At 65.7% G+C, this 51,108-nt stretch carries 49 protein-coding genes and 1 pseudogene (1 of these 50 cut by a window edge); 23 read left to right on the forward strand and 27 right to left on the reverse strand.

From position 1 onward, the window contains the following. The 3 genes in view from AC56K1_RS19580 to rsmB are tightly spaced (at most 45 nt apart) and all read right to left on the reverse strand, a layout consistent with a single transcriptional unit that may run on beyond the window. Positions 1-314 carry the beginning of a sensor histidine kinase gene (locus AC56K1_RS19580; protein ID WP_497159463.1) on the reverse strand. Its footprint begins 2,005 nt before the window's first position, so the window shows 314 of its 2,319 coding nt (coding positions 1-314); it begins with the start codon at positions 312-314; the stop codon falls past the left edge of the window. Positions 315-319: 5 nt separating this feature from the next. Continuing rightward, complete coding sequence (locus AC56K1_RS19585) at positions 320-883, reverse strand: DUF4390 domain-containing protein (RefSeq protein ID WP_497159464.1); 564 nt, start codon at positions 881-883, stop codon at positions 320-322. 45 nt (positions 884-928) lie between these two features. Next, positions 929-2,557 (reverse strand): 16S rRNA (cytosine(967)-C(5))-methyltransferase RsmB, encoded by a 1,629-nt coding sequence (gene rsmB / locus AC56K1_RS19590; protein WP_497159465.1) that lies wholly within the window; start codon positions 2,555-2,557, stop codon positions 929-931. Between the two features lie 177 nt (positions 2,558-2,734). Here rsmB and argS point away from each other — a divergent pair, with 177 nt between their 5' ends. The 7 genes from argS to AC56K1_RS19625 are packed head-to-tail and all read left to right on the forward strand — an operon-like array spanning position 2,735 to position 8,836. After that, positions 2,735-4,474 (forward strand): arginine--tRNA ligase, encoded by a 1,740-nt coding sequence (gene argS, locus AC56K1_RS19595; RefSeq protein WP_497159466.1) that lies wholly within the window; start codon positions 2,735-2,737, stop codon positions 4,472-4,474. Between the two features lie 6 nt (positions 4,475-4,480). After that, positions 4,481-5,185, forward strand: a complete 705-nt coding sequence (locus tag AC56K1_RS19600; protein ID WP_497159467.1) for an SPOR domain-containing protein — start codon at positions 4,481-4,483, stop codon at positions 5,183-5,185. An 8-nt stretch (positions 5,186-5,193) separates the two neighbouring features. Further along, the gene (locus AC56K1_RS19605) at positions 5,194-5,856 is read left to right on the forward strand and encodes a thiol:disulfide interchange protein DsbA/DsbL (protein WP_497159468.1); all 663 of its coding nucleotides are present in this window, start codon (positions 5,194-5,196) and stop codon (positions 5,854-5,856) included. Beyond that, positions 5,853-6,647, forward strand: coding sequence for an SDR family oxidoreductase (locus AC56K1_RS19610; RefSeq protein WP_497159469.1), 795 nt, complete (start codon positions 5,853-5,855; stop codon positions 6,645-6,647). The genes AC56K1_RS19605 and AC56K1_RS19610 overlap by 4 nt, the downstream gene beginning before the upstream one ends. Next, positions 6,644-7,408 (forward strand): biotin--[acetyl-CoA-carboxylase] ligase, encoded by a 765-nt coding sequence (locus tag AC56K1_RS19615; RefSeq protein ID WP_497159470.1) that lies wholly within the window; start codon positions 6,644-6,646, stop codon positions 7,406-7,408. Before AC56K1_RS19610 ends, AC56K1_RS19615 begins: the two co-directional genes overlap by 4 nt. After that, positions 7,405-8,133, forward strand: a complete 729-nt coding sequence (locus AC56K1_RS19620; RefSeq protein WP_497159471.1) for a type III pantothenate kinase — start codon at positions 7,405-7,407, stop codon at positions 8,131-8,133. The genes AC56K1_RS19615 and AC56K1_RS19620 overlap by 4 nt, the downstream gene beginning before the upstream one ends. A 16-nt stretch (positions 8,134-8,149) precedes the next feature. Next, entirely contained in the window at positions 8,150-8,836 is a 687-nt protein-coding gene (locus tag AC56K1_RS19625; RefSeq protein ID WP_497159472.1) for an SPOR domain-containing protein, read from the forward strand. 22 nt (positions 8,837-8,858) lie between these two features. On the opposite strand, the gene AC56K1_RS19630 is transcribed toward AC56K1_RS19625, so the two are convergent. Continuing rightward, positions 8,859-9,833, reverse strand: a complete 975-nt coding sequence (locus AC56K1_RS19630) for a GlxA family transcriptional regulator (RefSeq protein ID WP_497159473.1) — start codon at positions 9,831-9,833, stop codon at positions 8,859-8,861. Positions 9,834-9,935: 102 nt separating this feature from the next. Between AC56K1_RS19630 and AC56K1_RS19635 the strand changes: the two genes are divergently transcribed. After that, the gene (locus AC56K1_RS19635; protein WP_497159474.1) at positions 9,936-10,838 is read left to right on the forward strand and encodes an MBL fold metallo-hydrolase; all 903 of its coding nucleotides are present in this window, start codon (positions 9,936-9,938) and stop codon (positions 10,836-10,838) included. 51 nt (positions 10,839-10,889) lie between these two features. Continuing rightward, on the forward strand, positions 10,890-11,036 hold the full coding sequence (locus tag AC56K1_RS19640; protein ID WP_497159475.1) for a hypothetical protein: 147 nt from the start codon (positions 10,890-10,892) through the stop codon (positions 11,034-11,036). A gap of 75 nt (positions 11,037-11,111) precedes the next feature. Here AC56K1_RS19640 and AC56K1_RS19645 read toward each other — a convergent pair whose 3' ends face one another. From AC56K1_RS19645 to AC56K1_RS19670, 6 genes are all read right to left on the reverse strand, one after another. Beyond that, positions 11,112-12,119 (reverse strand): septal ring lytic transglycosylase RlpA family protein, encoded by a 1,008-nt coding sequence (locus AC56K1_RS19645; RefSeq protein WP_497159476.1) that lies wholly within the window; start codon positions 12,117-12,119, stop codon positions 11,112-11,114. 17 nt (positions 12,120-12,136) lie between these two features. Beyond that, entirely contained in the window at positions 12,137-13,252 is a 1,116-nt protein-coding gene (rodA, locus tag AC56K1_RS19650) for a rod shape-determining protein RodA (protein WP_497159477.1), read from the reverse strand. A gap of 4 nt (positions 13,253-13,256) precedes the next feature. Then, the gene (gene mrdA / locus AC56K1_RS19655; protein WP_497159478.1) at positions 13,257-15,260 is read right to left on the reverse strand and encodes a penicillin-binding protein 2; all 2,004 of its coding nucleotides are present in this window, start codon (positions 15,258-15,260) and stop codon (positions 13,257-13,259) included. Between the two features lie 25 nt (positions 15,261-15,285). Continuing rightward, a complete protein-coding gene (gene mreD / locus AC56K1_RS19660; RefSeq protein ID WP_497159479.1) occupies positions 15,286-15,804 on the reverse strand; it encodes a rod shape-determining protein MreD in 519 nt (172 codons plus the stop codon). Then, entirely contained in the window at positions 15,804-17,000 is a 1,197-nt protein-coding gene (mreC, locus tag AC56K1_RS19665) for a rod shape-determining protein MreC (protein WP_497159480.1), read from the reverse strand. The genes mreD and mreC overlap by 1 nt, the downstream gene beginning before the upstream one ends. Positions 17,001-17,113: 113 nt before the next feature. Further along, positions 17,114-18,157 carry a rod shape-determining protein gene (locus AC56K1_RS19670; RefSeq protein WP_020656353.1) on the reverse strand — a complete coding sequence of 348 codons (1,044 nt, stop codon included), beginning with the start codon at positions 18,155-18,157 and terminating at the stop codon, positions 17,114-17,116. Positions 18,158-18,525: 368 nt separating this feature from the next. On the opposite strand from AC56K1_RS19670, the gene gatC reads away from it, so the two are divergent. From gatC to gatB, 3 genes are all read left to right on the forward strand, one after another. Beyond that, positions 18,526-18,825, forward strand: coding sequence for an Asp-tRNA(Asn)/Glu-tRNA(Gln) amidotransferase subunit GatC (gene gatC / locus AC56K1_RS19675; RefSeq protein ID WP_171086545.1), 300 nt, complete (start codon positions 18,526-18,528; stop codon positions 18,823-18,825). A gap of 30 nt (positions 18,826-18,855) precedes the next feature. Next, positions 18,856-20,331, forward strand: a complete 1,476-nt coding sequence (gene gatA / locus AC56K1_RS19680; RefSeq protein ID WP_497159481.1) for an Asp-tRNA(Asn)/Glu-tRNA(Gln) amidotransferase subunit GatA — start codon at positions 18,856-18,858, stop codon at positions 20,329-20,331. A gap of 101 nt (positions 20,332-20,432) precedes the next feature. Beyond that, on the forward strand, positions 20,433-21,893 hold the full coding sequence (gatB, locus tag AC56K1_RS19685; RefSeq protein ID WP_497159482.1) for an Asp-tRNA(Asn)/Glu-tRNA(Gln) amidotransferase subunit GatB: 1,461 nt from the start codon (positions 20,433-20,435) through the stop codon (positions 21,891-21,893). Positions 21,894-21,974: 81 nt separating this feature from the next. Here gatB and AC56K1_RS19690 read toward each other — a convergent pair whose 3' ends face one another. The 3 genes from AC56K1_RS19690 to pyrE all read right to left on the reverse strand — a co-directional run bounded on the left by AC56K1_RS19690 (position 21,975) and on the right by pyrE (position 23,994). After that, entirely contained in the window at positions 21,975-22,514 is a 540-nt protein-coding gene (locus AC56K1_RS19690) for a hypothetical protein (protein WP_497159483.1), read from the reverse strand. A 28-nt stretch (positions 22,515-22,542) separates the two neighbouring features. After that, positions 22,543-22,995: a hypothetical protein gene (locus AC56K1_RS19695; protein ID WP_497159484.1), complete on the reverse strand. Its 453-nt coding sequence runs from the start codon at positions 22,993-22,995 to the stop codon at positions 22,543-22,545. 336 nt (positions 22,996-23,331) lie between these two features. After that, complete coding sequence (pyrE, locus tag AC56K1_RS19700; RefSeq protein ID WP_497159485.1) at positions 23,332-23,994, reverse strand: orotate phosphoribosyltransferase; 663 nt, start codon at positions 23,992-23,994, stop codon at positions 23,332-23,334. 221 nt (positions 23,995-24,215) lie between these two features. Between pyrE and AC56K1_RS19705 the strand changes: the two genes are divergently transcribed. Both AC56K1_RS19705 and AC56K1_RS19710 read left to right on the forward strand, forming a co-directional pair. Next, positions 24,216-24,986: an exodeoxyribonuclease III gene (locus AC56K1_RS19705; RefSeq protein ID WP_497159486.1), complete on the forward strand. Its 771-nt coding sequence runs from the start codon at positions 24,216-24,218 to the stop codon at positions 24,984-24,986. 217 nt (positions 24,987-25,203) lie between these two features. Further along, positions 25,204-28,479, forward strand: coding sequence for an Ig-like domain-containing protein (locus tag AC56K1_RS19710; protein ID WP_497159487.1), 3,276 nt, complete (start codon positions 25,204-25,206; stop codon positions 28,477-28,479). A 10-nt stretch (positions 28,480-28,489) separates the two neighbouring features. On the opposite strand, the gene AC56K1_RS19715 is transcribed toward AC56K1_RS19710, so the two are convergent. The 8 genes from AC56K1_RS19715 to gshB all read right to left on the reverse strand — a co-directional run bounded on the left by AC56K1_RS19715 (position 28,490) and on the right by gshB (position 35,794). Beyond that, positions 28,490-29,431 (reverse strand): pseudouridine synthase, encoded by a 942-nt coding sequence (locus AC56K1_RS19715; RefSeq protein ID WP_497159488.1) that lies wholly within the window; start codon positions 29,429-29,431, stop codon positions 28,490-28,492. A gap of 13 nt (positions 29,432-29,444) precedes the next feature. Next, a complete protein-coding gene (locus AC56K1_RS19720; protein WP_497159489.1) occupies positions 29,445-30,332 on the reverse strand; it encodes a M48 family metallopeptidase in 888 nt (295 codons plus the stop codon). A gap of 156 nt (positions 30,333-30,488) precedes the next feature. After that, complete coding sequence (metW, locus tag AC56K1_RS19725; protein WP_497159490.1) at positions 30,489-31,106, reverse strand: methionine biosynthesis protein MetW; 618 nt, start codon at positions 31,104-31,106, stop codon at positions 30,489-30,491. Beyond that, the gene (gene metX, locus AC56K1_RS19730) at positions 31,103-32,257 is read right to left on the reverse strand and encodes a homoserine O-succinyltransferase MetX (RefSeq protein ID WP_497159491.1); all 1,155 of its coding nucleotides are present in this window, start codon (positions 32,255-32,257) and stop codon (positions 31,103-31,105) included. Before metX ends, metW begins: the two co-directional genes overlap by 4 nt. A gap of 45 nt (positions 32,258-32,302) precedes the next feature. After that, positions 32,303-34,066 (reverse strand): phosphoenolpyruvate--protein phosphotransferase, encoded by a 1,764-nt coding sequence (gene ptsP, locus AC56K1_RS19735; RefSeq protein WP_497159509.1) that lies wholly within the window; start codon positions 34,064-34,066, stop codon positions 32,303-32,305. 41 nt (positions 34,067-34,107) lie between these two features. After that, a complete protein-coding gene (locus tag AC56K1_RS19740) occupies positions 34,108-34,377 on the reverse strand; it encodes an HPr family phosphocarrier protein (protein WP_489875529.1) in 270 nt (89 codons plus the stop codon). A 54-nt stretch (positions 34,378-34,431) separates the two neighbouring features. Then, positions 34,432-34,839, reverse strand: coding sequence for a PTS sugar transporter subunit IIA (locus AC56K1_RS19745; protein WP_497159492.1), 408 nt, complete (start codon positions 34,837-34,839; stop codon positions 34,432-34,434). A 1-nt stretch (position 34,840) separates the two neighbouring features. Then, on the reverse strand, positions 34,841-35,794 hold the full coding sequence (gene gshB, locus AC56K1_RS19750) for a glutathione synthase (protein ID WP_497159493.1): 954 nt from the start codon (positions 35,792-35,794) through the stop codon (positions 34,841-34,843). 160 nt (positions 35,795-35,954) lie between these two features. Here gshB and AC56K1_RS19755 point away from each other — a divergent pair, with 160 nt between their 5' ends. Continuing rightward, on the forward strand, positions 35,955-36,602 hold the full coding sequence (locus tag AC56K1_RS19755; RefSeq protein WP_497159494.1) for a DUF4272 domain-containing protein: 648 nt from the start codon (positions 35,955-35,957) through the stop codon (positions 36,600-36,602). A gap of 4 nt (positions 36,603-36,606) precedes the next feature. Here the strand turns inward: AC56K1_RS19755 and gshA are convergent, their stop codons facing one another. From gshA to AC56K1_RS19775, 4 genes are all read right to left on the reverse strand, one after another. Then, positions 36,607-37,908: a glutamate--cysteine ligase gene (gene gshA, locus AC56K1_RS19760; protein WP_497159495.1), complete on the reverse strand. Its 1,302-nt coding sequence runs from the start codon at positions 37,906-37,908 to the stop codon at positions 36,607-36,609. A 215-nt stretch (positions 37,909-38,123) separates the two neighbouring features. After that, positions 38,124-39,524, reverse strand: a complete 1,401-nt coding sequence (gene amt, locus AC56K1_RS19765) for an ammonium transporter (protein ID WP_497159496.1) — start codon at positions 39,522-39,524, stop codon at positions 38,124-38,126. Between the two features lie 11 nt (positions 39,525-39,535). Next, positions 39,536-39,874, reverse strand: a complete 339-nt coding sequence (glnK, locus tag AC56K1_RS19770; protein WP_497159497.1) for a P-II family nitrogen regulator — start codon at positions 39,872-39,874, stop codon at positions 39,536-39,538. An 18-nt stretch (positions 39,875-39,892) separates the two neighbouring features. After that, positions 39,893-40,627 carry a TorF family putative porin gene (locus tag AC56K1_RS19775; RefSeq protein WP_497159498.1) on the reverse strand — a complete coding sequence of 245 codons (735 nt, stop codon included), beginning with the start codon at positions 40,625-40,627 and terminating at the stop codon, positions 39,893-39,895. Between the two features lie 271 nt (positions 40,628-40,898). On the opposite strand from AC56K1_RS19775, the pseudogene AC56K1_RS19780 reads away from it, so the two are divergent. The 3 genes and pseudogenes from AC56K1_RS19780 to AC56K1_RS19790 form a co-directional block, all read left to right on the forward strand. Next, a pseudogene (locus AC56K1_RS19780) lies at positions 40,899-41,126 on the forward strand (accessory factor UbiK family protein); the annotation flags it as partial. Positions 41,127-41,264: 138 nt separating this feature from the next. Next, positions 41,265-43,730 carry an adenosylcobalamin-dependent ribonucleoside-diphosphate reductase gene (locus tag AC56K1_RS19785; RefSeq protein ID WP_497159499.1) on the forward strand — a complete coding sequence of 822 codons (2,466 nt, stop codon included), beginning with the start codon at positions 41,265-41,267 and terminating at the stop codon, positions 43,728-43,730. A gap of 36 nt (positions 43,731-43,766) precedes the next feature. Continuing rightward, on the forward strand, positions 43,767-44,141 hold the full coding sequence (locus AC56K1_RS19790) for a SirB2 family protein (protein ID WP_497159500.1): 375 nt from the start codon (positions 43,767-43,769) through the stop codon (positions 44,139-44,141). Here the strand turns inward: AC56K1_RS19790 and AC56K1_RS19795 are convergent. Then, positions 44,119-45,255 (reverse strand): acyltransferase family protein, encoded by a 1,137-nt coding sequence (locus AC56K1_RS19795; RefSeq protein ID WP_497159501.1) that lies wholly within the window; start codon positions 45,253-45,255, stop codon positions 44,119-44,121. The two genes, AC56K1_RS19790 and AC56K1_RS19795, sit on opposite strands and share 23 nt — an antisense overlap. Positions 45,256-45,526: 271 nt before the next feature. On the opposite strand from AC56K1_RS19795, the gene AC56K1_RS19800 reads away from it, so the two are divergent. Next, positions 45,527-47,044 (forward strand): YifB family Mg chelatase-like AAA ATPase, encoded by a 1,518-nt coding sequence (locus tag AC56K1_RS19800; protein WP_497159502.1) that lies wholly within the window; start codon positions 45,527-45,529, stop codon positions 47,042-47,044. Here AC56K1_RS19800 and AC56K1_RS19805 read toward each other — a convergent pair. Further along, positions 47,030-47,524 carry a PEP-CTERM sorting domain-containing protein gene (locus tag AC56K1_RS19805; protein ID WP_497159503.1) on the reverse strand — a complete coding sequence of 165 codons (495 nt, stop codon included), beginning with the start codon at positions 47,522-47,524 and terminating at the stop codon, positions 47,030-47,032. The two genes, AC56K1_RS19800 and AC56K1_RS19805, sit on opposite strands and share 15 nt — an antisense overlap. An 82-nt stretch (positions 47,525-47,606) precedes the next feature. Between AC56K1_RS19805 and AC56K1_RS19810 the strand changes: the two genes are divergently transcribed. The 4 genes from AC56K1_RS19810 to AC56K1_RS19825 all read left to right on the forward strand — a co-directional run bounded on the left by AC56K1_RS19810 (position 47,607) and on the right by AC56K1_RS19825 (position 50,762). Beyond that, on the forward strand, positions 47,607-48,062 hold the full coding sequence (locus AC56K1_RS19810; RefSeq protein WP_497159504.1) for a hypothetical protein: 456 nt from the start codon (positions 47,607-47,609) through the stop codon (positions 48,060-48,062). After that, positions 48,059-48,799, forward strand: coding sequence for an ABC transporter ATP-binding protein (locus AC56K1_RS19815; RefSeq protein ID WP_497159505.1), 741 nt, complete (start codon positions 48,059-48,061; stop codon positions 48,797-48,799). The genes AC56K1_RS19810 and AC56K1_RS19815 overlap by 4 nt, the downstream gene beginning before the upstream one ends. Further along, positions 48,796-50,349: a putative ABC transporter permease subunit gene (locus AC56K1_RS19820; protein WP_497159506.1), complete on the forward strand. Its 1,554-nt coding sequence runs from the start codon at positions 48,796-48,798 to the stop codon at positions 50,347-50,349. Before AC56K1_RS19815 ends, AC56K1_RS19820 begins: the two co-directional genes overlap by 4 nt. Positions 50,350-50,420: 71 nt before the next feature. Further along, positions 50,421-50,762: a DUF1840 domain-containing protein gene (locus AC56K1_RS19825; protein WP_497159507.1), complete on the forward strand. Its 342-nt coding sequence runs from the start codon at positions 50,421-50,423 to the stop codon at positions 50,760-50,762. The last annotated feature ends 346 nt before the right edge of the window (positions 50,763-51,108 follow it).

Consider the following 51,108-nt stretch of genomic DNA (forward strand, 5'->3'; position numbering starts at 1 on the left):
AAGATGACCAGCCCGGGCAGGATGCCGATGCCGGCAAATAAAAGGACGAGGCGCGCCACCAGCCGCGATCCGAACTTGCCGGCCTTGTAGCGCGAATACAGGCGCCCCAGCGCGACGGCCACGAGCACCAGCATCAGCCCGGCCATGCCGGCGTTCACGCCCAGCAGCCAGGTGTAGTAGCGGTCGAAGAAGCCGGAGTTGTCGGAGGCGCCCGCGAGCAGGAACAGCAGGATCGAGACGATGGCGCCGCCTACGACCAATGCGTAGCGCAGCGCCTGGTTGATGGATTTACCCCTGATGCGAAATCCCGCCATGCGCCCTAGCCTGCACGGTAGGCAAAGGTCCTGCGGCTGGAGGCCAGGCGCCAGCTCGAGTCGTTGATGGCATTGACCTGCAGGGGCTTGGACAGGTAGTCGCGGTCCATGTACATGCGCACCGAGACGTCATACACCTCGCCCTGCTTGAGGGCGCCCTTGGGCGCGATCAGCCAGCGCGCGGGACTGCGGATCTGGGACAGGGCGTCTTCCAGGGTCGTGAAACTCTGCGGCAGGCTGCCGGTGGTCAGGACGTTGTACTGGCGCGTGAGCACGTCGTAGGAAATGCCGACGGTGCGCTTGGCCAGCACGGCCTTCTCGTCGCGCCACCACCAGCGCGGGCGCGTCATCTCGATCTCGGTCGTGAAGTGCAGCTTGATGCCGTTCTGGAGCGCTTCCTGGAGCTCGTGGTTCAGGTCGAAAGCAAAGCGCGTCTTCAGCCGGTAGCCGTCCTCGGAGAACTGGATTTCCGCCTGGGTGATGTCGACGGCGTCGGCGGCCCGTGCCTGCGTACACACCAATGCCAGCAGCAGCTGGCAGGCGAGGAGGCAGAAAAATCGTAACGTCACGGGTGAGCCGGAGCCTTAAGTTGAAGCATTATGTCGGGATGACGATTACGCCGCGCGTTTCTGGAACAGGGCGTAGAACAAGCCGTCATGATCCTGCCCGGCACCACTGGCTGGCAGCAGCTGGCCCGGCGCGTCGAGGCGGATGGCGTCGTGGCGCGCCGCGAACGCGGCTGCCTGCGCCTCCGATTCCTGGGGCCAGAGCGAACATGTCACAAACAACAATTTACCATTGGGCAGCAGCATCTGCCAAAGGTTGTCGAGTATTTTGCTTGAAAGTGTTGCAAGTTGGAGTGTGTCCGACTTGCGGCGCAGCCAGCGGATGTCCGGGTGGCGCCGCACGATGCCCGAGGCCGTGCAGGGCACGTCGGCCAGGATGCGGTCAAAGGGCACGCCGTCCCACCAGGCCGCGCTTTGCGCCTCGGCCGCGATCAGCTTGGCGTCCAGGCCGAGGCGGCCCAGGTTGTCCCGCACCCGTGCCAGGCGCTGGGGATCGGCATCGACCGAGGTCAGCTCCACATTGGCGACTTCCAGGATGTGGCCGCTCTTGCCGCCCGGCGCCGCGCAGGCATCGAGCACGCGCATGCCGTCCGCCAGGTCGAGCAGCGGCGCGGCCAGCTGGGCGCCGGCATCCTGCACCGACACCAGGCCGTCGTGGAAGCCCGGGATCTGGCTGACGTTGACCGGCTGCGCCAGGCGCACCGCGGTCGGGCCCAGGCGCGTGGCTTCGATGCCCGCCTCCGCCAGGGTGGCGAGGTAGGCATCGGCGTCCAGGCGGCGCGCATTCACGCGCAGCGTCAGGGGCGGATGCACGTTGCCGGCTTCCAGGATCGACTCCCAGCGGTCGGGATAGGCCGCGCGGGTGCTGTCGATCCACCACTGCGGGTAGTTCCAGCGCGCCAGCGGCTGCTTGAGCGCCTCCGCCGTGAGGGCGTCGCGCTCGCGCAGGAAGCGGCGCAGCACGGCATTGACCATCGCCTTGGCATGGGCGAAATCCGGATGGTGGGCGGCCGCGTGCACGGCCTGGTCGACCACGGTGAAGGCTTCGTAGGGCGGCGGCGTGTCCGGCGGCGGGTCGAGCAGGGCCAATGCGGCGCACAGCAGGCCGTCGAGCATGGCCGGCTCCGGCGCCTTGGTCGTCATCAGGCCGAGCAGCACCTCGCTGCGCCCGAGCTGGCGCATGCAGCGGTAGGCGATGTCCTGGATCGCGCCGCGCGCCTGCGGCGTCACGTCGTATACCGAGAACACGATCGACAGTGCCTGCGGCAGCGCGGTGCCGGCGCGCACCCGCGCCACCGCATTGGCCGCGCCCAGCAGGGCCAGCGCGAGCGAATCGGCCTTCAGGTCGGGACGGAAGTCCTGCTGGGGCGCCACCAGGACTTCGTGGCTCTCGCGCAGGCGCGGGGCAGGCTTCTTGTCGCGGCGCTCAGCCTGCTCGCGGCGCGGCGGCTGGCCGCGCTCGGCTGCCGGACGGTAGGGCTCCGGACGGGGCGGCCGGTCCTGCCCCGGATTGGCCGCCTGCCCGCTGGCCTGGGGGCGCGCTTCCTGATTGCGCTCCGGGCGCGCCGGCGCCGGCTTGGCGGCGGGCCAGGCCGGGCGTGCCCCGCCCTTCGGCGCCGCGGAACGCGCCGGTTTGGCTTTGGGTTTCAGGGAGAGCGTCGGGCGCTTGTCGGTCATGGCAGGATCAATACGGTCGAAAAAGGCCCCCATTGTAACGGCATAGGCTTTGGTACAACTTAATACATGCAAGCAGCGCTTGCCGGGATGAACGTGTTGCGCGCAAGCTCAAACCAGTATAATGAATGCTGTTTGCCTGTCCGCAGGCCCGCCTGATTATTTAGCCCGACTTCCCTTATGCTCGCTCAACAAAAACAACAAATCGTTGCCCTGTTCCAGGCCGCCCTCGCGCCGATCGTCGCCGGCACCGACCTCAATCCTAACGTCGTGCTGGAGCGCCCGCGCGACCCGAGCCACGGCGACATCGCCTGCAATATCGCGATGCAGCTGGCCAAGCAGCTCAAGACCAACCCGCGCGAACTGGCGACCCGCCTGGTCGCTGCAGTGCTGGCCGAGCCGGGCGCGCAAGGCCTGGTCGAGTCGGCCGACGTGGCCGGCCCCGGCTTTATCAACCTGCGCGTGGCCCCCAAGGCCAAGCAATCGGTCGTCGGCACCGTGCTCGATCAGGGCGCGGCCTTCGGCCAGGGCGATTCCGGCAAGGGTCACCACGCGATCATCGAATTCGTGTCGGCCAACCCGACCGGCCCGCTGCACGTCGGCCACGGCCGCCAGGCCGCGCTGGGCGACGCCCTGTCTTCGCTGTTCGAGTCGCAGGGCCACGAGGTCACCCGCGAGTTCTATTACAACGACGCCGGCGTGCAGATCGCAACCCTGGCCAATTCGGTGCAGGCGCGCGCGCGCGGCATCAAGCCGGGCGACGCAGGATGGCCCGAGTCCGCCTATAACGGCGACTACATCCAGGACATCGCCGACGACTTCCTGGCCAGGAAAACCGTCTCGGCCAGCGATGGCGAGCCGGCCACCGCCAGCGGCGATGCAAACGACCTCGAATCGATCCGCCGCTTCGCGGTTGCCTACCTGCGCCACGAGCAGGACATCGACCTGCAGGCCTTCGGCGTCAAGTTCGACAACTACTACCTCGAATCCTCGCTCTACGCGGACGGCAAGGTGGAACAGGCGGTGCAGGCCCTGGTCGACGCCGGCGTGACCTATGAGCAGGACGGCGCGCTGTGGCTGCGCACCACCGACTACGGCGACGACAAGGACCGCGTGATGCGCAAGTCCGACGGCAGCTATACCTATTTCGTGCCGGACGTCGCCTACCACATGCAGAAATTCCGCCGCGGCTTCGACCAGGCGATCAACGTCCAGGGGAGCGATCACCACGGCACGATCGCGCGCGTGCGCGCCGGCCTGCAGGCCGTGAACATCGGCATCCCGCAGGGCTATCCCGACTACGTGCTGCACAAGATGGTCACCGTGATGAAGAACGGCGAAGAGGTGAAGATCTCGAAGCGCGCCGGCTCCTACGTCACCGTGCGCGACCTGATCGAATGGTCGGGCAATGGCGACGTGACGCGCGGCCGCGACGCGGTGCGCTTCTTTCTCATCTCGCGCAAGGCCGATACCGAATTCGTGTTCGACGTCGACGTGGCTCTCGCCACCAGCGAAGAAAACCCGGTCTATTACGTCCAGTACGCGCATGCGCGCATCTGCTCGGCCTTGGCCAACTGGGGCGGTGATGAAGCCCGGCTGGCGAATGTCGACCTGTCGCCTTTGATCACCCCGCACGAAGCGAGCCTGCTGTCGAAGCTGGCCGCCTATCCGGAAGTGCTCGCCCGCGCCAAGCTCGAACTGGGCCCGCACCAGGTCGCCTTCTACCTGCGCGAACTGGCCGGCGAACTGCACAGCTATTACTTCGCCCACAAATGGCTGCTCGACGACGACGAGCCGCTCAAGCTCGCGCGCCTGGCCCTGGCCACGGCGACCCGCCAGGTGCTGCGCAACGGCCTGGCCCTGATCGGCGTGTCGGCCCCGAGCAAGATGGAACGCGCCCCTACTGAACCACAAGAGTAAGCCCACATGACCGCCATGCGATCCTTCTCAGCGCTGCGCCAGCGCGGCAGCACCCTGACCGGCGTCATCATCGGCCTGATCATCGGCTTGGGGATCGCGGTGGCGGTCGCGCTCGTGATCACCAAGGGCCAGTCGCCCTTCACCGACCGCTCCAACAAGATGGGCCGCCCGGCCGACCTCGAGCCGAGCCAGGCCAGCGACCCGAACAAGCCGCTGTACGGCAACCGCGACGCCGCGCGCGAAGCGAACCGCCAGCTGGCCGAGCGCGCCAAGCCGGCCGCGGCGCCCGCCGCCGCCGAAGCCGATCCGCTCGGCCAGGCGATCGCCGGCATGCAGGCGCCGGCCGCACCGGCAACCGCACCAGCCGCGGCGCCGGCACCGGCTTCCGCTCCGGCTGCGGCCCCTGCCGCGGCAGTGGGCGCAGCGCCAGCCCCTGCCCCGGCGGCAGCTGCTGCCGCGGCCGCGGGCAGCGACGGCTATATCTATTTCCTGCAGGCCGGCGCCTTCCGCGAGATGTCCGACGCCGAGAACACCCGCGCCAAGCTGGCCCTGCTCGGCTTCGAGGCCGCGATCACCGACCGCACGACCGACGGCGGCGTGCTGCACCGCGTGCGCGTCGGCCCGTACAACGGCGTCGAATCCATGAACAAGGCGCGCGCCAAGCTGCTCGACAGCGGCATCGACGTCGCCATCGTCCGCAACCAGCGCTAAGGAACCGCATGCAACCGCTACGCCGCCTGCTCTGCACTTCTGCCTTGCTCCTGATTGCCGGCACCGTTGTCGCCTCCCCCGCCGCGCCACGCGACGGCGTGGAATACCAGGTGATGCCGAGCGCGCAGCCGACCGACAGCGGCCGCAAGATCGAAGTGACCGAATTCTTTGCCTATTACTGCCCGCACTGCTACGCCTTCGAGCCCCGGCTTGCGGAATGGGTGAAGAAGCAAGGCGACAACATCGTATTCCGCCGCGTGCACGTGGCGCGCGGCGCGCCGGTGGCGGCGCAGCAGCGCCTGTTCTTCACGCTCGAGTCGCTCGGCCTGCTCGAGCAATATCACGGCAAGGCCTTCGCCGCGATGCATGTCGAGCACCTGCCGCTTGGCCAGGACGAACAGGTGTTCGACTGGGCCAGCCGCGCCGGCATCGACCGTGCGCGCTTCATCGATGCCTACCGTTCCTTCGGCGTGCAGGCCAAGGTGCGCCGCGCGCAGTCGATGATCGAAGCCTACCGCATCACCCACTGGCCGATGATCGCGGTCGACGGCCGCTTCCTGACTTCGCCCGGCATGCTGCAGGAAGCCACCCATGGTGAAGGCGACGCATTGCAGGGCGCCCTGCAGGTAATGGACAGCCTGGTCGCGCGCGCGAAAGCGGACAAGAAATGATCCTGGCGCCGGGCCGCTCGGACCGGGTCTTCATCACCGGCGCCTCGAGCGGTATCGGCGCGGCGCTGGCCCGCGACTATGCGGCGCGCGGCGCCACCCTCGGCCTGCTGGCCCGCCGCCGCGAACTGCTGGCCGAACTCGTTGCCACCCTTCCCCACCCAGAACGCCACCACATCTATGCGGTCGACGCCACCGACCGCGCAGGCGTGGCCGCGGCTGCCGCCGACTTCATCGCGGCCGCGGGCGGCGCCGACATCGTGATCGCCAGCGCCGGCATCTCGCATGGCACCCTGACCGAGCGGCCCGGCGACCTGCCGGTGTTCGACGCCGTCTTCGCCACCAATGTCGGCGCCACCATCGCCACCTTCGCACCTTTCATCGCCTCGATGAAGCTGCAAGCCGGCCCGTGCCGGCTGGTGGGCATCGGCAGCGTGGCGGGCATCCGCGGCATGCGCGGCGCCGGCGCCTACTGCGCCTCGAAGGCGGCCGTGCACAGCTATTGCGAATCGCTGCGCCTGGAACTGCGCGCCACCAACATCAAGGTGGTGACCATCGCGCCCGGCTATATCGACACGCCCATGACCCGCAACAACCGCTTCCCCATGCCCTTCCTGATGCCGGCCGAACGCTTCGCCGCGCAGGCGCACGAGGTGATCGAGCGCGGCCACGGCTACCGCGTACTGCCCTGGCAGATGGGCATGGTGGCCAAGCTGCTGCGCCTGCTGCCGAACGCCCTGTTCGACCTGGCGTTTTCGCGCGCGCCGACCAAGCAAAGGCAGGAAGAAGCATGAAGGCCGCCAACATCGCCGCACTGGCGCGTGCCGGCGTCGCCGTCGAGGTGGTCCCCGAGACGGGTTCCACCAACGCCGACCTGCTGGCGCGCGCGGCCTGGCTCAGCGCACCCCTGCTGCTGGTGGCCGAACACCAGACCGCCGGCCGCGGGCGCGCCGGGCGCAGCTGGCTGTCCTCGAGCGAAGGCTCGCTGACCTTTTCGCTGGCCTGGAAATTTGAGGGCGGCCCGCAGGCGCTCAGCGGCCTGCCGCTCGCGGTCGGCGTGGCGCTCGCCGACGTGCTGGCGCAACTGGGCGTGCAGGTGCAGCTCAAGTGGCCCAACGACGTGCTCAAGGACGGCGACAAGCTGGCCGGCATCCTGGTTGAAACGCAAGGCGCAGCCGGCGGCGGGACCTGGGCCATCATCGGCATCGGCCTGAACCTGGTGATGCCCGACGAAATGGAAGCACGTATCGGCCGCAGCGCCGCCGGCGCGCCCTGGCTGGCGCGCATGGACCGCGATGTCCTGATGGCCGCCCTGCTCGACGGCCTGGCCGAGGCGCTGCAGCTATTCGCGCGCCAGGGCTTCGGGGCCTTCTGCGCGCGCTGGAACCTGCGCCATGCCTGGCAGGGCGAGACGGTCGCCATTGTCGATAACGGCACTGTGCTGCACGAGGGCCTGGCCGCCGGCGTCGACGAAACCGGCCGCCTGCTGCTCGATACGCTTGAGGGCCGCGTCAACGTACTGGCCGGCGACGTTTCGCTGCGGGTGAAGCCATGAAACTGCTGCTGGTCGATGCCGGCAATACGCGCATCAAGTGGGCGATCGCCGCACCCGGCGCAGCCCTGGGCGACTGGCAAACCAGCCATGCCGCGCCGCATGTCGATTTGACCGATATCGCCGCCGCCTGGCGCCGCGCCGGCATCGGCCGCGCGCTCGTCTCGAATGTCGCCGGCGTCGAGGTGCGCGAGCGGATCGCGCAGGCCTTGCCGGAAGCGATCTCGGTCGAATGGTTCGCCTCCACCCTCGATCGTGCCGGATTGCACAACGGCTACCGCAATCCGGCGCAGCTGGGCTGCGACCGCTTCGCCGCCGCCATCGGCGCGCGTGCGCTGGCGCCTGGCCAAAACATCGTCGTCGCCACCTGCGGCACCGCGACCACGGTCGATGCGGTGCGCGCCGATGGCCTCTTCGTCGGCGGCATGATCCTGCCGGGCCTGGCGCTGATGGCCGCTGCGCTCGCCCGCAATACCGCCCAGCTGCCGCTGGTACAGCCGGGCGCCGCCCCACCCCCGCTGTTTGGCGACAATACCGACGACGCGATCGTGTCGGGCATCCTCTCGGCGCAGGCCGGCGCGATCGAGCACGCCTGCGCCTTTCACGGCGCCACCGCCTGCATCGTCTCGGGCGGCGCCGCGCCCTATATTGCGCCGGCCCTCAAGGTCGGCTACCGGCTGGTCGATAATATCGTGCTGGTCGGCTTGCACGCCGCAGCAGCCGCCTGAAGATGGGAGACCGTTCTTGTTGAAATTCGTATTCTGGGTACTGCTGGCGGCGAATGCCGCGCTGTTCGCGTATGGCCACGGCATTCTGGGCAAGGTCGAGGGCAGCGAGCGCGAGCCGCAGCGCCTGAAGAACCAGCTCGCCGCCGATCGCATCGTGATGCTGACCGCAGCCGAGGCCCGCGCCGCCGCCGAGAGCACGGCGGCAGCCGCGCCTGCGCCGGCGGTCCCGGCGGCAGCGACCATCGCCTGCCTGCAGGCCGGCGCCTTTTCGAACGCGGACGCGCGCCGCTTCGAGTCGCGCATCAACCGCTTCGGCTTTGGCGAGCGCCAGTCGCGCACCAGCGTGCCCTTCCAGGAAGTGACGAGCCATCTGGTCTACCTGCCGCCGAGCGGCGGCAAGGAAGGCGCCGACAAGCGCGTGGCCGAACTGAAGGAACGCGGCGTGGCGAATTTCTTCGTGATGCAGGGCGAGTCGCCTTTGAGGTGGGCGATCTCGCTGGGTGTGTTCAAGACGGATGCGGCGGCGCAGAAGCTCGTGGCCGAGCTGGGCCGCCAGGGTGTGCGCGGCGTGCGCGTGCTGCCGCGCGGTCCGCAGGGCACGCGTGCGGCCTGGCAGTTCCGCAAGCTCACGCCTGAGGAGCGGACGGGCCTGGCCGGCATCGCCGACGATTTCAGTGGAGTGCAGCTGCGGCCCTGCGCCTGAGCCGGCAGCGCCTGGCCCGGGCCTACTCTTGTTCAATCGCCGCTTTTTGTCCGAAGGTCCGGCGCCAATCCCTCGGGCTCACGTGGAAGCGCTTCTTGAAGTGCTGCCGCAATGCCAGCGGCGTGTGAAAGCCCGTTGATTCTGAAATTCTCTCGATCGGCATGGAGGTAGTTTCCAGCAACTCGCGGGTCCGCTGCAAGCGCTCATTGACCAGCCAGTCTCCAAGCGTCATGCCCGTCGCCTTGTAAAAATGACGGGTAAACGTGCGGCGGCTGGTGGCGGCCCTGGCTGCCAGTTCATCGATGCTGTGCTGCTTGCCGAGATTTTCCCGCAAGTAGTCGAGCAGCCGGTTGACCTGTGAATCCTCGGTCGAAGCGGCCACGGGTTGCTCGATGAACTGCGCCTGCCCACCCTCGCGATGCGGCGGGATCACCATGGTTCGCGCCACCTTGTTGGCAATCTTGGGGCCGTAGTAGGCCCGCACGAGATAGAGACAACAGTCGAGTCCGGCTCCAGTGCCTGCCGAGGTGATCAGGCGGTCTTCGTCGACGTACAGCGCGTTCATGTCGAGCTTCACGCGTGGAAACCGCAGGCTGAAATCTTTTTCGGCCATCCAGTGCGTCGAAGCACGCTTGCCGTCGAGGAGCCCTGCATAGGCAAGCACATACGCGCCATAGCACAGTCCGACGACATGCGCTCCTCTTGCATGGGCCCGTGCCAGCGTCGCCACCAGTTCCTGGTCCGGACGAGCGTCCAGGTCGTGCCACCCTGGCACGATCACGATGTCCGCCGTGTCAGCCAGTTCCAGGCCGCCATCCGGTTGTATCGTCAACGCACGCTCCGCGGCCAGGGGCTGGGCGCCCGGCGTGACGATCCGCAGGTCGAACAGGCAGCCGTCAAGCGTCTCTGCACTAAACACCAGGTAGGGCACGGAGAAGTGGAAGGGACTGAAGTTCGGATAGACGACGAGCGCAACGACCGGCAATGTTGTAGTCATAAGAAAAAACGCATGCTGTGGCCCGAAATGATCGGTAATTGGCGTACGGGTCAATATTAACGCCAAGGCCCCGCCCCCACAATACTGCTACCAAAACCCACTATGGAGCAGCACATGCAACGATCGACAGCGATGGCCCTTTTGCTTTCCTTGACCCTTGGCGCGGCGAGCGTATCGGGACATGCGGCCCCGAACGCCAACCCGGCGACGAACAAACAGCCGGTCCAGGTACAACAGATTCGGAACGCCACGGCGAAGATCAGCTATGCAGGAAAGACCTTCCTGCTCGATCCCTTCCTGGCCAAGAAAGGTACTTATCCAGGCTTCCCCGGCACCGTCAACAGCCAGCTGCGCAACCCGCTGATCGACCTGCCAATGCCGGCAAAGGACATCATGCAGGGGGTGGACGCGGTGATCGTAAGCCATACCCACCTCGACCACTGGGACGGGGGCGCCCACCAGTTCGTGCCAAAAGCGATTCCCCTGTTTGTGCAGGATGAAACCGATGCCAAGCTGATCCGCAGCCAGGGGTATACGAATGTCCGGATCCTCGGCGAGGACACCGTGTTCGAAGGCGTGCAGCTGAGCAGGACCAGCGGGCAGCATGGTACGGATGAGATGTACCGGAACAAGCCGCTGGCTAAGGGACTGGGCAAGGCAATGGGTATCATCTTCCAGGCACCAGGTGCGAAAACCGTCTACGTCATGGGAGATACCATCTGGCGTAGCGAGGTCGACCAGGCGCTGGCAAAGTTCAAGCCCGACGTGATCCTCGTGAACGCGGGCGATGCCCGCATGGTTGGCTACACCGGTTCGATCATCATGGGCAAGGACGATGTACTGCACGCCTATCAGCGCATGCCGAACGCGACCATCATTGCGACCCATATGGATGCGATCAACCACATGACGCTCAGCCGCAAGGAATTGAAAGAACACGTCAAGCAGCACGGTATCCAGGACCGCGTCCGCATTCCGGCCGACGGCGAGATCCTGACGTTCTGACAGCCGTGCGTTCGCTCTTTGGAATACACCTGCCGCCCTATTCGCTTTCAGGTGCACGATGCGTGCGCTACGCGCGACCTCGAGTTCACGGGCAAGACCGTGCCGGCCGCGCAGGTGCACAGTGCGCTGATGTCGGCGCTGGCGTTTGGCTATGCCTCGGTGCTCACTACCGACGAATACCTGGCGCGCTCATCCTGAGTCGTCCATGTCCTGCTTCCGGGCCGCGCGGACGCTTGCCGACATAGTCATCATGCCGGCGTACGCGGTACCGGGCTAGCGCTTGACCACGAGCGGCTTCAAGCCGAACGCCCCCGGCACCGCGCGCGCCGCCGCCTGCGCCTCGTCGCGGGTGGCAAACGGCCCGCCATACAGCCGGTTCACCGCCCCCACCTTCACCACCTCCAGCGCGCCGAGCGCCAGTCCGGCCTGGGCCAGCCGCTCGCGCATCGCGTCGGCCATGCCGGCGCGGCCATAGGCGCCGAGCTGCACGTAGAAGCTCCCGGCCGGCACCAGCTTGGGCACCACCTGCGCCACGGCCGCGCTGTCGGAGCGCATCGTATCTTCCAGCATCAGCGCGGTGATTTCCGGCGGCGCCGATTGCGCCTGCGAGGTCATCGCGCGGCGCACGGCGGCGATGCGGGTCGGGTGGTCGTTGGGGAACAGGCGCTCGATCTCGACCAGGTGGCTGCCCTTTCCGAGCAGGCCGAGCTTGAGGGCGGCCGTGTACGAGACGTCGATGATGCGGCTGGCGTGGAAGGGACCTCGGTCGTTGATGCGCACGATGACCGATTTGCCGCTGTCGACGCTGGTCACGCGCACATAGGAAGGAATCGGCAGCGTCGGGTGCGCCGCGGTCATCTTGTACATGTCGTAGGGCTCGCCCGACGAGGTCTTCTGGCCGTGGAACTTGACGCCGTACCAGCTGGCCACGCCGCGCTGGGTGAACGGGTCTTCATGGGTGATCGGAGTGTAGCTCTGGCCGAGCACCGAATACGGGCGGTTGGCCCACTTGGCATAGGGCTCGCTGCGGACGATGGCGTCCGGCAGGTCGAGCAGGCCGGGCGGCGGATTGGCGCCGGGGCCGTCGTCCTTGTAATAGCCGCCGCGGCCGGACTTGGCCGGCGGCAGCCTGGGGGCCTCGGGGTGCTGCGCCGCGGGGCGGTGGCCCCAGGGCAGCGGGATCAGGCTTTTGTGCTCGCCGGTCGTGCTGCAGCCGGTGAGCAAGCTGGCAAACGCAGTAACTACGGTAACCGCAGCAAGTTGTTTTCTTGGAACGGCCATTCGCAGTCCTTGTTAAATTACGTCTGCACTAGTTTACGATGTCTTTGAATACTCATCAATATGCCGGCGCCGAGGCCGAGGGTAATGAAGGCCGTGCCGCCATAGCTCATGAAGGGCAAGGGCACGCCGACCACTGGCAGGATGCCGCTCACCATGCCCATGTTGACGAAGGCATAGGTGAAGAAAATCATCGTGATGGCACCCGCCAGCAGGCGGCAGAAGGTGTTCGGGGCATTGGCCGCAATCATCATCCCACGCGCGATCAGCATCAGGTAGACGCACAACAAGAAGCAGTTGCCGATCAGTCCGAACTCTTCCGAATACACCGCGAACAGGAAGTCGGTGGTCTGCTCGGGGACGAATTCGAGATAGCTTTGGGTGCCCTTGCCATAGCCCTTGCCCATCAGCCCGCCTGAACCGATGGCGATCTCGGACTGGATGATGTGGAAGCCCTTGCCCAGCGGGTCGGAGGTCGGGTCGAACAGCGTCATCACGCGCTCGCGCTGGTAGTCGTGCATCATCGACCAGCCAATCGGCAGCGCGGCGGCGCCGGTCACGCCCACGCCCAGCAGCGCCTTCCACGGCAGGCCGGCCAGGAAAATCACGTAGAAGCCCGAGGCGCCCACCATCAGCGCGGTGCCCAGGTCGGGCTGCTTGGCGATCAGGGTGAAAGGCACTGCCAGCAGCAGGGCCGCGATGCCGAAGGATTTCCAGCTGCTGACGTTGGCCCGCTGGTGGAAATACCAGGCCAGCATCAGCGGTGTCGCGATTTTCAGGATTTCGGAAGGCTGGATGTCGATGCCGACGTACAGCCAGCGCCGCGCGCCCTTCTTGATGATGCCGAACATCGCCACCGCAATGAGCAGGGCCACGCCTACCGTATAGATCGGCACGGCCAGCCGCATCAGCATCTGCGGCGGCACGTTGGCCGCGACCCACATCACCGCAAAGGCCAGCAGGAAGTTGCGGATCTGGTGCTCGAGACGGTCGGGGAATTCCGCGCCGGCCGAGCTCATGATGATCACGCTGGTAATCATCAGCACGAACAGCACCAGCCCGAGCGGCCAGTCGAAGACCGTGAAATACGGACGCAGGCGGCGCCGCAGCGAGCGGCGTTCTTGGATGCGCGCCATGGGCTTATTCCTTTCTGGTTGCCGGGACGGCACTGGGGCCGGCGGCCTGGATGACCGGCGCGGCCGCCGGCGCCGGAGCAGCTGCGGCAGGCTTGGCGGCCGGCTGGACGGGCTTGGCGCCAGGCGGCAGGTCTTTCGGCTTGGGCGGGGCCGGACGCTTGCCCAGCAGGTAGTAGTCGAGCGCCTTGCGCGCGATCGGCGCGGCGCTGGCGGCGCCGAAACCGGCGTTCTCCACGACCAGGGCGATCACGATGCGCGGGTTCTCGGCCGGCGCAAAGGCGACGTACAGCGCGTTGTCGCGGTGGCGCTCGTCGATGGCGCTGGCGTTGTATTTCTGGCCCTTCAGGCCGATCACCTGGGCGGTGCCGGTCTTGCCGCCCGAAATATAGCCCGCATTGGCAAAGGCGCGGTGGCCGGTGCCGTAGGATTCCTGGGTCACGCCCACCATGGTGCGCTTGATGAAATCGATGTTTTCCTGCTTGAGCGGGATGCGCCGGCTTTCCTTCGGCACCGTCAGGGTGCGCTGCTTGGTGGCGCCGTCTTCGATCATCTTCACCAGGTGCGGCTTCATCACCACGCCATTGTTGGCCAGGTTGGCCACCGCATGCGCCAGCTGGATCATCGTGTAGTTGTTGAAGCCCTGCCCGATTGAAATCGAAATGGTATCGCCGCCCACCCACTTCTGGGCAGCGCGGTTCTTGGCGAAACGCTTTGCCTTCCATTCCTTGGACGGCAGCACGCCGGTCTTTTCGAAGTCCAGGTCGATCCCGGTCGGATAGCCGAAGCCGAACTGGCCCATGAAGCCGGAAATCTTGTCGATGCCCATCTCGTTGCCGAGCTGGTAGTAATAGGTGTCGCACGACTCCACCACCGACTTGTACATGTCGACGGTGCCGTGGCCGCCCGGCTTGTCATCGTTGAAGCGATGGCCGCCCAGCATGAAGAAGCCGGGATCGCGGATCGCGTCGCTCGGCCTGCGGTGGCCCAGTTCCAGCGCGGCCAGCGACATGAAAGGCTTGAAGGTGGAACCCGGCGGATAGGTGCCCGACAGCGGGCGGTTCATCAGCGGCTTGTCGAGCGAGGTATTGAGTTCATTCCAGTTCTGGCTGTCGATGCCGTCCACGAACAGGTTCGGGTCGAAGCCCGGGCGCGAGACATAGGCCAGCACGTCGCCGGTGGCCGGTTCGATCGCCACCAGCGCGCCGCGCTGTTCGCCATAGGCTTCCTCGATGATCTTCTGCAGCTCGATGTCGAGCGACAGGATCAGGTTGCTGCCCGGGACCGGCGCCGTGCGCGACAGCGTGCGGATCGCGCGCCCGCCGGCCGAGCGCTCGACCTGTTCGTAGCCGGTGGTGCCGTGCAGGTAGGATTCGTATTTTTTCTCGACGCCTTCCTTGCCGATATGCTCGGTGCCGTTGTAGTTGGCCGCCAGCTCATCTTCTTCCAGCTTGGCCGCCTCTTTCGTGTTGATGCGGCCGATGTAGCCGACCACGTGCGAAGCGATCTCGCCCAGCGGGTACTGGCGGAACAGGCGCGCCTGCACTTCGACCCCTGGGAAGCGGAAGCGCTGCGCGGTGAAGCGCGCCACTTCGTCATCGGTCAGGCGGGTGCGGATCGGCACGCTGGCGAAGCTGCGCGATTCTTCCAGCAGGCGCTTGAAGCGGCGCCGGTCGCGCTGCTCGATCAAGACCAGCTTGGACAGCTCGTCGATGGTCGATTCCAGGTTGGCCTGCAGCTTGGACGGCGTGATCTCGAGTGTGTAGGCCGAATAGTTGCGGGCCAGGACCACGCCGTTGCGGTCCACGATCAGGCCGCGGTTGGGCACGATCGGCACCAGCGCGATGCGGTTGTCTTCCGCCTGCAGCGCGAACTGGTCGTGGCGCAGCACCTGCAGCCAGACGAAGCGCGCCACCAGCAGCCCGAAGCAGATGAAGACCAGCGCCACCAGCACGGTCATGCGCGTGCGGAACTGGTGGATCTCGCGGTCGTTGTCCTTGAATTCGGTCACGGCAAAAGGCTCGGTTCGGGTGCGCTCAGATTGGGCGGGTGTGGTCGCGGTCGACGGCGCGGCGCTGGGGCGCGAGCAGCAGCCAGGTGAGCACGGGCCAGAGGGCGACCGCGACCACGCTTTCGACGAAATGCAGCAGGCCCGGGAAGCGGCCGGAGGCGGTGAAGTGGACAAACGCCTGGACCGCCTGCGCCAGCAGCAGCAGCGGGAACACGTGCATGGCCTGGGTCATCATGGGGAACCACAGCACGCGGCGGTGGATCATGATCGCCAGGTAGGACAGCAGCGTGTAGGCGAGCGCGTTCTCGCCCAGCAGGCTAGCGTCGTGCACGTCCATCAGGAGGCCCATCATGAAGGCCACGCCGATGCCGACCCGGCGTGGCTGGTGGATGCCCCAGAAGACCAGCACCATGGCCACGAAGTCCGGCGCGCCGACCCAGCGGCCCAGCGGCAGCAGGTTGAGCATGAAGGCGCAGACCAGGCTGAAGGTGATGAACAGCGGGCTGACGGGCAGCAGGATGTAATGCGGGCGGTTACCGGGCATTATGGACCCTCGGTGGTGGCCGGGCGCGCCGGCGTGGCGGCCGGGGTGATGCCGGGAGTGGTGCGGGGCTGCACGGCGCCGCTTGCCGGCGCGGTCAGCGGACGGGTTGCCGTCGCGGCGGGCGCAAGGATAGCCGGTGCGGCCGGTGCGGCCTGCGGCGCGGTCGCTTGTGCACCGACGCCGGCCACCGCATTGGCCGGGCCGCCCTGCCCGGCGGCCACGCCGCCCGGTGCTTGCGGCACGCCCTGCGGCGGCAGCGGCGATGGGGCCAGCGGCGGGGGCGGCACCGGCGCCATGTCCGGCAGCTTGCGCCGGGCCGTGGTGGCGGCAGGCGCAGCTTCAGCCTGCGGGCGCGGCGGCAAGTTCGATTGCGACATGATGATCAGGAGCTGGCGCTGGCGGTCGATGCCGGCCAGCGGCTGGCAGACCACGCGCCCGAAGGCGCCGGCCGCGACGTTCTCGACCTGCACCACCTTGGCCACGGCCAGCCCGGCCGGGTACATGCCGTCCAGGCCCGAGGTGACCAGCACGTCGCCGACCTGGATGTCGGCATTGGCCACCACGAAGCGCAGGTCGAGCAGGCCGGAGTGGCCGCGGCCATAGGCGATGCTGCGCAGGCCGCTGCGCAGCACCTGCACGGGAATGGCCTGGTCCTTGTCGGTCAGGAGCGTGACTTCGGACGTGAACGGGAACACGCGCGTGACCTGGCCGACCACGCCGGCATGGTCGATCACCGGCAGTCCCTGCGACACGCCGTTGCGCGAACCGCGGTCGAGCACGACGCGGCGGGTCGACGGATCGCGTGCGTCGTACAGGATCTCGGCCATCTGGGCCTGCAGCGGCAGATGGGCGCGCGCATCCATCAGGCGCCGCAGGTGGGTGTTCTCGGCCATCTGATACTGGGCCTGCTGCAGCACGCGCGCCTGCGCCAGCTGCTGGGTCTTGAGCTCGCGCACTTCCTTCTGGAGCGTGGAGAGCGACGAAAAATAGCCGCCCATGTTGCCGAGCGCTTCGCGCGGCATGAGGGCAGCCATTTGCAGGGGATACAGGACGGTGGCGGCCACCTGGCGCACCGCGCCGAGGGTGTGGTAGCGGGCGTCGACAACCAGCAGCAGCACGGAAATGAGCGCGAAAACGATCGCCTTCACCCGCGCGGGGGCGCCCTGTTTGAAAAGCGGCGGTGGACTGTATTGCATGTCCGGCTTGGCGTCCTGTCTAGTCGGCGCGGGGCGCGCATGTCACTGCGGGCAGACGCGTACGGAGTCGGTCCGCACGCCCTGCCCGCAGTGTCATCGGCTGCGCCGCTTTTTTATTCGTAGGAGAAGATCGAGCCCAGCTTGTCCATGCGCTCGAGCGCCATGCCCGAACCGCGCACCACGCAGGTCAGCGGGTCTTCGGCGACCAGCACCGGCAGGCCGGTTTCTTCCATGAGCAGGCGATCGAGGTCGCGCAGCAGCGCGCCGCCGCCGGTCAGCATCATGCCTTTTTCGGCGATGTCGGCGCCGAGTTCTGGCGGGGCCTGTTCCAGCGCGTTCTTCACGGCCGAGACGATGTTGTTGAGCGGGTCGGTCAGGGCTTCCAGGATCTCGTTGCTCGATATCGTGAACGAGCGCGGGATGCCTTCGGACAGGTTGCGGCCCTTGACTTCCATTTCCTTGACTTCCGAACCCGGGAAGGCCGAGCCGATCGCCTTCTTGATCGCTTCGGCGGTCTGCTCGCCGATCAGCATGCCGTAGTTGCGGCGGATGTAGTTGACGATGGCTTCGTCGAACTTGTCGCCGCCGACGCGCACCGAACCTTTATAGACCATGCCGCCCAGCGAGATGATGCCCACTTCGGTGGTGCCGCCGCCGATGTCGACCACCATCGAGCCGGTCGCTTCGGATACCGGCAGGCCGGCGCCGATGGCCGCTGCCATCGGTTCTTCGATCAGGTAGACCTGCGAGGCGCCGGCGCCGAGCGCCGATTCGCGGATCGCGCGGCGCTCGACCTGGGTCGAACCGCAAGGCACGCAAATGATGATGCGCGGCGACGGGCGGAAGAATTTCGAATCGTGGACCATGCGGATGAACTGCTTGAGCATCTGCTCGGTGACGGTGAAGTCGGCGATGACGCCGTCCTTCATCGGGCGGATGGCCTCTATATTGCCCGGCACCTTGCCCAGCATCTGCTTGGCTTCCTTGCCGACTGCCTGGATCGTTTTCTTGCCGTTCGGGCCGCCCTCCTGGCGGATCGCGACGACCGATGGTTCGTCCAGCACAATGCCCAGTCCGCGCACGTAGATCAGGGTGTTGGCGGTACCAAGGTCGATCGCCAGGTCATTCGAGAAGTAACTGCGTAAAAAACCAAACATGTGTGTCCTGATTGCGCTTTGCGGCGCGCCTGAAAATTGATCGGGATTGTCCTTGCCGTGCCTGCCCGAGTGAATGCCGAAGGCAGTGCGGTCTTTCCTGCGGAGGGCCAGCTTTCGGCCCCATAGCGCATTAGCCCGCCATTCTACCTTATAATTTGTCGATTAAACGCTGAAAACCGGGGGTTTTCCACCCCAATTCCAGAGCGAGATCGACGGTGTTACCAAGGTTTTATCGTCCGTAGCAAGCCGTTCGCTGACTGCTTGCCAACAACCGTCGTTTATCGCATGGCCATTCGACATTCATTCGATTCCAGTTTATTAACTGCTCAACCACATTTTGCGTGCGGCCCGCGCCGCGCCCCTTAGCCATGTCCCTGACACTTTCAGACGTAAAACGCATCGCCAACCTGGCCCAGCTCGAAATGGACGAAGCCCATGCGGAGACCGCGCTGCTTGAGCTGAACGGCATTTTCGCCCTGGCCGAGCAGATGCAGGCGGTGGACACGACCGGTGTTGCGCCGTTGTCGCAACCGCTGGCCGCCATCCTGGCGCTGCCCCTGCGCCTGCGCGACGACGTGGTGACCGAAGAGAACCGCCGCGACGATTACCAGGCGCCGGCGCCGAAAGCCCAGGACGGTTTGTACCTGGTGCCGAAGGTCATCGAGTAACCGAATCACGAATCCCGAACCGACACGCACATGCATAACAAGACCATCAAAGAGCTGTCCGCGCTCCTGCATTCGAAGCAGGTTTCCGCGACCGAACTGACGCGCCACTACCTGGGCCGAATCGACAGCAACCAGTACAACGCCTTCCTGCACGTGGACCACGAGCGCTCGCTGGCGCAGGCCGCCAGCGCCGACGCGCGCTTAGGCGGCGGCACCGCGGGCCCGCTGACCGGCGTGCCGATCGCGCACAAGGATATCTTCGTCACCAAGGGCTGGCGCACGACTGCCGGCTCGAAGATGCTGGCCAACTACGCCAGCCCCTTCGATGCGACCGTGGTCGAGCGCTTCAACGCGGCCGGCATGGTCACGCTGGGCAAGGTCAACCTCGACGAATTCGCGATGGGCTCGGCCAACGAGAACTCGGCCTTCGGCGCGGTGAAAAACCCGTGGGACACGCTGGCCGTCCCGGGCGGCTCCTCGGGCGGCTCGGCCGCCGCGATCGCCGCGCGCCTGGCGCCGGCCGCCACCGCGACCGATACCGGCGGCTCGATCCGCCAGCCGGCCGCGTTTTGCGGCGTCACCGGCATCAAGCCGACCTATGGCCGCGTGTCGCGCTTCGGCATGATCGCGTTTGCGTCGTCGCTGGACCAGGGCGGCCCGATCGCCCAGACGGCCGAGGACTGCGCCCTGCTGCTCAATGAGATGATCGGCTTCGACGAACGCGATTCGACCAGCCTGACGGTCGAGCAAGGCAATGTGGCGGAAGACTACACGCGCGATTTGAACAAGCCGCTGAACGGCCTGCGCATCGGCGTACCAAAAGAGTATTTCGGCGAAGGCCTGGCGAGCGACGTGGAAAGCGCCGTGCGCGCCGCGCTGGACGAGTTCGTCAAGCTGGGCGCCTCGCTGGTCGACATTTCGCTCCCCAAGACGGCGCTGTCGATCCCGACCTATTACATCATCGCCCCGGCGGAAGCCTCGAGCAACCTGTCGCGCTTCGACGGCGTGCGTTACGGCCACAGGGCTAGCGAGTATAAGGATTTGCAGGACATGTACCGCAAAACCCGCGCCGAAGGTTTCGGCCGCGAGGTGCAGCGCCGCATCATGGTCGGCACCTATGTGCTGTGTCACGGTTACTACGACGCTTATTACGTGCAGGCGCAAAAGATCCGCCGCCTGATCGCCGACGACTTCCAGGCGGCGTTCCGGGACAAGTGCGACGTGATCATGGGCCCGGTGGCCCCGACGGTGGCCTGGGACCTGGGCGCGAAAGCCAACGACCCGGTGGCGAACTACCTGGCCGATATCTTCACGCTGTCGACCAGCCTGGCGGGCTTGCCGGGCATGTCGATCCCGGCCGGTTTCGGCCAGGGCGAAAAGAACGCCAGGCGCCCGGTCGGCCTGCAAATCATCGGCAATTATTTTGCCGAGGCCAAGCTGCTGAACATCGCGCACCAGTACCAGCAGGTCACGGACTGGCATACGCGCGCTCCAGAAGGCATCTAAACCGTAGGGTGGTCGGTTTCGCCGACCGCGCGTTCAACCGGTGCCTGCCGAGAAGAACAGCAACACGCAGCAGGCGCAGCGAACAGAAAAGAGAACACATCATGCAATGGGAAGTCGTCATCGGTCTTGAGAACCACGTGCAGCTCACGACCAACTCGAAAATCTTCAGCGGCAGCTCGATCCGTTTCGGCGCCGAGCCGAACACGCAGGCCAGCCCGGTCGACCTGGCGCTGCCGGGCGTGCTGCCGGTGCTGAACCGCGGCGCGGTCGAACGCGCGATCCGCTTCGGCCTGGCTGTCGGCGCGAAAATCGCGCCGCAGTCGGTCTTCGCGCGCAAGAACTACTTCTACCCCGACCTGCCGAAGGGCTACCAGATCAGCCAGTTCGAAGACCCGGTGGTCCAGGGCGGCACGGTCAGCTTCGCGTATGAAAAAGACGGCAAGCTGGAAACCAGAACCGTCAACCTGACCCGCGCCCACCTGGAAGAAGACGCCGGCAAGTCGCTGCACGAAGACTATGCCGGCATGAGCGGCATCGACCTGAACCGCGCCGGCACGCCGCTGCTCGAGATCGTGTCCGAGCCGGAAATGCGCAGCGCGAACGAAGCCGTGGCCTATGCCAAGGCCCTGCACTCGCTGGTGATGTGGCTGGGCGTCTGCGACGGCAACATGCAGGAAGGCTCCTTCCGCTGCGACGTCAACGTCTCGGTACGCCCGGTGGGCCAGAAAGAATTCGGCACCCGCTGCGAGATCAAGAACCTGAACTCCTTCCGCTTCATGGAAGAAGCGATCCATTATGAAGTGCGGCGCCAGATCGAACTGATCGAAGACGGCGGCAAGGTGGTCCAGGCCACGCGTCTGTGGGATCCGGACAAGAAGGAAACCCGTTCGATGCGCACCAAGGAAGACGCGCAGGACTACCGCTACTTCCCGGACCCGGACCTGCCGCCGCTGGTGATCGGCCAGGACTGGATCGACCGCATCCAGGCCGAGATGCCCGAGCTGCCGGGCGCGCTTCGCGCACGCTTCACGGGCGAGTACGGCCTGCCGGAATACGACAGCCTGGTGCTGACCTCTTCCAAGGCGATGGCGACCTATTACGAAGCCGTGGTGGCCAAGGCCGGCAAGGAGAATGCGAAAGCGGCGGCCAACTGGCTGATGGGCGACGTGTCGTCGACCCTGAACCGCGCGGGTGTGGACATCGACGCGTCGCCGGTATCGAGCGCCCAGCTGGCGCTGCTGCTCAAGCGGATTGCCGACGGCACGATTTCCAACAAGGCCGGCAAGGAAGTCTTCGCGGCGATGTGGGAAGCCGGGGCAAGTGACGAGAACCTGGCCGACAGCGTGATCGACCAGAAGGGCCTGAAGCAGATTTCCGACACCGGCGCGCTGGAAGGCATCGTCGACGAGGTGCTGGCGGCGAATGCCAAGTCGGTCGAGCAGTACCGCGCCGGCAAGGAAGCGGCCATCAATGCACTGATCGGCCAGGCGATGAAGGCCTCGAAGGGCAAGGCAAATCCGGCCCAGGTTACGGAGCTGCTGAAGAAGAAGCTGGCCGGCTAAGCGGCAAGCGCCCAATAAAAAACCAGAGCCGCGGCTCTGGTTTTTTTACGCCCGCGCCGTGGCGCGGGCGGGTCCCGTGAATCAGAGCGACAGCGCGCCGATGCGCTGCAGGGCGGTGTCGATGTTCTTGCGGATGGCGCCGCCGATCGACATTTTGGCGCGCTCGACGCCGGCAAACGCTTCGGTCGCGCCGGTGGTGTGCTCGGTCTTGATCGATTCCTGCCACACGACGGCGCCGGTATCGGCACGCTTCAGGGTCCAGCCCATTTCGATGGCCGAGGTCATCGAGAAGCCCATTGCCGGGGTGTTCAGGTTGAACACCTGCGCGCCCAGCTGGTAGGCGCCGCCTTCGCTCTTGACGTCGGCAAAGGCCTTGGAAGCGGCGACGGCATTGCTCACCGCGGTGCGCAGCTCGGCTGGCGTGATCAGGGCAGAGGCGCCTTCGGTGGTGGCCATGGTCGGGGTAGCCACGGTGACCGAATGCGGTTGCTGTTTCGCGACCTGCATTGGCGCCGGGGTCATTTCCTGGTGCGTCATTTGCGACGCGCAACCGGTCAGGGTGGCCACGACGAATACGGCCGGGAGGACAGCGATACGGCGGAAAGCGGATTGGATGCTCATGGTGTGGGTCCAGTGTAAGTTATAGGGATTAGTTCTTTTGCGCTGCCAGGATATTCGTCACGACTTCATCGACCATGGCTTCCGGCGATTTACGCGTCAGCGAGGTATGCAGGGAATTACCAGTCGCGATAGGGAAATTGGTTTTCGGATCGCGGACGTTGATGGTCAATTCGAGCATGTACATGGTGATGTCCCACATCCATTTATCGATATACGTCACCGCGACATCGGTCCCGGCCGGCACCGGCACGTCCGGACCGGTGGTCACGGTATAGCCGCGGCTCTCGAGCTTGGTCTTGATGAGTTCGTTGACCGCGTTCTTGTCCTTGTCGTGCTTGACCACATAGGCGGTCTTCATCTTCGACAGGTCGGCGCCTGGCGACAGATTGGCGGTGGCACGGTTGACCGCGCAACCGGTCATCAGCGACATGGCGCCGATCAGGACAAGGACGGGCGCGATGCGCTTGATTGCTGAAAACATGAATGACCCCTTCAAATAGTTGGCTCAACGTCGCGTAAATTTGTGTTGACGAAATATTGTCATTACAACGTCGCCGATTATATCTTCAAGGAAACAATTCAGGTATGCGCCCCACATATTCGGCAAGCCGACAGCAAAACTAATAGGGTCAGAGTTGAATTGTTGGGAAACTTTGAAAAGTTTCCTGCAATTCGACTCTGACCCTCATTTGTCGGGCGAGGAATATGTTGCAGAATAATTAGGGTCAGAGTCGAATTAAAAGCAATTCTGGAAAATTGCTCGATAATTTGACTCTGACCCTCATTTCCACGCTGGGCTATTGCGCGGGGTTAGCGATTAGACGCCGTAGCGGGTGCGGTAGGCGGCGACGGCGTCCTTGTGCTGGGACAGGCGCGGATCAGCGCCAGCGCCCGACAGGTAGCCGAACAAATCGTCGAGGTTGGCGATCGAGATGACCGGGATGCCAAATTCCTGCGCTACCTGCTGCACGGCGGAATGCTCGGACAGTGCGCCGTCCTTGCCGGAGCGCTCCATGCGGTCCAGTGCGATCAGCACTGCCGCCGGTTCGGCGCCGGCGGCGCGGATCATGTCGACCGATTCGCGCACCGAGGTGCCGGCCGAGATCACGTCGTCGACGATCACGACCTTGCCGGCCAGCTTGGCGCCGACGATAGTGCCGCCTTCGCCGTGGTCCTTGGCTTCCTTGCGGTTATAGGCAAACGACGTGTTGCGGCCCTTGCCGGCCAGCGCCACGGCAGTCGCCGATGCGAGAGTGATGCCTTTGTAGGCGGGGCCGAACAGCATGTCGAACTGCACGCCGGAGTCGAGCAGGGTCTGGGCGTAGAACTGGGCCAGCTGGCCCAGCGTGGCACCGTCGTGGAACAGGCCGGCGTTGAAGAAGTACGGCGACAGGCGCCCGGCCTTGGTCGTGAATTCACCGAACCTCAATACCTCGGCCTCGACCGAAAATGCAATAAACTCCTGGCGCAGATCGCTCACGTGCTTCTCCTGAATGTCCGAAAGCGCGTATTGTAAACCGCGCCCCGGCCCGCCTGCAGGGAATGCCCGGCAAAGCGGCCGCATCGCGCCATGACGGATCAGGCCCCACTGCCGGCAGGCCATTCCTGACGGCAGTAAAACGCGTTACACTGTCGCGCTCAGCAGCATCCGAACCCACTGTGCACGCCTTGCAGGCGGCCCTCCATTGTCATTAAAGATCCATGCCACGTATCATCTCCGCGAACCTGAACGGCATCCGTTCGGCGCACAAAAAAGGTTTCTTCAACTGGCTCGCCTCGCAGTCGGCCGATTTCATCTGCGTCCAGGAACTGAAGGCGCAGGAAGCCGACATGACCGAGGAAATGCTGTCCCCGCACGGTTACCACGGCCATTTCCACTATGCCGAGAAAAAAGGCTATTCGGGCACCGGCGTGTATAGCCGCACGGCGCCGGACAACAAGCGCATCGGCTTTGGCTGCACCGAATTCGACGCCGAAGGCCGCTATACGCGTTGCGACTTCGGCAACCTGACCGTGATCTCGGTCTACTGCCCGTCCGGCTCGTCGTCGCCGGAGCGCCAGCTGGCCAAGTTCCGCTTCATGGAAGTGTTCCTGCCGCACCTGGAGCAGCTCAAGGCCGAGGGCCGCGAAGTGGTGATCTGCGGCGACTGGAACATCGCGCACAAGGAAATCGACCTGAAGAACTGGAAGAGCAACCAGAAGAATTCGGGCTTCCTGCCGGAAGAGCGCGCCTGGCTGAGCCGCATCTTCGACGAGGTCGGCCTGGTCGACGTGCACCGCGTGGTCTCGCCCGAGGCGGCCGACTATACCTGGTGGAGCAACCGCGGCCAGTCCTGGGCCAAGAACGTCGGCTGGCGCATCGATTATCATATCGCCACCCCGGGCATCGCTGCCTGCGCCAAGGCCGTTTCGGTCTACAAGGACGAGCGTTTCTCCGACCACGCGCCCCTGATCATTGATTACCATCTCTAATAGAACATCAAGGATTTATCAGCTTATCTTATAGAAGAGCTGAGGCCGGCGCTCCTGCTGTCCCCCATCGGGGAGTTTCCTCAATGAAGTGATGCTAAAGGGCATTATTTTGCCGTCTAGGTAAAATTGCTTGCCTTTTTATTGATACTATCCGTACGGTAACTTTTCCATTCAGAATTTTCTGTTGCCGGAAAACCAACGCATAGATCGCATCCACATGACCATCAACACGACCGCCGCCCCGACCCTGCTGAACAAGTCGTTCACCACGACTGCAGGCACGACCCATATCGACCTGACCTTTTCGACAGCCATGTCCAAAGGCGGCGGATCGATCTTCGTCACCGACGGCGCGGTCCAGACGGTCATCAACCGCGTGACCGGCCAGCCGGAACTGCGCGTGGTAGGCGCTACCGTCACCCGCGAAATCCCGCTCAGCCAGGTCTCCATCAACGGCACCCACGTCGAATTCGACGCCGGCGGACTTACTCCGGGCGGCGCCTACAACGTGTTCATGGGCCCAGGCAGTCTGCTCGGCGACGGCCGTGCCTTCGCCGGCATCAGCGCGCCGGGCCAGGCTGCCTTCACCACGCCGGCAGTGGCGCCCGCGCCGGCTCTGGGCGCGAGCATTGTGATCGAAGACAAGACCCTCAAGGCCGGCGCCGACCTGAAGGTCACCATCACCTTTTCCGAGTCCGTAACGACGCTGGCCGCCGGCGCGCTCAGCGCTGAACATGCCATCGTCAAGGACAGCAGCGCGAGCGCCGATGGCCGTACCTGGACCGTCATGCTGGGCGCGGCCGACAGCGTCGAATCGCTGGTGAACCTGCTGCGCCTGGACATGGGCCAGGTTTCCAGCGCAGGCGGCCTGCGCGGCAACGGCATGATCGCCTCCAGCCCGTATGCGGTCGACACCATCGTCGACGCCTGGCTCCACCCGCATATCGACATCAGCGACACCGGCCCGTTCGAGCACGACGGCATCACCCTTGAGCGCAACCAGTATGCCTCGGGTTTCCTGGCCGGCAGCCTGGCCGCCGACGAGCACATCGAACTGACCATCAACGGCCGCGCCGTCGACCGGGCCCTGGTCCATCTCGAGAACGCGGGCGACGGCTGGAACTGGACCTACGACGCCAACGACGAAGCCGGCGCGCCGCCGACCTTCAACGAGGGCGCCAACACGATCGTGGCCCGCATCGTCAAGGCCGATGGCCACAGCAGCGCCACCGTGGTCCAGAAAATCGTGCTCGACACCGTCGCACCGACCGTCGCTACCTCGCCGCACGGCCAGACCGACCTGGCCGTCGGCGCCGACATCGTCATCACGTTCGATGAAGCCGTCTCCTGGCAGGAGCAGGAAGGCGATGGCGACGTGCTCTACCTGGTTGGCGACAACGACACCATTACCCGGGTCTACCTCAGCGCCGCCAGCTTTTCAAACGACGGCCGCACGCTCACCATCAAGCCGGCCGACCACAAGCTGCAGGCCGACACCGGCTACAGCCTGCGCCTGCCGGAAAACCTGACCGACCTTGCCGGCAATCCGCTGCAAGGCCGCGAAATGGCCTTCCACACCGTCGGCGGTCCGAGCGCGGTGCGTGTCTTCGTCGATGGCGACGGCAGCTACCGCGCCGGCGAGACCCTCAGCTTCCGCATCCGCTTCGACGAAGCGGTGCGCACGGTCGGCAACGCCGTCCCGGTGCTGGGCCTAAGCAACGGCGCCGAAGCGCAGTTCGTCGGCGTGAACGGCAACGAGATGAGCTTCCGCTACACCGTCGCCGCCGGCGACGACGATACCGGCCTGGCCATCGACGACATCACCGGGCTGGCCGGCAAGGTCCAGGACCTGGCCGGCAACCTGCTGGATGCGGCCCACATCGTCTTCAGCGGCATCTACGACAATGCCGGCCACGGCACCCTCGACATCGACATCGACACCAATGCAGCCGCCCCTGCCGCGCCGCTGCTGGCAAGCGCCAGCAATTCCGGCAGCCTGCTCGACAACATCACCTCCGACCGCACCCCGACCCTGTCCGGCAGCGCCGAAGCCTATGCCCTGGTCGAGATCTATGAAGGCGCGGCCCTGGTCGCCTCAAGCCAAGCCGATGCCGGCGGCGTCTGGGAAGCCACGGTCGGCCTGGAACACGCATTGGGCGACGGCCTGCACACGCTCACGGTGCGCCAGGTCGACCGCGCCGGCAATGCCAGCGCCGCATCCAGCCCGCTGGCACTGACGGTCGACGCCACCGGGCCAAGTGCGCTGACCGGGGTCTTCCTCGCCAGCGACACCGGCGTGTCGAACAGCGACCGCATCACGCGCGAGAACTTCGCCGTGATCTCCGGCACCGGCGCGCAAGCCGATGCCGTCATCAAGATCATGATCGGCGCGGCGATCGCCGGCACCGGCAGCAGCGACGCCAACGGCAACTGGACCGCCTATGTCGATGCGGCGCTGCCGGAAGGCGTGCACACCGTCACCGTGCTCCAGGAAGACAAGGCCGGCAACGCCAGCGCTGCATCGGCGCCCCTGAGCTTCACCATCGACCGCACCGGCCCGGCAACCGCGCCGCCGGCCCCGCTGCTGGCTGCGGCCAGCGACACCGGCCTGTCGAACAGTGACGGCATCACCAGCGACACGACGCCGACCTTCACCGGCAGCGGCGCCCTGGCCAATACGGTCGTGGGCCTGGTCATCAACGGCAGCGACGCCGGCACCGCGATGACCGATGCCCTGGGCAACTGGACCATCAATGCCGTCGGCGAAGGCGAGGGACTGGCCGACGGGAGCTACCGCGTCGGCCTGAAGCAGTTCGACGTGGCGGGCAATGCGAGCCCCTCGTCAAGTTCGTTCAACCTCGTGATCGACACCAACGCCCTGGCAGCGGCGCCGACGCTGGACCTGGCCGCCGCCAGCGACAGCGGCGTGTCGAACAGCGACAAGCTCACCAAGATCAAGGCCCCGACCTTCACCGGTTCCGGCGCCGCCGCAAACGGCCAGGTCGCCCTGGTCGTGGGAACGACGGAAGTGGGCCGCACCACCGCGGACGCTTCCGGCAACTGGAGCTACACGATCGAAACCGGCAAGGAGCTGGCCGATGGCGTGCACCAGGTTCGCGTGCGCCAGTACGATGCCGCCGGCAATGCCAGCGTGGACTCCAGCGCGCTGGCCTTGACGATCGACAGCGCCGGCCCGACCCTGCTCAACGCCGGCGGCAGCCTGCTCGGCCACCTGTTCTCCCTGAGCTTCAACGAAGCGATCCGCTTCAGCCCGAGCGGACGCTTCGACCTGCAGGGACTGTTCACCAACCGGGAATACGACATCGACGACAACGGTAGCGGCTGGCACCTTACCGATGCGGGTACGGTCCTGAACTTCGCTATTGGGCTCACCGGTTTGCTGCGCCTGCAGGCCAACAACGGCGCGGTGGAAGACCTGGCCGGCAATGCCGCCGTGATCGGCGTGCCGGACTGGCAGTTCACGATTCTCTAAGCGGCGGGCGCTACTGCCCGGGCCAGTCGAGCCGGAAGGCGCTGTCGAAGCGGCGCTGCTGGCCACTCAAGGGGTCGATGAAGCTGACGGTGCGCGCCAGCAGCTGCAGCGGGGCGCTGAAGTCGTCGCCCTTGCAGGGCAGCGCCACCGGATAAAACGCATCGTTCAGGATCGGCGCGCCCAGCGCCGCCAGGTGCAGGCGCAGCTGGTGCTTGCGGCCCGTATGCGGATGCAGCCGGTAATGCGCCACCTTCCCGCGCTGCTCGATCAATTCCACCAGGGTCTCCGAATTCGGCTCGCCCGGCACTTCGGTACTGACAAAGAACTGCTCCGCATCCTGCATGCGGCTGCGGTAGGTGAAGGGGAAATCCCTGCCCTCGATCGGGCCCGCCAGGGCCTCGTACACCTTGTTCACTACGCGCTTCTGGAACATCGACTGGTAGGCGCCGCGCGTGTCCGGATTGTGGGAGAGGATCACCACGCCCGCGGTCTCGCGGTCCAGGCGGTGGATCGGCGTCAGGTGCGGCAGATCGAACTGTTTTTTCAGGCGCACCAGCAGCGTCTCGTACAGGAAGCGTCCGGTCGGGATGGTCGGAAGGAAGTGCGGCTTGTCCGCCACCAGCAGGTGCTCGTCCTGGAACAGCACCCCTTCCCTGAACGGGATCGGCGTCTCGGGATGTTCCAGTTCGCGGTAATACCAGATGCGCATGCCCTGCCGCACCGGGCTGGCGTCCTGCAGCGCCGCACCTTGCGCGTCGACGACCTCGCCGCGCGCCAGGCGCCGGGCCCAGGCGGCTTCGGGCACGTCGGGGAAGCGCGTGGCCAGGAAGCGCAGCATGCCGCCGGCGAACGACTCGGTCAGCCAAAGGTAGCTGGGCGAGACGCCGTCGCGGACCGGCAGCGGGACGTAGGCATTGGCCTCGGCCTGCCGCCCTTTCCTGGCACTTCCCATCAACGCCGTCTCATCAACGCAAGGCCACGTTGGTCCGGTACGGCGGCAGCTTGGCGGCGGTGGTGCCCTTGGCGCGTGCGTACAGCGGCAGCAGCACGTTCATGTGCTCTTCCATGTCCTTGATGCGGGTCTCGCCGCCCGGGTGGGTCGAGAGCAGCTCGATCGGCGCGCGCTTGCTCAGGGCCGCCATCTTGCGCCACAGGGCGATGCCGGCACGCGGGTCGTAGCCGGCGCGCGACGAGATGTCCAGGCCAACCAGGTCGGCCTCGCGCTCTTCGTTGCGCGAGAATTTCAGCACCAGCATCTGGCCGGCGGTGTTCGCGACCGTGCCGGTGATGCCCGGGTCGATCCCGAAGATGCCGGCGATGAGGGCGCCGCCGACGCGCGCGCCCATCGAGGTCATGCCCTGCTTGGCCATTTTCTCGCGGCTGTGCTCGCGCAGGGCGTGGGCGATCTCGTGGCCCATCACGGCGGCCACTTCATCGTCGGTCAGTTTCAGCTGGGTCAGGATGCCGCTGAAGAAGCCGATGCGCCCGCCCGGCATGCAGAAGGCGTTGACGTCGTTCGAGTCGATCAGGTTGACCTGCCATTGCCATTGGGCGGCAGTCTGGTTCCAGCGTGGCGCATGCGGGATGATGCGCTGGGCGATGGCGCGCAGGCGCCGCACGTCCGGGTGCGAGGCCGGCACCAGCACGCCCTTCTGCTGCGCCTGGCCCATCATCTGGGTGTATTGCTGGGCCGCGGCTTCGTTGAGCTGGGCTTCCGGGATCAGCACGCGGCTGCGCGACAGCGGCGTGACGCGGATGCCGTCCTGCACCACGGTCTTGCCATCCTGGGCGGCAGCGCTGCCAACGGCGGCAAACAGGGACAGGCAGACGGCCAATTGCTTGAGTTTTTTCATTTCATTCACCGACAGGCTGTTCTTAGCAGCCTATCCTCGCAGAAAGTAGACGTGTAGGACACACAATAGCGTCGATCATCGCGGATGTACGCCAGCCCGACTAGCCGCCACCGCACATAAGCCGGCAACGGACTGAACATGTTTCACGGCGCGGCACTAGGCAAGCGCACGCACTTTCTTGCGCAAGCGAAACACCGCCAGGCTGCCGCGCAGGTTCGGTAAAAAATCGACCGGCTTGCCGTCGGCCAGCGCCACGCATTCGAGCACTTCAAGGCCGCATTCTTCCGCCAGCTCCTGAAAATCGAAGATCGTTGCGCAGCGTACGTTGGGCGTGTCGTACCACTGGTAGGGCAGCGTGCGCGAGACCGGCATGCGCCCGCGCAGCAGCGCCAGGCGGTGCGGCCAATGGGCGAAGTTCGGGAACGAGACGATGGCTTCCTGGCCGACGCGCACGATGTCGCGCAGCAGCGCCTCGACGTGCTGCATCATCTGCAGCGAGGACAGGCAGAGCACCGTATCGAAGGCATTGTCGCCGAACAGCCCCAGGCCCTGCTCCATGTCGTGCTGGATCACATTGACGCCGCGCCTGGTGCTTGCCAGCACCTTGTCGTCGGCGATCTCGATGCCATAGCCGGTGCAGCGCTTGCCCAGTTCCAGGTAGTGCAGCATGGCGCCGTCGCCGCAGCCGACGTCGAGCACGTGGGCGCCATCGTTCACCCAGTGGGCGATGAAGGCCAGGTCGGGGCGCAGCGCGATCAGGTCGTTGAAATTCATGCCGCCACCCTCCCCTCGAGCTCGAGCGCAATCCGGTCGTAGTAGGCGCGCACCACGCCGAGATAGCGCGGGTCTTCCAGCAGGAAAGCGTCGTGTCCGTGCGGCGCGTCGATCTCGGCGTAAGTCACTTTGCGCCGGTTCGAGATCAGGGCTTGCACGATCTCGCGGCTGCGCTCGGGCGAGAAGCGCCAGTCGGTGCTGAACGAGGCGACCAGGAATTGCGCTTTCGTTCCCGCCAGGGCTTTCGTCAGGTTGCCGTCGTAGAGCCGGGCCGGGTCGAAATAATCGAGCGCCTTGGTGATGAGCAGGTAGGTATTGGCGTCGAAGTATTCCGAGAACTTGTCGCCCTGGTAGCGCAGGTAGGACTCGATCTCGAAATCGATGCCGAAGTCGAAGCCGTATTCGTCGCTCTCGGCGACGTTGCGCAGGCGGCGGCCGAATTTCTCGGCCATGTCGTCGTTCGACAGATAGGTGATGTGGCCGACCATGCGCGCCACTTTCAGGCCGTTCTTCGGCACCACGCCGTGCCCGTAGAAGTCGCCGCCATGGTAGTCGGGGTCGGTCAGGATGGCCTGGCGCGCGACGTCGTTGAAGGCGATGTTCTGGGCCGAGAGCTTCGGGGTGGAGGCGATCACGATGCAGTGGCGAAGGCGGTCCGGGAACAGGATGCTCCACGAGAGCGCCTGCATGCCGCCCAGCGAGCCTCCCATCACTGCCGCAAACTGGTTGATGCCGAGGCGGTCGGCCAGGCGCGCCTGGGCGCTGACCCAGTCTTCCACCGTCAGCAGGGGGAAGGCCGCGCCATACGGCTTGCCGGTGGCGGGATTGGTATGCATCGGGCCGGTCGAGCCGAAGCAGGAGCCGAGGTTGTTCACGCCGATGACAAAAAAGCGGTCGGTATCGAGCGGCTTGCCCGGGCCGACCATGTTGTCCCACCAGCCCACGCTTTTGGGCTGGTCGGCATAGGTGCCGGCGACGTGGTGCGAGGCATTGAGCGCATGGCAGACCAGCACCGCATTGGACTTGTCGGCGTTGAGCGTGCCATAGGTTTCGTACATCAGCGTGTAGTCGCCGATGTGCGCGCCGCTTTGCAGGCGCAGGGGTTCGGCGAAATGCATCGCCTGTGGTGTGACTGTTCCGATCGATCCCATGGAGCTTTACGTGGTGTTCTTGTATGTTGCGGCGCTAGCGCCAGTTCAGAGCGACTGCAGCTGCTCCACCGCGGCCGCGATCTCGTCCGGCTCGAACGAGCGCAGGATGCGGCGCGTGCGCGAAGTGATCGCGGCCAGGTCGCTGTTCAGGATTTCCTGTTTCACCGACAGCAGCTGCGCAGGGTGCATCGAGAATTCGCGCAGGCCCATGCCCAGCAGCAGGCGGGTCAGCTTGGTGTCGCCCGCCATCTCGCCGCACACGGCGACATCCAGGCCGGCCTTCTGGCCGATGGAGATGGTCTGGGCAATCAGCATCAGGACCGCCGGGTGCAGCGGATTGTACAGGTGCGCCACTTCGTAATCGACGCGGTCGATCGCAAGCAGGTACTGGATCAGGTCATTGGTCCCGATCGACAGGAAATCCATGCGCTTGACGAACATCGGCAGCGCCAGAGCGGCCGCGGGAATCTCGATCATCGCGCCCACTTCCACCGCCGGGTCGTACTTGACGCCCTCGTCGCGCAGTTGCGCCTTGGCCTGCTCGATCATGGCGAGGGTCTGGTCGATCTCGAAGGCATGCGCCAGCATCGGGATCAGGATGCGCACCTTGCCATAGGCGGAGGCGCGCAGGATCGCGCGCAGCTGGGTCAGGAACAGCTGGGGCTCGGCCAGGCAGTAGCGGATCGCGCGCAGGCCCAGCGCCGGGTTGAGCGCGGTGTGCTCGGTCGGGTCGAGCGGCTTGTCCGCGCCGACGTCGAGCGTGCGGATGGTGACCGGGCGGCCCTTCATGGCCACCACCGCCTTGCGGTACTGCTCGAACTGCTCGTCCTCGCTCGGGATGCGCAGCGCATTGCCCAGCACATTGGCGCGGCCCATGAACAGGAACTCCGAGCGGAACAGGCCGACGCCGTTGGCACCCGCCTCCAGCGCGGCGGGGCAGTCTTCCGGCAGCTCGATATTGGCCATCAGCTTGACCTCGGTGCCGTCTTTCGTGACGGCCGGCGTTTTCTTCAGCTTGAACAGGCGCTTGCGCGCCTTGCCCAGTGCCGCCTGGCGCGCGCGGTACTGCTCCAGCACCAGCTGGCTCGGGTTGCAGATCACCACCCCGGCGTCGCCGTCGACGATGACCCAGTCGTCCTGCTCGATCAGGCGCGAGGCCTGGCTCATGCCGACCGCCGCCGGGATGTCGAGCGAGCGCGCGACAATGGCGGTATGCGAGTTCTGGCCGCCGACGTCGGTCACGAAGCCGATGAAGGAGCGGTCGCGGAAGGCCAGCATGTCGGCCGGCGAGATATCGTGGGCCACCACGACCATTTGCGGCGGCGCGTGGTCGTCGCCGGAAAACACCGGCGGCGCCGTCAGGGCGGTGCCCATCAGGACCTTGAGCACGCGCTCGGCCACCTGCTGGATGTCGTGCTTGCGCTCGCGCAGGTACTCGTCCTCGATCTCGTCGAACTGGCTCGATAGCTCATCGATCTGTGTCACCAGCGCCCATTCGGCGTTGTAGTGGCGGCTGCGGATGATGTCGAGCGGCGCTTCCGAGATCATCGGGTCGGACAGGATCAGGGCGTGCACGTCGATGAAGGCGCCCAGCTCGGTCGGGGCGTCCTTGGGCAGCTCGGTCCACAGGGCCTGCAGGCCGCGGTGCACCGCGGCGATCGCATGCTGCAGGCGGCTCACCTCGGCCTCGACCTGCTCGACCGGGACCAGGTAGTGCTTGACGTCGAGCGCCGCCGGCGTGAGCAGGTGCGCGCGGCCGATCGCAATGCCGCGCGAAACCGGAATGCCGTGGAGCGTGAACGATGCCATCGAGGGTCCCGTGTGGCGCGGAGCAGCCGCTTCGCGCGGCATTACTCGCCTTCGCCGAACTTGTCGTTGATGAGGCCCGTGAGCGCGGCGATGCAGGCTTCCTCGTCCGCGCCGTCCGCCTCGAGCAGCACTTTCGCGCCCTTGCCGGCGGCGAGCATCATGACGCCCATGATCGACTTGGCATTGATGCGGCGGCCGTTACGGGTAAGCCAGACGTCGCTCTGGAATTTCGCGGCCAGTTGGGTAAGCTTGGCGGAGGCGCGGGCGTGCAGGCCCAGCTTGTTGATGATTTCTAGTTCTTGTTGAATCATGTTCTCGTTATCGTCGTATCGCCAAAAACTGTCGTGTCCTGGAAGCGCAGCCCGTCAGCTCGATCCTACGCGGATCCGATTGTCCACCCGTACCGCGCCATTCTGGGCGCCGGCCAGGGCCATTTCCACCACGACGTCGAGCGTGTCGCGGCGGTAGGTGATTGCACGCAGCAGCATCGGCAGGCTGATGCCGGCGATGACTTCCACGTGGCCGGCATTGGCCAGCGAATTGCAGCAATTGGACGGCGTTCCGCCCTTGATGTCGGTGATGACCAGCACGCCGTCGCCCTCGTCCAGGCGCGCGATCGCATCCTTGGCCAGGGTGTTGACCTCGTTGATGTCCTGGTCGGCGGCCACGTCGATCGCCTCGAAGCGCTCGGTGGGCCCGCGGAAGACGTGCGCTACCGCGGTGATGAATGCCTGGCCCAGCGGTGCGTGGGTCATCAGGAGAATGCCTACCATATCAGTGTGTGTTTCCCGTAAGCTGCTGTTCGACCGCGTCGATGAACATCGCGGCCACGTCGAATCCGGTCTGGTCGGTGATCTCCTGGAAGCAGGTCGGGCTGGTGACGTTCACTTCGGTCAGGAAATCCCCGATGATGTCCAATCCTACCAGCAATAAGCCGCGGGCGGCCAGTACCGGCCCCAGCGCTTCGGCGATCTCGCGGTCGCGCTCGGTGATCGGCTGGGCCACGCCGATGCCGCCGGCCGCCAGGTTGCCGCGCACTTCATTGCCTTGCGGAATGCGCGCCAGCGCGAAGGGCACCGGCTTGCCGCCGATCACCAGCACCCGCTTGTCGCCCGCTTTGATTGCCGGAATGTATTTCTGCGCCATGATGGTGTGCATGCCGTTGCCGGTCAGCGACTCGATCACCGAGCCCAGGTTCATGCCGTCTTCCTTGATGCGGAAGATGCCGGCCCCGCCCATGCCGTCAAGCGGCTTGAAGATCACGTCGCCATGCTTGCCGTGGAAGTCGCGCAGGCGGTCCATGTTCGAGCTCACCAGGGTCGGCGAGGTGTAGCCGCTGAACTGGGCGATGGCCAGCTTTTCGTTGTGGTCGCGGATCGCGCCCGGGCGGTTGAACACGCGCGCGCCCTGGCGCTCGGCCAGTTCCAGCAGATAGGTGCCGTAGACATATTCCATGTCGAAAGGCGGATCCTTGCGCTCGATGACGGCATCAAAGCTTGAGAGCCTGGCGATTTCCGGCACGTCGGCGCGGTACCAGGCGTCCGGCTCGCCGGTGAGGGTCAAGCGCCTGACCTCCGCCGTGACCACACCCTCTTCCAGCACCATGTCGCGCTGCTCGAAGGCATAGATGGTGTGGCCGCGCTTGGCGGCTTCGCGCATCATTGCGAAGGTCGAGTCCTTGTAAATCTTGAACGTGGCGAGGGGATCGGCGAGGAAGGCGATTTTCATGGACGGTCCAATGCGGGGAATGCCCTGATTTTAGCCGGAAACGCGGATGTTCGCGGGCGGCCCATCTATTCGGTGGCGATGTGATCCGGACGATCACCGCGTACGACGTCAACTGGACGGTTGATGTTAATGTCCTGCAAACGATTTCCGGAGGCAGGACATGACAGCAGAAGCACGCAGGGCAGCAAACGAAGCGCTAGTGCGCGAGCACGGGATTCCCGTCAACCCGCACTTGCCGATGATCGAGGATGGCGACGACGTGGCGCTGCGCACCGGGGACGACCTCTGGCGCCGGCTGGTCGCGCTCTGGGGCGTGGTGGGCGCGGCCATGCTGCGCCAGAACACCTTCTTCAAGCAGTATTTCGCCAGCGAAGAACGGCGCGCCATGCTGTCGAACGACGAAGCCGCCTTCCTGTTCGATGACGCGCCGTCCGAGGAAGACGTGATCCGCTTCTCGTGGCGGCTGGAAGCGATGATGTTCCTGGCCTGGTGCGCGGGCCTGGCGGACAAGCCCGTCCTGCCGGCAGCGCCGTCCAGCGCAGAAAGCATCCTGCCGCTCTACCCGCACGACTTGGCGGACGCGACCATGCTGCGCGATGCGATCCGCCTGCGCAGCAAGAGCGAGATCCTGGACCAGGCCGACCTGCTGTACCGCCTGCATTGGGCAGTGCGCGACGCGCAATTGAACGGCCACGAACAGCCGCCCGGCATCAATCCCGGCATGGTGCTGGAATGGCACCATGCGGCCAACTGGATGATCCGGCTTGAGGGCGAAGACGACTGGGACGCCGTCTCCACCGAAACGTGATGGCTTAGTACACCTCGGGGTTCGGGTCGGTGCGCTCGAGTTCGAGCGAAGCCGCCAGCAGCCCCAGGCGCGCCACCACGCCATACACGTAGAAGCGGTTCGGCGCCGCCGTGCCTGGCTTGGCCTTGAGGTCCGGCACCGCATGCTGCTGGGCAAATGCCAGCGGCACGTACTGGGAACCCGGCGCGTTCAGGTTCTGGTCGATGCCGCGCTCGGCGTGGATGCGGTAGAAGCCGCCCACCACGTAGCGGTCGATCATGTAGACCACCGGCTCGGCCACCGCATCGTTGACGGACTCGAAGGTCGGCACGCCTTCCTGCACGATCATGTCGTTGACCGCCACGCCATCCTTGATGACCGTCATCTTGTTGCGCTGGGCACGGCTCAGGTCGCGCACTTCGCTGGCGTCCTTCACCGTCATCACGCCCATGCCATAGGTGCCGGCGTCGGGCTTGACGATCACGAAGGGCTTTTGCTCCTTCATGCCGTATTCCTTGTACTTCTTCTTGATCTTCGAGAGCAGGGCCGAGACCGCGTCGGCCAGCTGCTCGGTGCCGACGTCTTCCTGCAGGTCGACTTCGCCGACCTTGCTGTGCAGCGGATTGACCAGCCATGGATCGATGTCGATCAGCTTGCCGAACTTCTTCGCGACTTCATCGAAAGCCTTGAGGTGGTTGCTCTTGCGGCGCAGCGCCCAGCCGGCATGGACCGGCGGCAGCAGCGACTGCTCGTGGATGTTTTCCAGGATGGCCGGGATGCCCGCCGAGAGATCGTTGTTCAGCAAGATGGTGCAGGGATCGAAATCGGCCAGGCCGACGCGGCGCCCGTTGCTTGATCGCACCAGCGGCTCGACCACCAGCATGTTCCCGTCCGGCAGCGCCAGCGGGGTCGGCTGGGTGACGTCCGGCGACAGCGAGCCCAGGCGCACGTGCAGGCCGGTCTGGCGGAAAATTTGCATCAGGCGCGCCACGTTCTGCAGGTAGAGCGGGTTGCGCGTATGCGTTTCCGGGATCATCAGCAGGTTGCGCGCATCCGGGCAGTATTTGTCGATCGCAGCCATGGCGGCCTGCACCGCCAGCGGCAGCATCTCGGTGGACAGGTTGTTGAAGCCGCCCGGGAACAAATTGGTATCGACCGGCGCCAGCTTGTAGCCGGCATTGCGCAGGTCGACCGAGCAATAGAACGGCGGCGTATGCTCCTGCCACTCGAGCCGGAACCAGCGCTCGATGGCGGGCGTGGCTTCGAGGATCTTCTTTTCCAGGTCGAGCAGGGGCCCGGTAAGGGCGGTGGCGAGGTGCGGAACCATGTGGGACGTCCTAGTAGTGGCTTTTTCGAATTATATCGGTACAGCTATATATGGACGAAGAAGCCGCTTTAAAGGCGCACGCTTGCCGGAATGAAAAAAGAAGTGCGCCGTACCGCCGCCGAGGTACGCCAATCTCATTCTTCCACCATCCTGAAAACCGTTGTCCCCGCCTTCGCGGGGACAACGTGCATCATTTGCTACTTAGAAAATCCGTATCAAGCGTGATACGCCGACTCCCCATGGCTGGTAATGTCCAGCCCTTCGCGTTCCTGGTCCGCCGGCACGCGCAGCCCGATCACGATATCGACCAGCTTGAAGGCAATGAAAGCCACTACACCAGACCACACGATGGTGATGCCGATGGCTTGCGCCTGCACCCACACCTGGTTCGCGATCGAGTAATCCGCCGAGCCCTTGTTGGCGACGTAGTCCCAGATGCCCTGACCGCCCAGTGCCGGCGACGCGAACACGCCGGTCAGCAGCGCGCCGAGGATGCCGCCCACGCCATGCACGCCGAACACGTCGAGCGAATCGTCGGCGCCCAGCAGGCGCTTCAGGCCGGTCACGCCCCACAGGCAGATGACGCCTGCCAGCAGACCCATGACCAGGGCGCCCATCGGGCCGACGAAGCCACAGCCCGGGGTGATCGCCACCAGGCCCGACACGGCGCCCGAGACAGCGCCCAGCATCGACGGCCTGCGCTTGAAGATCCACTCGCCGATCATCCACGACACGGCTGCCGCGGCGGTCGCCAGCAGGGTGTTGATGAAGGCCAGCGCGGCGACGTCGCCCGCTTCCAGTGCCGAACCGGCGTTGAAGCCGAACCAGCCGACCCACAGCATCGAGCCGCCGATCATGGTCATGGTCAGCGAGTGCGGCGCCATCGATTCGCGGCCCAGGCCGACACGCTTGCCGATCACGTAGGCCCCGACCAGGCCGGCCACTGCCGCATTGATGTGCACCACGGTGCCGCCCGCAAAGTCGAGCGCGCCCTTCTGCCACAGGAAGCCGGCATTGCCGGTGACCGTCGCGAGCGACGCAGCATCGGTGATGGCATCCGGACCGGCCCAGAACCAGACCATGTGCGCGACCGGCAGGTAGCCGAAGGTGAACCACAGGACCATGAACAGCAGCACCGCCGAGAAGCGCACGCGCTCGGCAAACGCACCGACGATCAGCGCGCAGGTAATGGCGGCGAAGGTGCCCTGGAAGGCGACGAAGATAAATTCAGGAATCATCGTCTCCTTGCTGAAGGTCGCGGCCTGGGCGAAGCTGCCGGCCACCGGGTCGTAGATGCCGTTGAGGAAGACGCGGTCGAAGCCGCCGATGAAGGCATTGCCCTGGGTGAAGGCCAGCGAATAGCCGTACAGGCACCACAGCACGATGATCACCGAGAAGACCATGAAGACCTGCATCAGGATCGACAGCATGTTCTTGGCGCGTACCAGGCCGCCGTAGAACAGGGCCAGGCCGGGAATCGACATCATGATGACCAGCAGCGTGGCGGTGAACATCCACGCGGTGTCGCCCTTGTTGATGGTGGGTGCCGCCAGGGCCGGCAGCGCCAGGCTCATGGCCATGAGGCCGGCCAGGACTTTTGTTATGGTGTGCTTCATCAGGATTCCCCTTACAGTGCTTCGTTGCCGGTCTCGCCGGTACGGATACGGATGACCTGGTTCAGGTCGGCCACGAAAATCTTGCCGTCACCGATCTTGCCGGTGCGGGCCGCGCCCTGGATGGCGTCGATGACCTGGTCGACCACGGCATCGTCCACGGCCGCTTCGATCTTGATTTTCGGCAGGAAGTCGACCACGTACTCGGCGCCGCGGTACAGCTCGGTATGGCCCTTCTGGCGGCCGAAGCCCTTCACCTCGGTCACCGTCATGCCCTGCACGTTGATCTCCGACAGCGCTTCCCGGACCTCGTCCAGCTTGAAGGGTTTGATGATGGCGGTAATCATTTTCATGGTGTGCCTCTTATGCGTTCAGAAAGTTTTTGACACGGTCAGGATGGCGCCGGACTTGCCGAGGTTCTTGCCTTCCGGGTTCAGGTAGGCGCCGGTACTGGCCTTGATCCAGGCCAGCGAGACGGTGGCCACGCCGAGGTCCTTGGTGACGCCGACTTTGTAGTCTGTGTACGAGTACTGGCTGTTGTGGCGCACTTCCTGGCGTCCGGCATGCAGGTTCAGCAGGAAGCCATTGCCCACGTCGATATCGGCGCCGACGTCGAGGTAGCCGCTGCCCTTGCTGTTGGCGGTGCCGAACAAGTTGGTGGTCGAGCGCGAATACTTGACATAGGCCGGGCCGAAGCCGAGGCGCCCGTACAGCTCGAAGGTGTTCGCGCTCGGGTGCAGGCCATTGGACGGGTACAGGTAGTACAGGCCGCCGACGTCATAGGTGACGGATTCGCCCAGCTGGCCACGCTTGCCGCCGTAGATATCCCATTCGATGTTGCCGTCGCCGCCGAGATCCTTGGTCCATTTGATGGTGGACAGCCAGGTGCCTACATACCAGCCGGTCGGGCCGTGCACGTAGTCGGCGCCGCCTTGCAGCGCCGGGTCGAAACTGGTTTGCGACAGGCCGCGGTAACGGTAGTCGCTGGCAAGGGCGGCGTTATAGCTGACTTGATGCTCAGGGGCTGCTTCCTGCGCGCTGGCGGTGACGCTCGAGAAGGCCAGGACGGCCCAGGCCACTGCTGCTGCGGTTGTGTTGCACTTCATGACATTCCCCTTATGTTCAACGGTCTGAGCCGTTGCGGTTTACAATCCTGTTTGCACCACTCCTGACAACTCTTTAGCAGGATGCGTGCCAGCTCAAACCGGAGTCGGATGCTGGCAATTGCGCTTGATTTCTCAGCCATGCCCCCCATTTGCGATTCGTTCAACCCAGAAAACCGCGCGGCAGCAATGTGCCGCAGCGCCACGCACCATGGCGGGCAGTGGACGCACCGTCATGGTGCGCCGGCGCCGCCTCATTTAGGAATGCACGGATATGAATACTTTCTTCAACGACTTGCAGGGCAAGATCAACCAGGCGCTGGAAAGCACGCCGGCCAAGGACATCGAGCGCAATGTCAAGGCGATGATGACCCAGGGTTTCTCCAAGCTCGACCTGGTCACCCGCGAAGAATTCGAGATCCAGGCCCAGGTGCTGGCCAAGACCCGCGCCAAGCTCGAGGCGCTCGAGCTGCGCGTGGTGGAGCTGGAAGCACGGCTGAACGCGCAGACGGGTTCTTCCGCTTCCGCCAGCCCGGCGTCAAGCGGCGCTATCCCTGGCGCCACCGATCCAGCTGCGCCCCACATCATTCTCGACAAGCCCTGATTCTTCGGGCGCATTCATGCTCAGGCCGGGCGCACCATGAATGCCATCGACAAACCACCGGGCGCCCTGCCGGCGCAGGAGGTGTCGCTGGACGTCCTGCGCGAGAAATACGCCAAGGGCGACGAAACCAGCATGGAAGATGTGCGCCGGCGCGTGGCGCGCGCCCTGGCCGCGCTCGAGCCTGAAGCGCAGCGCGCCGGGTTCGAACAGCGCTTCCTGTGGGCCCAGCAACAGGGCTTCGTGCCCGCCGGGCGCATCAACTCTGCCGCGGGCCTCGGCCTGCAGGCCACCCTCATCAATTGCTTCGTGCAGCCGGTGGGCGATTCGATCTCGGGCACCGACCAGGACGGCCTGCCCGGCATCTACACTGCCCTGTCGGAAGCTGCCGAGACCATGCGCCGCGGCGGCGGCGTCGGCTACGACTTCTCCGCTATCCGCCCCATGGGCAGCAAAGTCCACGGCACCCGTTCGCGCGCCTCGGGACCGGTCTCGTACATGGAAGTGTTCGACGCCTCCTGCCGCACGGTCGAATCGGCCGGCGCCCGGCGCGGCGCGCAAATGGGTGTGCTGCGCATCGACCATCCCGACATCGAACGCTTCATCGCCGCCAAGGACGAAGGCGGCCTCACCAACTTCAACATCTCGGTCGGCGTCACCGACGCCTTCATGCGCGCGGTGGAAGCCGATGCCTCCTTCGAGCTGGTGCACCGCGCCGAACCCGGCGACGAAGACATGGCCGGCGCGCGCCGCCTCGACGACGGCCGCTGGGCCTACCGGCAGCTTGGGGCGCGCGCGCTGTGGGACCGGATCATCGCCTCGACCTACGACCATGCCGAACCGGGCGTGCTGTTCGTCGACCGCATCAACCTGGAAAACAACCTCTGGTATGCCGAAGAGCTGCGCGCCACCAATCCCTGCGGCGAGCAGCCGCTGCCTGGCTATGGCTGCTGCGACCTCGGCTCGCTGAACCTCACGAGCTTTGTGAACGATCCGTTCAGCGACGCTGCCGCCTTCGACTTCGCGCGCATGCGCGAGGTCGCCGCGGTGGGGGTGCGCATGCTCGACCTGGTGCTCGATGCCACCGTCTGGCCGCTGCCGCAGCAGGCGCTTGAATCCAGCGCCAAGCGCCGCGTGGGCCTGGGTTTCCTGGGCCTGGGCAGCGCGCTCGTGATGCTGGGCCTGCGCTACGATTCAAGCGAGGGCCGTGCGCTCGCCGCCCGCATTGCCGAAGCGCTGCGCGATGCGGCCTATGCGGCATCCGTCGAACTGGCGCGCGAAAAAGGGCCCTTCCCCCTGTTCGATGCCGACCAGTACCTGCGCGGGCAGTTCGTCGGGCGCCTGCCGCAGGAACTGCGCGAAGCGATCCGCGCGCATGGCATCCGCAACTCTCACCTGCTGTCGATCGCGCCGACCGGCACCATCTCGCTGGCCTTTGCCGACAATGCCTCGAACGGCATCGAGCCGCCCTATTCCTGGACCTACCAGCGCAAGAAGCGCATGGCGGACGGCTCGATGCGCAGCTACGAGGTCGAAGACCATGCCTGGCGTTTGTACCGCCAGATGGGTCATGACACCTTGAGGCTGCCGGCGCAATTCGTGACCGCGCTCGAGATGCGCGCGCTCGACCACCTGCGCATGGTGCAGGCGGTGCAGCCCTTCGTGGACACGGCGATCTCGAAGACCGTCAACGTGCCGGAAGACTATCCCTTCGACGATTTCCGCGACCTGTACAGCCAGGCCTGGCATGCGGGGCTGAAGGGCCTGGCGACCTATCGGCCGAACACCGTGCTGGGCAGCGTGCTGTCGGCCTCACCCGAGCCGGAACGCGCCGCGGCGCCCGACGATGACCCGCTGCGCAAGCGCTTCGAGCGCCGGCCGCTGGGCGAGCTGGAATCGGTCACGTCAAAAATCGAGTACTCGACCCAGGAAGGCCGCAAGACCGCCTATCTCACGGTGAGCTTCATTCGCGCCGACGGCACGTGCGAGGGCAAGCCGGTGACGGTCGAGCGGCCTTTCGAATTCTTCATGCCCTCGAACCAGCGCCTAGGGGGACAGCAATGGATCACGGCCTCGATGCGGCTGCTGTCGATGGTCGCGCGCGCCGGCGGGCCGATTGCGCGGGCGCTGGCCGACATGCGCGACGTGGTGTGGGAAAAAGGCCCGGTGCGCTGCGGTTATCTCACGCGCGAAGATGGCGTGCAGGTCCCGGTTTATCACGATTCGGAAGTGGCGGCGATCGCCTTCATGCTGCAGCGGCTGCTGATCCGGCGCGGCTTCCTCGATGCCTGGGGCAACCAGGTGCCCTTGCCGGAACTGGCGCGCCGCCATGCCGCGCGCCAGGATGGCGTGGCGCTGGAGGCCGAGCCGCAGCTGCCGACCGTATCGGGCGCGCTACCCGCAGCCACGGGCGCCAAATGCCCCGAATGCGGCGCCCGTGCGCTGCGCAAGGTCGACGGCTGCACCCGCTGCGACGAATGCCACTATGTGGGAGAGTGCGGCTGAGGCATACTGCGCAGGTTGTCAACTTTCAAACCTGCCATGACCTATTTCGCCTTGAAGCACATCCACGTCACCTTTGCTGCCTTGAGCGGCCTGCTGTTCCTGATCCGCGGCATCTGGATGCTGACCGGTTCACGGCAGCTGCAGCGGCGCTGGGTCAAGATCGTGCCGCATGTCGTCGATACGCTGCTGCTGGTGAGCGCAATCGGCCTGGCCGTATGGAGCAGCCAGTATCCGGGCCAGCAGTCCTGGCTGACGGCCAAGGTGGTGGCGCTGGTGGGTTATATCGTGCTGGGCACCATCGCGCTCAAGCGCGGCCGCACGCAGCAGGTGCGGGGCGCAGCCTTTGCCGGCGCACTGGCCTGCTTCGCCTATATCGTCGCGGTGGCGGTCACGAAGAACCCGCTGCTGTAAGCGCGGCTGCCGGCGCGCTGCGCTGCGGCCGCAGCAGGCGCTCGCGCAGCCGCAGGCCCGGGCGTTCGACCAACAGGTAGAGCAGCGCGGCGCACAGCAGCGTCGCAAAGCCATAGGTCGCCAGCGCCACCAGGTTGCCGCCGCCCGCCATCGTGCCGAGCTGCTCCCGCACCAGGTGATAGGCGCTCTTGTGCGTGAGGTAGAGGCTGAAGGCCAGGGTCGCCATCATGCGCGCCCCTGGCACGTTCACGCGCCCCAGCATTGATTGCCTGCTGGCGCAGCCCACCAGGATGCCTCCCAGGCTCAGGGACAGCAGCGGGAAGCCGGCGATGGCCATGCCCGCGTTCAGGGGGCCGTCGAACAGCAGGCTTCCGGTCGCCGCCACGCCGGCCACGCCCGCCAGCAAGAACCCCCACGAGCGGGCCGTCATCGCTTCCCACCAGGCCGGCCGGAACAGCCGCACCGCCGCCAGCACGGCGCCCACCACCAGGGCGTCGAGCCGGGCCCAGGTCGGGTTATAGATGTGCTCTATGTAGCGCAGCACTCCTGCATCCCTGCCGCTGGCCACGCCCAGCCAGGGCGCGACTTCCTGGTACCACACCCAGCCGCGCAGCAGCATGCCGCCTGCGAGGATCGCCAGCGCCACCGCTGCCGTCTTCCACGCCGCCGGACGCCAGCCCAGGCATGACACTACCACCGGCAGCACCAGGTAGAAATGCTCCTCGACGCATAGCGACCAGGCATGCGAGAACGCGCGGGCGTTGAAATAATCAGGAAAGAGGTTGGCCGTGAAGCTCAGGAACTGCCAGGCCGGCTGCATGCCCGGGCTTTCGCGCCAGGCCGGGATCCACAGGTAGAGGCCAAGCACGGCCAGGTAGGCGGGCAGCACGCGCAAGGCGCGCCGGGCCATGAACTGCCCCCAACGCGGTCCGCCGGGTGCCAGGCGAGCCGCGAAGGCCTGGGCGCCGATCAGGTAACCGCTCAGCACGAAGAACAGGTCCACGCCCATCCAGCCGAATTCGGCCGGCGCCGGCAACACCACGCCATAGCTGGTCACGTGGTAGGCCATCACCCATAGAATCGCGATGGCGCGCAACAGGTCCAGGCCGGGCATGCGGCCGAGGCTGGGCTGCGTATTTTGGGGACACGTGGCTACCGGGCCGGCGGCCAACAATACGGACTTGCGCTGCAATATGGTCTCCCGAGAAAAACGCGAGCCTAGCACAAGCAATGCTTTCCAGAAAACCTGCCGTCAGCAGCCGACAGCGCGGTGAACGTCGCGACCCGCGCAAGCAGCAGGCCCCCTGCACCTTTGGTCAAGCGCAAGCGCCAAGCCCTGGCCACCCTGCAGTATTTGCACGTCTCCTTCCCTGTCCAGGAACACCATGAGCCTCGCAGTCCTTCGCAGCCGCGCCCTGGCGGGCATGGCCGCGCCCGTTGTCAATGTCGAAGTCCACCTGGCGAACGGCTTGCCCGCGTTTGCCATCGTCGGCTTGCCCGATGCCGAAGTACGCGAAGCCAAAGACCGCGTGCGCGCGGCCTTGCAGAATTCCGGCTTTACCATCCCGCCGCGCCGGATCACCGTGAACCTGGCCCCGGCCGACCTGCCAAAGGAGTCCGGCCGCTTCGACCTGCCGATTGCGCTCGGCATCCTTGCGGCCTCGCAGCAACTCCCGGCGGATCAGCTGGCGCGCTACGAATTCGCGGGAGAGCTGTCGCTGTCGGGCGAGTTGCGGCCCGTGCGCGGCGCGCTGGCAATGACGCTTGCCATGCACCGCGACGGCGACGGCGGCGCCCGCGCCTTCATCCTGCCGCTCGCCAACGCCGACGAAGCGGCGCTGGTGACGGAAGCCGCCATCCACCCGGCCCGCACCCTGCTGGAAGTCTGCGCCCACTTCGCGCATGGCGCGGGCAAGCTGCGGCTGCCGCGCCACCAGGGCCAGGCACCGGTGCCGGCCATCGACTATCCGGACTTCGCCGAGGTCAAGGGACAGCAGTCGGCCAAGCGCGCGCTCGAGGTGGCGGCCGCCGGCACCCATTCGGTCCTCCTGATCGGCCCTCCCGGTGCGGGCAAGAGCATGCTGGCTTCGCGCTTTCCGGCGCTGCTGCCGCCGATGAGCGATGACGAGGCGCTCGAGTCGGCCGCAGTGCAATCGCTCTGCGGCGGCTTCGCACCCGAGCGCTGGCGCCGGCGCCCGTTCCGCAGCCCGCACCACACCTCCTCGGGCGCGGCCCTGGTCGGCGGCGGCAACCTGCCGCGTCCCGGCGAGGTATCGCTGGCCCACCACGGGGTGCTCTTCCTCGACGAACTGCCCGAGTTCGACCGCCGCGTGCTGGAAGTGCTGCGCGAGCCGCTCGAATCGGGCCAGATCACGATCTCGCGTGCGGCGCACCAGGCCGATTTCCCGGCGCGCTTCCAGCTGGTCGCCGCCATGAATCCCTGCCCCTGCGGCTGGCTCGGCCACCCGTCCGGCAAATGCCGCTGCACGCCCGACACCGCCCAGCGCTACCAGGGCCGCATTTCCGGGCCCCTGCTCGATCGCATCGACATCCAGTTCACCGTGGCCGCCATGCCGGCCGAGAGCATCGGCGCGCAGGCCGACGGCGAGAGCAGCGCGCTAGTTGCGGCGCGCGTGGCGCAGGCGCATGCGCTGCAACTGGCGCGCCAGGGCAAGCCCAACCAACGTTTGGCGCCGGGCGAGATCGACCGCTACTGCCGCCCCGATGCGGGCGGCGACCGGCTGCTGCGCGCGGCCATGCAGCAGCTGCACTGGTCGGCGCGCGCCTACCACCGCGTGCTCAAGGTGGCGCGCACGATCGCCGACCTGGCCGCCGCCGATGGGGTGGCGGCCGGGCATATCGCCGAAGCGATCCAGTACCGCCGCGCGCTACGCGATGGCTGAATCCGGGGTGCTGCCGGGCGCCGCAGCGGACGGCAGCCTGCGCCGCCGCGCTGCCAGCAGGCCGACCATGCCGATTCCGAGGCTGAGCAGGGTGGCCGGTTCGGGTATCCGGGCAACGATACGGGGCTGGCGCACATCCGTGATCCCGACCTTGCTCGAAATCGCCACATTATTCAGCAGTGTGCCATTGGCCGTATCGACCCTGAAGAAATGTTGCCGTTGGAATTGGCTGAAAAATTCATCCGGTAGCTTGCCGTTTCGCCACCAAACGCAGTCACCAGGATATCGGCATAGCGCGGCGCCGCGTTGTCGGTGCCCCCGACAAGGAACTGGAAAAGAAACTCTTGGTTTCCAAATAACCCATTTTCGCGTAACCATTAAATAACACCTGTTCTTTCCAAGAGGAGATAAGCAGGAACCGTTTGCCTGTGCGGCGATATCGTCATCAGGCGTAACAGCGCGCGAGACCCAGCCGTACATGGCTGGCCCCTGCTGTTATCATCGCCGGATGCGCCTATCCTCCTTTCCTGCTTCCTTCCTGTTACTCTCCGCCGCACTGCTGATGGGATGCACACCCTCGTATAACTGGCGCGACCATACGAGCAGCGACGGATCTTTCCGCGTCCAGTTCCCTGCCAAGCCTTCCACCCACACGCGCAGCATCGACCTGGGCGGCCTGCAGGTCGACATGACCATGACTGCCGCAGAGGTCGATGGAACGACGTTTGCGGTAGGCACCGCACAGGCGCCAGATGCGGCCACCGCACGCGCGATCCTGCCGGCGATGCGCCAGGCACTGCTGCGCAATATCGGCGCCGTCACCGAGCCCGCAGGGCAACCGGGCGATGCGACGCTGGAGCTTGATGCAACCGGCCGTGGCAATGGCGGTTCCGTGCGGATCGTCGGACGCTTCGTGGCGAAAGGTGCGCGCGTCTTCCAGGTAATCGTGGTGGGCAGGCCGGGGACAATGCCGCCGGAGCATACCGAGCAGTTCCTTGACTCTTTTGCTGCGCAATGAGCGCCAGTGCCCTGCCTCCCGCCCTGTCGGTCAGGGGCCTGTATAAATCGTTCGGCCGTCCTGCCGTGGACGGCCTGGACCTGTCGGTGCGGCGTGGCGAGCTGTATGCCCTGCTCGGGCCTAACGGCGCCGGCAAGACCACGACCCTGCGCATGGTAGCCGGGCTGGTGGCGCCGGATGCCGGCAGCATCGAGGTGCTCGGCATCGACCTGGCGTCCATGCCGCAGCAAGCCAAGCGGCGCCTGGCCTACTTGCCCGACGATCCGATGTTGTACGGGAAACTCAAGCCGACCGAATACCTTGAATTCGTCGCCGGCCTATGGGGCGTGGACGCCGCCGTAGCCGAAACGCGGGCACGCGCACTGCTCGACTGGCTGGACCTGAGCCAGCATGCGCACGAACTCACCGAAGGCTTCTCGCGCGGGATGAAGCAAAAGCTCGCGCTGGCCGGGGCGCTGATCCACGAGCCTGAACTGCTGATCCTGGACGAGCCGCTCACCGGGCTCGATGCCGCCGCGGCGCGCCAGGTGAAAGACCTGCTGCTGTCGCACGTCGCCAAGGGCGGGACAGTGATCCTGACCACCCACATCCTCGAAGTGGCAGAGCGCCTCGCGCAGCGCATCGGCATCATCCGGCAGGGCCGCCTGATCGCAGAAGGCACGCTCGATGAACTGCGCGCGCGCACCAGCGGCGCGAGCCTCGAAGATGTCTTCCTGCAGCTGACCGCGCAGCCATGATGGGCGCACCCGGCAGCATCGGCTGGCTGGCCTGGCACGAGGCCAGGCTGTTCTGGTACAACGCGGCGTCCGGCAAGTCGAAAAAGACGCAGCGCCGTCCCGGCGCCGGCGCACTGGCCGCCATTGCCCTGGTTTGGCTCGTGCTGCACGTCGCGGCTTTTTTCGTCGTCTCGCGCAGCGCGGGCATCGAACCCTCCGACCCGCGCGTGCTGGTCGCGGTCACCGCGCTGCTGTTCGGCTGCATGACCTTCATGCTCTCCAGCGCACTGAGTTCCAGCGTGTTGGTGCTGTTCGAGCGGGGCGACCTCGACCTGCTGCTGTCCTCGCCCCTGTCATCGCGCAGCATCTTCGCCGTGCGCCTCGGGACGGTCGCCATCGGCACCTCCAGCCTCTACCTGTTCCTGCTGGCGCCGTTCGCGCATGCCGGGGCAATGCTCGGCTACGCGCGCTGGCTCGCGGTCTATCCAGTCATCCTGGGCTGCGCGACCATCATCGCCTGCGCCGCCATGCTGATGACGCTGGGACTGGTCAGGATCATCGGGGCGCGCCGCACGCGCGTCGTCGCCCAGGTGATCGGGGCGCTGGCCGGAGCCCTGCTGTTCATCCTGTCGCAGCTGTTCTCCCATTTCTCCGACGGGATGGAGGCCCAGGCCGCCACCGCTTTCGCCCGCGCCTTTTCGGCAAACGGCCCACTTGGCGCATCGAGCGCGCTATGGCTGCCGGGCCGCGCGCTGCTGGGCGAGCCGCTGCCGGTGCTGGGCCTGGTGCTGTTGGCTGTGGCGGCATCGCTGTTCACGGCCGCGCGCACCCACCGCTTCTTCGTGCACGGGCTGCAGCAGGCCGCATCCTCGCGCCGCGCCGCGCCTCAGCTGGCAGGCGGCGTGCGCTACCGCTTCGGGCGCCGCCTGTTCGACACCGTCGTGCTCAAGGAGTGGCGGCTGATCGTCCGTGACCCGCACCTGATCTCGCAGGTGGCGCTGCAGCTGATCTACCTGCTGCCGCTGTTCTTCATCGTCTTTCGCCGCAGCGAGATCCAGCTTCCCACCGTGGCGGCGGGCCTGACGCTGCTATGCGCCTCGCTGACCGCATCGCTGGCCTGGATTGTGGTTTCGGCCGAAGACGCGCCCGACCTGCTGCGCCTTGCGCCGGCAGCGCCGCGCGTTATCCGGCTGGCCAAGCTCGCAGCTGCAGTGATGCCCTCGCTGCTGCTGGTCGCCCTTCCCCTGCTCTGGCTCGTGGTGCGCGCCCCGGTCGCGGGCTTGCTGGCATGCTTTACGGTCAGCGGTGCAGTCTGCGCAGCCGCGCTGATCGTCCACTGGTGCGGACGGCCGGGCGCGCGCAGCGATTACGCGTCGCGTGGCAAGGGTGGCGTGCTGAGGTCCCTGCTCGAGGTGGCCAATGGCTTGTCCTGGGGCGGGTTCGCATGGTGCCTGGTTGCTGCCGCAACGGGCAAGCCGTCGGATCTGCAGCTCCTCGGGGCGGTTGGTGCTTTCGCATCCACCATGTTCACACTTGCCGTGGCCTGGTTTCTTCGGCGACCACAGCTATAAGAGCATGCGCGGGATGACCGCACTACCAACTCGTGTTATCGTTTAGTCATTAACTGACGATTGGAATAGCTATGTTGATTACATTCAAGTGCAAGTCCTATCCTGAGGTCCTGATGTACCAGGAGCATGCCAAGCGCATCCTCGATATGCTGAACAAGGATACGGAGCGCGGCGTCATCACGGCGGGAGAAGCGCGGCGTGCAGTCGCACTCCTCGAAGGCGAAATCGAAGAAAGCCGTAAACACCAGGTGTCGGAACAGGTCGAGCGCGACGTCCATGCGCACCATGGCGAAACCGAAGACAACGACCATGAGCCGATCGAACTCGTGACCTTCTCCACACGCGCCTATCCGCTGCTGGAAATGCTGCGTTCGGCCCGCGACCAGCAGACCGACGTGCTCTGGGGCGTCTGACTGGCGCTGCGAGGCTGTCATATGCCGGTGCCGGTGAGGCGGTGGCCACACGCACGCGAATAAACGGCGGAGCTTTGGCTCCTCTTTTTATTGGGGCTCAAAAACTCCGGGGCCGGCGATAGAACGGGAGCTGCGACGCGTGCATCGCTCGCACGCCACAAACTTGCTGATGTTCGTATCGCAGAACCGTCGCTCCCGCGAAGGCGGGAGCCCAGGTTCGCTGCGTAGTCACCAGCGCCGGATGAGATGCGGTCATTGAAGAGAGCGTGTAAACGCAAAAAACCCCACCAGGATCACCTGGTGGGGTTTTGCTTATAACTAGCCTGACGATAACCTACTTTCACAC

This window comes from Telluria sp. ZB4P37 (genome assembly GCF_059685855.1).

Coding starts and splice junctions, on each gene's coding strand:
- AC56K1_RS19795 (WP_497159501.1), bottom strand. CDS start 45,255: ATGCCCGGCCTGGACCTGTTGCGCGCCATCGCGATTCTATGGGTGATG.
- AC56K1_RS19715 (WP_497159488.1), bottom strand. CDS start 29,431: ATGGGAAGTGCCAGGAAAGGGCGGCAGGCCGAGGCCAATGCCTACGTC.
- AC56K1_RS19820 (WP_497159506.1), top strand. CDS start 48,796: ATGATGGGCGCACCCGGCAGCATCGGCTGGCTGGCCTGGCACGAGGCC.
- AC56K1_RS19775 (WP_497159498.1), bottom strand. CDS start 40,627: ATGAAGTGCAACACAACCGCAGCAGCAGTGGCCTGGGCCGTCCTGGCC.
- AC56K1_RS19620 (WP_497159471.1), top strand. CDS start 7,405: ATGAAACTGCTGCTGGTCGATGCCGGCAATACGCGCATCAAGTGGGCG.
- metX (WP_497159491.1), bottom strand. CDS start 32,257: ATGGGATCGATCGGAACAGTCACACCACAGGCGATGCATTTCGCCGAA.
- AC56K1_RS19635 (WP_497159474.1), top strand. CDS start 9,936: ATGGAGCAGCACATGCAACGATCGACAGCGATGGCCCTTTTGCTTTCC.
- mreC (WP_497159480.1), bottom strand. CDS start 17,000: ATGCAATACAGTCCACCGCCGCTTTTCAAACAGGGCGCCCCCGCGCGG.
- AC56K1_RS19610 (WP_497159469.1), top strand. CDS start 5,853: ATGATCCTGGCGCCGGGCCGCTCGGACCGGGTCTTCATCACCGGCGCC.
- AC56K1_RS19755 (WP_497159494.1), top strand. CDS start 35,955: ATGACAGCAGAAGCACGCAGGGCAGCAAACGAAGCGCTAGTGCGCGAG.
- metW (WP_497159490.1), bottom strand. CDS start 31,106: ATGAATTTCAACGACCTGATCGCGCTGCGCCCCGACCTGGCCTTCATC.
- mreD (WP_497159479.1), bottom strand. CDS start 15,804: ATGCCCGGTAACCGCCCGCATTACATCCTGCTGCCCGTCAGCCCGCTG.
- AC56K1_RS19800 (WP_497159502.1), top strand. CDS start 45,527: ATGAGCCTCGCAGTCCTTCGCAGCCGCGCCCTGGCGGGCATGGCCGCG.
- AC56K1_RS19670 (WP_020656353.1), bottom strand. CDS start 18,157: ATGTTTGGTTTTTTACGCAGTTACTTCTCGAATGACCTGGCGATCGAC.
- AC56K1_RS19740 (WP_489875529.1), bottom strand. CDS start 34,377: ATGATTCAACAAGAACTAGAAATCATCAACAAGCTGGGCCTGCACGCC.
- gshB (WP_497159493.1), bottom strand. CDS start 35,794: ATGAAAATCGCCTTCCTCGCCGATCCCCTCGCCACGTTCAAGATTTAC.
- AC56K1_RS19615 (WP_497159470.1), top strand. CDS start 6,644: ATGAAGGCCGCCAACATCGCCGCACTGGCGCGTGCCGGCGTCGCCGTC.
- AC56K1_RS19645 (WP_497159476.1), bottom strand. CDS start 12,119: ATGGCCGTTCCAAGAAAACAACTTGCTGCGGTTACCGTAGTTACTGCG.
- AC56K1_RS19810 (WP_497159504.1), top strand. CDS start 47,607: ATGGGATGCACACCCTCGTATAACTGGCGCGACCATACGAGCAGCGAC.
- AC56K1_RS19790 (WP_497159500.1), top strand. CDS start 43,767: ATGACCTATTTCGCCTTGAAGCACATCCACGTCACCTTTGCTGCCTTG.
- rodA (WP_497159477.1), bottom strand. CDS start 13,252: ATGGCGCGCATCCAAGAACGCCGCTCGCTGCGGCGCCGCCTGCGTCCG.
- gatA (WP_497159481.1), top strand. CDS start 18,856: ATGCATAACAAGACCATCAAAGAGCTGTCCGCGCTCCTGCATTCGAAG.
- AC56K1_RS19815 (WP_497159505.1), top strand. CDS start 48,059: ATGAGCGCCAGTGCCCTGCCTCCCGCCCTGTCGGTCAGGGGCCTGTAT.
- amt (WP_497159496.1), bottom strand. CDS start 39,524: ATGAAGCACACCATAACAAAAGTCCTGGCCGGCCTCATGGCCATGAGC.
- rsmB (WP_497159465.1), bottom strand. CDS start 2,557: ATGACCGACAAGCGCCCGACGCTCTCCCTGAAACCCAAAGCCAAACCG.
- AC56K1_RS19605 (WP_497159468.1), top strand. CDS start 5,194: ATGCAACCGCTACGCCGCCTGCTCTGCACTTCTGCCTTGCTCCTGATT.
- AC56K1_RS19695 (WP_497159484.1), bottom strand. CDS start 22,995: ATGTTTTCAGCAATCAAGCGCATCGCGCCCGTCCTTGTCCTGATCGGC.
- AC56K1_RS19630 (WP_497159473.1), bottom strand. CDS start 9,833: ATGACTACAACATTGCCGGTCGTTGCGCTCGTCGTCTATCCGAACTTC.
- AC56K1_RS19720 (WP_497159489.1), bottom strand. CDS start 30,332: ATGAAAAAACTCAAGCAATTGGCCGTCTGCCTGTCCCTGTTTGCCGCC.
- gatC (WP_171086545.1), top strand. CDS start 18,526: ATGTCCCTGACACTTTCAGACGTAAAACGCATCGCCAACCTGGCCCAG.
- ptsP (WP_497159509.1), bottom strand. CDS start 34,066: ATGGCATCGTTCACGCTCCACGGCATTCCGGTTTCGCGCGGCATTGCG.
- gatB (WP_497159482.1), top strand. CDS start 20,433: ATGCAATGGGAAGTCGTCATCGGTCTTGAGAACCACGTGCAGCTCACG.
- AC56K1_RS19745 (WP_497159492.1), bottom strand. CDS start 34,839: ATGGTAGGCATTCTCCTGATGACCCACGCACCGCTGGGCCAGGCATTC.
- AC56K1_RS19825 (WP_497159507.1), top strand. CDS start 50,421: ATGTTGATTACATTCAAGTGCAAGTCCTATCCTGAGGTCCTGATGTAC.
- AC56K1_RS19785 (WP_497159499.1), top strand. CDS start 41,265: ATGAATGCCATCGACAAACCACCGGGCGCCCTGCCGGCGCAGGAGGTG.
- AC56K1_RS19600 (WP_497159467.1), top strand. CDS start 4,481: ATGACCGCCATGCGATCCTTCTCAGCGCTGCGCCAGCGCGGCAGCACC.
- glnK (WP_497159497.1), bottom strand. CDS start 39,874: ATGAAAATGATTACCGCCATCATCAAACCCTTCAAGCTGGACGAGGTC.
- AC56K1_RS19705 (WP_497159486.1), top strand. CDS start 24,216: ATGCCACGTATCATCTCCGCGAACCTGAACGGCATCCGTTCGGCGCAC.
- AC56K1_RS19690 (WP_497159483.1), bottom strand. CDS start 22,514: ATGAGCATCCAATCCGCTTTCCGCCGTATCGCTGTCCTCCCGGCCGTA.
- argS (WP_497159466.1), top strand. CDS start 2,735: ATGCTCGCTCAACAAAAACAACAAATCGTTGCCCTGTTCCAGGCCGCC.
- AC56K1_RS19805 (WP_497159503.1), bottom strand. CDS start 47,524: ATGTACGGCTGGGTCTCGCGCGCTGTTACGCCTGATGACGATATCGCC.
- gshA (WP_497159495.1), bottom strand. CDS start 37,908: ATGGTTCCGCACCTCGCCACCGCCCTTACCGGGCCCCTGCTCGACCTG.
- AC56K1_RS19710 (WP_497159487.1), top strand. CDS start 25,204: ATGACCATCAACACGACCGCCGCCCCGACCCTGCTGAACAAGTCGTTC.